This is a genomic window from Type-D symbiont of Plautia stali, from assembly GCF_001485335.1.
In the GTDB taxonomy this organism is placed as follows: Bacteria; Pseudomonadota; Gammaproteobacteria; order Enterobacterales; family Enterobacteriaceae; genus Pantoea; species Pantoea vagans_C.
Genome location: NZ_BBOC01000048.1, coordinates 1 through 43,286, shown reverse-complemented (window position 1 = coordinate 43,286; position 43,286 = coordinate 1). Strand labels below are relative to the sequence as shown.

Annotated in this window: 37 protein-coding genes and 1 pseudogene; 29 read left to right on the top strand and 9 right to left on the bottom strand. The window is 56.9% G+C overall.

Annotation, left to right across the window (positions count from 1 at the left end; genetic code table 11):
• From PSSD_RS15800 to PSSD_RS15760, 9 genes are all read left to right on the top strand, one after another.
• Window positions 1-678 (top strand): ABC transporter substrate-binding protein (locus PSSD_RS15800; protein WP_235589239.1); only part of this gene is annotated, 678 nt, incomplete at its 5' end.
• Between the two features lie 17 nt (window positions 679-695).
• Window positions 696-1,637 (top strand): ABC transporter permease, encoded by a 942-nt coding sequence (locus PSSD_RS15795; RefSeq protein WP_058972880.1) that lies wholly within the window; start codon window positions 696-698, stop codon window positions 1,635-1,637.
• A gap of 2 nt (window positions 1,638-1,639) precedes the next feature.
• Entirely contained in the window at window positions 1,640-2,521 is an 882-nt protein-coding gene (locus PSSD_RS15790; RefSeq protein ID WP_039335022.1) for an ABC transporter permease, read from the top strand.
• A 9-nt stretch (window positions 2,522-2,530) separates the two neighbouring features.
• A complete protein-coding gene (locus tag PSSD_RS15785; protein WP_058972879.1) occupies window positions 2,531-4,129 on the top strand; it encodes a gamma-glutamyltransferase family protein in 1,599 nt (532 codons plus the stop codon).
• Window positions 4,130-4,288: 159 nt separating this feature from the next.
• Entirely contained in the window at window positions 4,289-5,002 is a 714-nt protein-coding gene (locus PSSD_RS15780; protein WP_039335026.1) for a DUF3053 domain-containing protein, read from the top strand.
• Between the two features lie 480 nt (window positions 5,003-5,482).
• Window positions 5,483-7,408, top strand: coding sequence for a PTS mannitol transporter subunit IICBA (locus PSSD_RS15775; protein WP_039335028.1), 1,926 nt, complete (start codon window positions 5,483-5,485; stop codon window positions 7,406-7,408).
• A 92-nt stretch (window positions 7,409-7,500) separates the two neighbouring features.
• The gene (gene mtlD, locus PSSD_RS15770; protein WP_039335031.1) at window positions 7,501-8,649 is read left to right on the top strand and encodes a mannitol-1-phosphate 5-dehydrogenase; all 1,149 of its coding nucleotides are present in this window, start codon (window positions 7,501-7,503) and stop codon (window positions 8,647-8,649) included.
• 65 nt (window positions 8,650-8,714) lie between these two features.
• On the top strand, window positions 8,715-9,260 hold the full coding sequence (mtlR, locus tag PSSD_RS15765; protein ID WP_197063363.1) for a mannitol operon repressor MtlR: 546 nt from the start codon (window positions 8,715-8,717) through the stop codon (window positions 9,258-9,260).
• Between the two features lie 77 nt (window positions 9,261-9,337).
• On the top strand, window positions 9,338-9,700 hold the full coding sequence (locus PSSD_RS15760) for a YibL family ribosome-associated protein (RefSeq protein WP_039335039.1): 363 nt from the start codon (window positions 9,338-9,340) through the stop codon (window positions 9,698-9,700).
• A 7-nt stretch (window positions 9,701-9,707) separates the two neighbouring features.
• Here PSSD_RS15760 and PSSD_RS15755 read toward each other — a convergent pair whose 3' ends face one another.
• The 3 genes from PSSD_RS15755 to PSSD_RS15745 form a co-directional block, all read right to left on the bottom strand.
• Window positions 9,708-10,673, bottom strand: coding sequence for a VirK/YbjX family protein (locus PSSD_RS15755; protein WP_058972878.1), 966 nt, complete (start codon window positions 10,671-10,673; stop codon window positions 9,708-9,710).
• A 182-nt stretch (window positions 10,674-10,855) separates the two neighbouring features.
• Window positions 10,856-11,473: a superoxide dismutase [Mn] gene (sodA, locus tag PSSD_RS15750; RefSeq protein WP_058972877.1), complete on the bottom strand. Its 618-nt coding sequence runs from the start codon at window positions 11,471-11,473 to the stop codon at window positions 10,856-10,858.
• Window positions 11,474-11,656: 183 nt separating this feature from the next.
• Window positions 11,657-12,997, bottom strand: a complete 1,341-nt coding sequence (locus PSSD_RS15745) for an aspartate aminotransferase family protein (protein ID WP_058972876.1) — start codon at window positions 12,995-12,997, stop codon at window positions 11,657-11,659.
• Window positions 12,998-13,170: 173 nt separating this feature from the next.
• Here PSSD_RS15745 and PSSD_RS15740 point away from each other — a divergent pair, with 173 nt between their 5' ends.
• Window positions 13,171-13,977 carry a DeoR/GlpR family DNA-binding transcription regulator gene (locus tag PSSD_RS15740; RefSeq protein WP_153011449.1) on the top strand — a complete coding sequence of 269 codons (807 nt, stop codon included), beginning with the start codon at window positions 13,171-13,173 and terminating at the stop codon, window positions 13,975-13,977.
• 287 nt (window positions 13,978-14,264) lie between these two features.
• Here PSSD_RS15740 and fdhD read toward each other — a convergent pair whose 3' ends face one another.
• A complete protein-coding gene (gene fdhD / locus PSSD_RS15735; protein ID WP_439654605.1) occupies window positions 14,265-15,050 on the bottom strand; it encodes a formate dehydrogenase accessory sulfurtransferase FdhD in 786 nt (261 codons plus the stop codon).
• A 183-nt stretch (window positions 15,051-15,233) separates the two neighbouring features.
• Here fdhD and fdnG point away from each other — a divergent pair, with 183 nt between their 5' ends.
• From fdnG to PSSD_RS28450, 9 genes and pseudogenes are all read left to right on the top strand, one after another.
• Window positions 15,234-18,281 (top strand): formate dehydrogenase-N subunit alpha, encoded by a 3,048-nt coding sequence (fdnG, locus tag PSSD_RS15725; RefSeq protein ID WP_082672324.1) that lies wholly within the window; start codon window positions 15,234-15,236, stop codon window positions 18,279-18,281.
• 10 nt (window positions 18,282-18,291) lie between these two features.
• Window positions 18,292-19,191, top strand: a complete 900-nt coding sequence (fdxH, locus tag PSSD_RS15720) for a formate dehydrogenase subunit beta (protein ID WP_058972874.1) — start codon at window positions 18,292-18,294, stop codon at window positions 19,189-19,191.
• Window positions 19,191-19,832 (top strand): formate dehydrogenase cytochrome b556 subunit, encoded by a 642-nt coding sequence (fdoI, locus tag PSSD_RS15715; protein WP_058972873.1) that lies wholly within the window; start codon window positions 19,191-19,193, stop codon window positions 19,830-19,832. The genes fdxH and fdoI overlap by 1 nt, the downstream gene beginning before the upstream one ends.
• The gene (gene fdhE / locus PSSD_RS15710; RefSeq protein ID WP_058972872.1) at window positions 19,832-20,758 is read left to right on the top strand and encodes a formate dehydrogenase accessory protein FdhE; all 927 of its coding nucleotides are present in this window, start codon (window positions 19,832-19,834) and stop codon (window positions 20,756-20,758) included. Before fdoI ends, fdhE begins: the two co-directional genes overlap by 1 nt.
• 205 nt (window positions 20,759-20,963) lie before the next feature.
• Window positions 20,964-21,575, top strand: coding sequence for a glutathione S-transferase (locus PSSD_RS15705; RefSeq protein WP_058972871.1), 612 nt, complete (start codon window positions 20,964-20,966; stop codon window positions 21,573-21,575).
• Window positions 21,576-21,583: 8 nt separating this feature from the next.
• Entirely contained in the window at window positions 21,584-22,963 is a 1,380-nt protein-coding gene (gene selA, locus PSSD_RS15700) for an L-seryl-tRNA(Sec) selenium transferase (RefSeq protein ID WP_058972870.1), read from the top strand.
• The gene (selB, locus tag PSSD_RS15695) at window positions 22,960-24,810 is read left to right on the top strand and encodes a selenocysteine-specific translation elongation factor (RefSeq protein WP_058972869.1); all 1,851 of its coding nucleotides are present in this window, start codon (window positions 22,960-22,962) and stop codon (window positions 24,808-24,810) included. The genes selA and selB overlap by 4 nt, the downstream gene beginning before the upstream one ends.
• Window positions 24,811-24,918: 108 nt before the next feature.
• Window positions 24,919-25,206 (top strand): type II toxin-antitoxin system ParD family antitoxin, encoded by a 288-nt coding sequence (locus PSSD_RS15690; RefSeq protein WP_058972868.1) that lies wholly within the window; start codon window positions 24,919-24,921, stop codon window positions 25,204-25,206.
• A 126-nt stretch (window positions 25,207-25,332) separates the two neighbouring features.
• Window positions 25,333-25,476 (top strand): annotated as a pseudogene (locus tag PSSD_RS28450) (type II toxin-antitoxin system RelE/ParE family toxin); the annotation flags it as partial.
• Window positions 25,477-25,526: 50 nt separating this feature from the next.
• Here the strand turns inward: PSSD_RS28450 and glyS are convergent.
• Together glyS and glyQ are read right to left on the bottom strand one after the other, a co-directional pair.
• Entirely contained in the window at window positions 25,527-27,596 is a 2,070-nt protein-coding gene (gene glyS, locus PSSD_RS15685; protein WP_058972867.1) for a glycine--tRNA ligase subunit beta, read from the bottom strand.
• Window positions 27,597-27,605: 9 nt separating this feature from the next.
• Window positions 27,606-28,517 carry a glycine--tRNA ligase subunit alpha gene (gene glyQ, locus PSSD_RS15680; RefSeq protein WP_008105242.1) on the bottom strand — a complete coding sequence of 304 codons (912 nt, stop codon included), beginning with the start codon at window positions 28,515-28,517 and terminating at the stop codon, window positions 27,606-27,608.
• Between the two features lie 346 nt (window positions 28,518-28,863).
• On the opposite strand from glyQ, the gene PSSD_RS15675 reads away from it, so the two are divergent.
• The 10 genes from PSSD_RS15675 (at window position 28,864) to PSSD_RS15630 (ending at window position 39,220) form a co-directional block, all read left to right on the top strand.
• Complete coding sequence (locus PSSD_RS15675) at window positions 28,864-29,256, top strand: RidA family protein (RefSeq protein WP_039328470.1); 393 nt, start codon at window positions 28,864-28,866, stop codon at window positions 29,254-29,256.
• Window positions 29,256-30,227, top strand: a complete 972-nt coding sequence (locus PSSD_RS15670; protein WP_058972866.1) for a D-2-hydroxyacid dehydrogenase — start codon at window positions 29,256-29,258, stop codon at window positions 30,225-30,227. Before PSSD_RS15675 ends, PSSD_RS15670 begins: the two co-directional genes overlap by 1 nt.
• 87 nt (window positions 30,228-30,314) lie before the next feature.
• Window positions 30,315-31,211 (top strand): transporter substrate-binding domain-containing protein, encoded by an 897-nt coding sequence (locus tag PSSD_RS15665; protein WP_058972865.1) that lies wholly within the window; start codon window positions 30,315-30,317, stop codon window positions 31,209-31,211.
• Window positions 31,212-31,287: 76 nt separating this feature from the next.
• Window positions 31,288-32,814 carry an amino acid ABC transporter permease/ATP-binding protein gene (locus PSSD_RS15660; protein ID WP_058972864.1) on the top strand — a complete coding sequence of 509 codons (1,527 nt, stop codon included), beginning with the start codon at window positions 31,288-31,290 and terminating at the stop codon, window positions 32,812-32,814.
• Entirely contained in the window at window positions 32,801-33,841 is a 1,041-nt protein-coding gene (locus PSSD_RS15655; RefSeq protein ID WP_058972863.1) for an alpha-hydroxy acid oxidase, read from the top strand. The genes PSSD_RS15660 and PSSD_RS15655 overlap by 14 nt, the downstream gene beginning before the upstream one ends.
• Window positions 33,841-34,764, top strand: coding sequence for an ABC transporter substrate-binding protein (locus tag PSSD_RS15650; RefSeq protein WP_058972862.1), 924 nt, complete (start codon window positions 33,841-33,843; stop codon window positions 34,762-34,764). Before PSSD_RS15655 ends, PSSD_RS15650 begins: the two co-directional genes overlap by 1 nt.
• Window positions 34,764-36,152, top strand: coding sequence for a dihydroorotase (locus tag PSSD_RS15645; RefSeq protein WP_058972861.1), 1,389 nt, complete (start codon window positions 34,764-34,766; stop codon window positions 36,150-36,152). Before PSSD_RS15650 ends, PSSD_RS15645 begins: the two co-directional genes overlap by 1 nt.
• 2 nt (window positions 36,153-36,154) lie before the next feature.
• Window positions 36,155-36,916, top strand: coding sequence for a GntR family transcriptional regulator (locus tag PSSD_RS15640; RefSeq protein WP_039328462.1), 762 nt, complete (start codon window positions 36,155-36,157; stop codon window positions 36,914-36,916).
• 36 nt (window positions 36,917-36,952) lie between these two features.
• Window positions 36,953-38,068, top strand: coding sequence for a mandelate racemase/muconate lactonizing enzyme family protein (locus PSSD_RS15635; protein WP_058972860.1), 1,116 nt, complete (start codon window positions 36,953-36,955; stop codon window positions 38,066-38,068).
• Window positions 38,069-38,224: 156 nt separating this feature from the next.
• Complete coding sequence (locus tag PSSD_RS15630; RefSeq protein WP_039328460.1) at window positions 38,225-39,220, top strand: acyltransferase; 996 nt, start codon at window positions 38,225-38,227, stop codon at window positions 39,218-39,220.
• Here the strand turns inward: PSSD_RS15630 and PSSD_RS15625 are convergent.
• The 3 genes from PSSD_RS15625 to xylA all read right to left on the bottom strand — a co-directional run bounded on the left by PSSD_RS15625 (window position 39,205) and on the right by xylA (window position 43,133).
• Window positions 39,205-40,137 (bottom strand): GlxA family transcriptional regulator, encoded by a 933-nt coding sequence (locus PSSD_RS15625; protein ID WP_058972859.1) that lies wholly within the window; start codon window positions 40,135-40,137, stop codon window positions 39,205-39,207. The genes PSSD_RS15630 and PSSD_RS15625 overlap by 16 nt on opposite strands.
• 212 nt (window positions 40,138-40,349) lie before the next feature.
• Entirely contained in the window at window positions 40,350-41,792 is a 1,443-nt protein-coding gene (xylB, locus tag PSSD_RS15620) for a xylulokinase (protein WP_058972858.1), read from the bottom strand.
• Between the two features lie 18 nt (window positions 41,793-41,810).
• Window positions 41,811-43,133: a xylose isomerase gene (gene xylA / locus PSSD_RS15615; RefSeq protein ID WP_058972857.1), complete on the bottom strand. Its 1,323-nt coding sequence runs from the start codon at window positions 43,131-43,133 to the stop codon at window positions 41,811-41,813.
• Window positions 43,134-43,286: the final 153 nt, after the last annotated feature.

Here is a 43,286-nt window from a genome sequence, read left to right as displayed (position 1 = left end):
AGCCCACTGAAAGATGCGCGCGTGCGTGAAGCCTTCTCGCTGGCAATCGATCGCGATGCCCTGAATCAGGTGGCATTTGAAGGGCTGTATACCCCCTCCAATCAGGCATTTTCTCCAGTGAGCCCTTATCACGTCAACACGCCTATCGCCGCACGCGACGTGGAGAAAGCCAAGGCGCTGTTGAAAGCCGCTGGCGTCACCACACCACTGAATCTGACGCTAATGGTGACCAACAACCCCACGGCACAGCAGGTCGGTCAGGTGATTCAGGCGATGGTGGGCGAGGCGGGCTTTAACCTCAATTTACAGATGAGCGAGTTCGCCACCTTGCTGGATCGCCAGCAGCGCGGTGATTACCAGCTCAGTTTGTCTGGCTGGTCAGGTCGTCCCGATCCGGATGGCAGCATCTACTCCTTTATCAACAGCAAAGGCACGCTGAATGACGGGCGCTACAGCAGTGCGCAAGTCGATGAGTGGCTGAACGCTGCCCGCCTCACCAATGACCAGGCACAACGCCAGGCGCTCTACGGCAAGGTAGTAAATCAACTGCAAACCGATATGCCTATCGCCTATCTCTACTTTGAGCCGCGTATTTTTGGCATGACGAAAAAGTTGCAGGGCTTTAAAGCCTGGCCGGATGGTTTAGTCCGTCTGGCCGGTGTGAGCCTGGCGCAGTAAACCGCTGAGGAGCGATGATGCTGGAACTGATTGTTAAACGCCTGCTGCTGGCCATTCCGACGCTGCTGCTGGTGAGCATTATGGTGTTCGCCCTGCAAAAACTGCTGCCGGGCGATCCGGTGCTGGCGATGGCTGGAGAGGAGCGCGATCCGGCGGTGATTGCGCAGTTACGTGCCGAGTATCACCTTGATGATCCGATATCTACCCAGTATTTCGCGTGGGTGGGGAGTGCGCTGCAAGGCGATCTCGGTATGTCACTGCGCACCAAAGAGCCGGTTACCGCACTGATCGCCAGCAAACTGCCGGTGACGCTGGAGCTGTCGCTGTTGGCGATGATCATTGCGCTTTCGATTGGCATCAGCATGGGCATCATCGCGGCGGTGCGCAAAGACAGTTGGGTCGATCACACCACCAACTTTGTCGCGCTATCCGGCATTTCGGTGCCGCATTTTTGGTTGGGTATCCTGCTGATCCTGCTGTTTTCCGTGCATCTGCAATGGTTGCCCGCCTCCGGGTTTGTGCCGATCAGCGAAGATGTGGTGCAGAACCTGAAAACCTTGTTGCTGCCTGCGCTGGTATTAGGCACCGGCCTGGCGGCGACGCTGATGCGGCATACCCGCGCCTCAATGATCGGCGTGCTGAAAGCCGATTACATCCGCACCGCACGCGCCAAAGGGTTGCTGGCACCAAAAGTGGTGTTGAAGCATGCCTTCCGCAACGCGTTAATGCCGATCGTCACACTCACCACGCTGCTGTTTGGTGAACTGCTGGGCGGTGCGGTGCTGACTGAGCAGGTTTTCACCCTGCCTGGTTTCGGCAAGATGATTGTTGATGCGGTCTTCAACCGTGATTACGCCGTGGTGCAAGGCGTGGTGCTGGTGGTAGCGATCGGCTTTCTGCTGCTGAATCTGCTGGCGGATGTGCTCTATCTGTTAATCAACCCGAAAATGCGAGGCTAGCCATGAGCGAGGTTTTAACAGCGGGCGCAGTGCCCGTAGTCACACGCCCTAAGCGCCGGGTACTGAATAAATTTCTGCGCAACAAAAGCGCCATGATAGGTGCAGTAATCGTTGTGCTGTTTGTCGCCGTGGCGCTGCTGGCGCCCTGGCTGGCCCCCGCCGATCCGATCAAGGCTAACTTCCTGGCGGTGCGCAAAGCCCCTTCGGCACTCTTCTGGTTTGGTACTGACGAACTGGGCCGCGATATTCTGTCACGCCTGATTTGGGGTGCCCGCACCTCACTGCTGGCGGGCTGTATCTCGGTGATGATCGCCATTTTGATTGGCGTGCCGCTAGGCTTGATTGCCGGCTACTGGCAAGGATGGTGCGACGGCATTATTTCGCGCTTTATCGAAGCCCTGCTGGCCTGCCCGTTTTTGATTCTGGCCATCGCCTTGGGTGCCTTCCTGGGACCGAGCCTCTCGAATGCGATGATCGCGATTGGCCTGTCGGCGATGCCGATTTTTGCCCGCCTGACGCGAGGCCAGGTGATCGCCATCCGCCATGAAGAGTATATCGACGGCGCACGTGCCATTGGCTTGCCGGATCGCTGGATCATCCTGCGCTATGTGCTGCCCAACGTGATGTCTCCGATTCTGGTGCAGGCCACCCTGGCAATTGCCTCCGCCATTATCACCGAAGCCAGCTTGTCCTTCCTCGGCCTGGGTCAGCAGCCACCTTCTCCTTCCTGGGGAGCGATGCTGAATACCGCCAAAGGCTATCTGGAGCAGGCACCCTGGATGTCGATTTTCCCAGGTCTGGCTATTTTTCTTACCGTGCAGGGCTTCAATCTATTGGGTGACGGACTGCGCGATGCGCTTGATCCGCGCAATGACTCACACTAAGGAACCGTTATGAGTGATTTGGATTTCAACGTTAGCTACGCCTCACACCGTGCCCCGATGATGGGACGCAATGCAGTGGCAACCTCACAGCCGTTGGCGGCACAAGCAGGCATGCGCATGTTGCAGCAAGGCGGCAATGCGGTGGATGCCGCGATTGCCACCGCCATGGCGCTCACCGTGCTGGAACCCACTGGCAACGGCATTGGCAGCGATGCGTTTGCGATTATCTGGGATGGCAAACAGCTGCACGGCTTGAATGCTTCCGGTCGCTCCCCCGCCACCTGGAGTGCGGATCGCTTTGCCGGGCACAGCACCATGCCGGAAATCGGCTGGGAAGCAGTGACCGTACCCGGTGCGGTTTCCGCCTGGGTTGCGCTGGCCGAGCGCTTCGCCACCCTGCCGCTTACCACACTGGCGCAACCGGCCATCGAATATGCCCGTGATGGTTTCCCGGTTTCGCCGTTGATTGCCCACTTGTGGCAGCGCGGTTACAACAAACTGAAAGCCCAACCGGGCTTTACCGCGTGCTTTGCACCGGATGGCCAGCCCCCGCGCGCGGGTGAACTGTTCCGTAACCCGGCGCAGGCTGCGACGTTGCAGAAAATCGCCGAAACGCGCGGCGAAGCGTTTTATCGCGGGGAACTGGCGGAGAAAATCGTGGCCTTTGCCGAGCAGCATGGCGCAGCGCTCAGTATGGCCGACCTCAACAACCACCGTGCTGACTGGGTCGATTTGCTGTCACGCCCCTTTGCCGGTGGATCGGTGCAGGAACTGCCGCCGAATGGTCAGGGCATCGCCACGCTGATTGCATTGGGTATTCTGGAGCAGTGGGATATTGGCCGTTATCAGCCTGATTCGGTGCCGTGGCTGCACCTGTCGATTGAGGCAATGAAGCTGGCACTGGTGGATCTGGATCGCTACGTCACGGATTACGATCATCTGGAATTCCCGGCAGAGCTGTTACTGAGCGACCGTTATTTGCAGCAGCGTGCGCAACTGATCAATCCTGACCAGGCCGGTGATTTTACCTTCGGTTCACCGCAGCAAAGCGGCACCGTCTACCTCTCAACCGCCGATGCCAGCGGTATGATGGTGTCGTTCATCCAGTCCAACTATATGGGCTTTGGCTCTGGTGTTGTGGTACCGGATACCGGCATCAGCCTGCAAAACCGTGGCTGCGGCTTCTCACTCGATCCACAGCATCCCAACGTGGTAGCAGGCGGGAAACGCCCTTTCCACACCATTATCCCGGCATTTGCTCTGGATGCCGCAGGCCAGCCATTGATGTCATTCGGCGTGATGGGCGGACCGATGCAGGCGCAGGGGCATTTGCAGCTGGCGTTGCGCATCATGCAGCATAAACAGAACCCGCAGGCGGCGATTGATGCCCCACGCTGGCGTGTCGAGCAAGGCCGCGCAGTGGTGGTGGAACCAGGGATTGATCGTAACGTGCTGGCGAAGCTGCGTGAGATGGGGCACCAGATTACGGTGGAAGATCCGCTGCAAAGCTACAATTTCGGCGGTGCGCAGGCGATTGTGCGCGATTCGCAAGGCTTCTACATCGCCGCCACAGAAAGCCGCAAAGATGGGCAGGCACTGGTGTTTTAATATCGGTGCGCATTAATGCGCACCCTACGAAAAATTGCATCCAACTTTGTGAGGTCGCCATTTATGGCGACCGCCAGCCGTTGTGCACTCCAGGCCATTGCACTATTCTTTAGGACCATTCCCACTGAATCGTATATATAGCCATAACAGGAGTTCAACATGGCGTCAGGATTATCCCGCATCTGGATGCGTACCGGCATGCTTATGGTCAGCGCACTGGTAGTGCTGCAACTTACCGCCTGTGGCGATAAAGAAGGCGATCAACGTAAAGCCTTCACCGATTTCCTGCAGAACACCGCCATGCGTAGCGGTGAACATCTGCCCAGCCTGAGCGAAAACCAGAAGCAAACCTTCGGTAACTACGCCAGCGACTACGCCATCCTGTATGGCTTCTCTCAGCAGGCCAACCAAGCGGTTGAACAAGGCATGCGTCCCGTGGTGGATGAGCTGGCGGCAATCCGTGTACCGCAAGATTATCTGACCCGCCGTGATTCTCTGCGCCAGGCGAGCGGCAACCTGAGTGTGCTGTCGCAACAGATTCAAAGCGCCAAAATGCAGGCCGACAGCAGCAAAGCCACGCTAAAGCAGCCCGACGATCTGAAAAAAGTGTATGACAACGTGTATGCCAAAGTGGTGACGCAGCCTGCCAGTACCCTGATTCCCCTGCTGCCTCAGCTGCAGGCATTGAGCCAGGCGGCGGTGCAAACCGGTGACTATCTGCAATCACAGGGCACTCGCGTGAGCTTTAACGACGGCGGCGTGCAGTTCCCAACTCAGGATCAAGCCACGCAGTACAACACGCTAATGAGCAACCTCTCCAGCAATGCACAAGCACTGACCCAAGCGCAAAATGCCGTGCAGGGTGGTTTGTAACCGCGCGATATAACCTGATGCCGGGCGGCCAGACGGTCGCCCCTACAGTCGTTATCCCTCCGTCCTTCTTTTCAGATTTTTCGTCACTTCCTTACAACTGACTTTTCTGCGTAGACAGAGTGTGATCTGGCGCATTTTCGACCAAAAAATATTTGTGATCCAAATCACATTTACGAGACAAACCTCATCCTTGCAAAGGTGACTTAAGTCACATTTATCACCTTGTTTTGCTTAATATTTCGCCACCGTACTTTTCTTACACCCCAATAGTGTGATCTACGTCACCTTATAGCACCCCAACCACCCCAATATTGCGTGATCTGCATCACACTTATCCCGGATGCTACGCAGCGTAATAAACTAGTGCTAGAGTCCGCGTGCATACAGTGATGCCACGGCCCGCGCCGGAATGGCTCAATAAAAGTCTTAACAAAAACAACCGCGCTCTTATTGCAGCGCGTCTCAATAAGGGGTGGGTTTATGTCCTCATCAGCGAAGGTCAAGGTCCAGAGCTTTGGTCGCTTTCTGAGTAACATGGTGATGCCAAACATCGGTGCGTTTATCGCCTGGGGTATCATCACAGCACTGTTCATCCCAACCGGATGGATTCCTAACGCAACGCTGGCGAAACTCGTCGGCCCAATGATCACTTACCTGCTGCCACTGTTGATCGGTTTCACCGGTGGACGTCTGGTGGGCGGCGATCGCGGCGGCGTGGTCGGTGCTATCACCACCATGGGCGTGATTGTCGGTGCAGATATGCCGATGTTCCTCGGCGCGATGATTGCCGGTCCACTGGGCGGCTGGGCGATCAAAACCTTTGACCGTATGGTTGATGGTAAGATCAAAAGCGGCTTCGAGATGCTGGTTAACAACTTCTCAGCCGGTATTATCGGTATGCTGTTGGCGCTGCTGGCGTTCATCGGCATCGGTCCGTTGGTAGAAGGTTTGTCGCACATCCTTGCGGCGGGCGTAAACCTGATGGTGCAGAACAACCTGCTGCCATTGACCTCGATCTTTGTTGAGCCAGCGAAAATCCTGTTCCTCAACAACGCCATCAACCACGGCATCTTCTCTCCTCTGGGCATCCAGCAGGCGAGCGAAGCCGGTAAATCTATCTTCTTCCTGATTGAAGCTAACCCAGGCCCGGGTATGGGCGTGCTGGTTGCTTACATGATTTTTGGTCGCGGTAGCGCCAAACAGTCTGCAGGCGGTGCGGCGATCATCCACTTCCTCGGTGGTATCCACGAAATTTACTTCCCGTATGTGCTGATGGCACCGCGTCTGCTGCTTGCAGTTATCCTCGGTGGTATGACCGGTGTGTTCACCCTGACCGTGCTGAACGGCGGCCTGGTGTCTCCTGCTTCTCCAGGTTCAATCCTGGCTGTGCTGGCGATGACACCAAAAGGGGCTTACTTCGCTAACATCGCTGCCATCATCGCCGCGTTTGCTGTCTCCTTCGTGGTCTCTTCTATCCTGCTGAAAACCAGCAAAGTGAAAGAAGATGACGATATCGAAGCCGCGACCCAGCGCATGCGTGATATGAAAGCGCAGTCAAAAGGCCAGACCGTTGCGGGTTCGCCAGTGATTGCCGATGCCAACAGCGTTGACGTCAGCCACGTGCGTAAAATCATCGTCGCTTGTGATGCCGGTATGGGTTCCAGCGCCATGGGTGCAGGTGTGCTGCGTAAGAAAGTGCAGGATGCCGGTCTGAGCAATATTTCGGTGACCAACAGCGCGATCAACTCGCTGCCGGGGGATGTTGACCTGGTGATCACCCACCGCGATCTGACCGAACGTGCGATGCGCCAGGCGCCGCAAGCGCAGCATATTTCGCTGAACAACTTCCTCGACAGCGCGCTGTACAGCAACCTGACCGAGCGTCTGGTGGCCGCCAACCGCAGCGAAGCACATCGTGAGACGGTGCAGACCACGCTGGCAGACAGCTATGACGACGGCAGTGCCAACCTGTTCAAACTCGGTGCAAACAACGTGTTCCTCGGCCTGACCGCCAGCAACAAAGAGCAGGCGATTCGCTTTGCCGGTGAGCAGTTGGTGAAAGGCGGTTACGTCCAGCCGGAATACGTCGAAGCGATGCTGGAGCGTGAGAAGCTGACCCCGACTTACCTGGGTGAGTCTATCGCCGTACCGCACGGTACCGTGGAAGCCAAAGATCGCGTGCTGAAAACCGGTATCGTGTTCTGCCAGTATCCCGCCGGTGTGCTGTTTGGTGAAGAAGCGGATGACGTTGCGCGCCTGGTGATCGGTATCGCGGCACGCAACAACGAACACATCCAGGTGATTACCAGCCTGACCAACGCGCTGGATGATGACAGCGTGATTGAGAAGCTGGCGAACACCACCAGCGTTGAAGAAGTGCTGGCGTTGTTGTCGCCTAAAGCGTAAACCACGTTTTAACTCCCTGGGGCGGGCAAGCCCGTCCCACATTTCCGGGGCGGATTTGCCCGCCCTTTCGTCATTTGATATGGGTCAAATTTATGAAAGCGTTACATTTTGGAGCAGGTAACATCGGCCGCGGTTTCATCGGTAAGTTACTGGCTGATGCCGGTATTGAACTGGTGTTCGCGGATGTCAATCAGGTGGTTCTTGATGCCCTTAACGCCCGTCATGAGTATCCGGTTCATGTGGTTGGCGAGCAGGCAAAAGTTGAAATGGTGACCGGCGTCAGCGCCGTTAATAGCACTAGCGACGACATCGTGACGCTGATTGCTGAGGTTGATATCGTTACCACGGCGGTTGGTCCGCAGATTCTGGAGCGCATCGCAGGTGGTGTCGCGAAGGGGCTGGCCAAACGCAGCGATAACGGTAATGTCCGTCCGCTGAACATCATCGCGTGTGAAAACATGGTGCGCGGCACCAGCCAGCTGAAACAGCACGTGTTGAAAGCATTGCCAGAGCAGTATCACGCATGGGTTGAAGCTAACGTCGGCTTCGTCGACTCCGCTGTGGACCGCATCGTGCCGCCATCTGAAGCCGGCAGCAACGATCCGCTGGAAGTCACCGTGGAAACCTTTAGCGAGTGGATCGTCGACAAAACTCAGTTCAAAGGCGCACTGCCGAACATTCCGGGCATGGAACTCACCGATAACCTGATGGCGTTTGTGGAACGCAAGCTGTTCACCCTGAACACCGGCCATGCCATTACCGCTTATCTTGGTCAGTTGGCCGGCCACGCCACCATTCGTGATGCGATTCTCGATGAAAAAGTGCGTGCCGTGGTTCAGGGTGCGATGCAGGAAAGCGGCGCGGTGCTAATCAAGCGTTACGGTTTTGACGCCGATAAGCACGCGGCCTATATCCAGAAAATCCTCACCCGCTTTGAAAACCCGTACCTGAAAGACGATGTTGAGCGTGTTGGCCGCCAGCCGCTGCGTAAGCTGAGCGCCGGTGACCGTCTGATCAAGCCAACACTGGGCACGCTGGAGTACAGCTTGCCGCACGCCAGTCTGGTTCAGGGCATTGCCGCCGCCATGCATTATCGCAGCGAAGCCGATCCCCAGGCGCAAGAACTCGCTGCGCTGCTGGCAGAGAAAGGCCCACAGGCCACGCTGGCGGAGATCTCTGGACTGGACGCCAATAGCGAAGTGGTCACCTCTGTGGTGAGTGCTTACAACGCTATGGCATAATGCGCGCCCTTTAATAGCTCATTCGGGCACGGTGGCCAACCGTGCCCGTCGGCGGTATCTGAACGATGCAGGCAATAATGGAAGAGAAGCAAGCTTTTGAAAACCGGGTGCTAGAGCGCCTGAACGCCGGTCGATCGGTGAGAAGCTTCCTGATCGCCGCCGTTGAGTTACTCGCCGAAGCGGTGAACCTGCTGGTCTTGCAGGTGTTTCGCAAAGACGATTATGCCGTTAAGTATGCGGTGGAACCCTTGCTGCTGGGTGATGGCCCGCTGGGGGAACTCTCCGTGCGCCTGAAGCTAATCTACGGCCTGGGCGTGATCAATCGCCACGAATATGAAGATTGTGAACTGTTGCTGGCGCTGCGTGAGGAGTTGAATCACGACACCAGCGATTACCGCTTCACCGACGATGAAATTCTGGGTCCGTTTGGCGAACTGCATTGCGTCGTGGCCTGGCCACCGCAGCCCGACTTCACCCGTGAAGACGATGCACTGCGCAGTATGCAGCAGCAACGCTATTTGCAGATGGTGCGTTCCACCATGGTGCTGTCGTTGACGGAGCTGATTTCCCGCATATCGCATAAGCAGGCGTTTAAGAAACCTGCGGTTTAGGCAAATCCCCGCTTTGCTGCAAATTCACCCCAATTTGATGTATCCTTTGCCTGTTTTCCTTAACGAGTTTCCCCCTGATGAAAGAACAAGAAAAAGCCGAGATCAAACGCCTCAGTGACCAGTTAGACGCGTTGAATCGCAAAGAACCGCAGCTGCTGGAAGCGGGCGATGCCGAAAAGCTCGGCGAGCTGTTGAAAGAGAAAGAGACGCTGGTGCAGGAAATTGAGCGTCTGCGTAATGTGCGTGATGAAAAACTGAGCAAAGAAGCGCAGCAGTTGCAGAAGCTGGGCTTCAGCCGTGAAATCACCAAGAAAGAACAGGCTAACATGGGCGCATTAAAGAAAAGCGTGCGCGGCCTGGTGGTGGTGCATCCGATGACCGCGCTGGGGCGTGAGATGGGGCTGAAAGTGATGACCGGCTACGCGAAGCAGCCGTTCTGATAAGTGATTACGCGGCGTGTGATACGTCGCGTTCTACGCCGCCCGCGGCCAGCAGCACCTGCTCATTGAGCGTATCCAGCATGGCGTAACGGCGGCGATACTCTGCGCGTTTCTTGCTGGCAATCTCTTCAAGATCCTTCCGCTCCATACGCAGTGGCAGCGTAAACATTTCATCCTGACGCATTTCCCCGCCCAATGAGCGCCAAAACTCGCTGTAGCTGGCAAAGAATTTGTCGCTCTTGCTGTGACGATAGCGCAAACTGCGAAACACATGAGTGGTATCCCCCACCGCCGTGATAGCTTGTACGCCGCACTGCTGCGCTAAAATAAACACCGCTTCCATCAGTAAACGTTTCGGGAAGACACCCTGCGCGGCTTTTGTCGCATCACGGATCACATCATTTGATATGTGTTTACGCGGCCCCTGTAATCCACCAACCAATAATGTTCGCGTGTTTTTTTCCTGAATGATGGAAAATGAGAGTGAAGCAATATTTATGTCTTGATAATGCAGCGTCAGGGTTATTTCACCTTCACGATCAAAATGTCCCGGACAGCAGTGAATAACAAACGCCTCATCATTTTTTCCCGTAAAGGCAGCAATCACGTTTTTTGCCGGGCTTAACATCAGTTGGCGCAGGCTGGCATTATCCAGCTGGTTCATCAACTGGTAATGGTCCAGCAGTGCTTGTGCACGCTGTGCCACACTGAAACCGGCACACAGATAAGGGCGATGCGGTTTGGCAGGCAGTAAACCCTGCATACACAACAACTGCGGCAGAAACGGTAGCTTCGCCAGTTCGTTGAGATAATTAAAGGTGGTAATTGGGAATACCAGAGAGCGTAACGCATATTTAAAGCGGAACATTTTACTGTTCCATAATTTATCCGGTGTGACTTTGCCACTGATTAACGGCAAAAACAGCGCGGTCGACGAATGATTATCCGTCACAGAGGTTGTGATAGTAGACATAGTTATTTTAGCTTCGCGAGATCGACTGCGGCTACTGTATGCCCCAAATTATCAACGACGCGTTAATAACGACCACAAGGGAATTATCAGTGAGGGAAATATCGGAGTGGTTGAAGAAGTGTTTAGATTTCGTAAAGAAGAAACCGGTGAAACAGGTTCACCGGTTGAGCACGATGGCAGGATTACTTAGCAGCAGCGAAACGTGCAGCCGCTTCGTCCCAGTTCACCACGTTCCAGAACGCTTTGATGTAGTCAGGACGTTTGTTCTGATACTTCAGGTAGTAAGCGTGTTCCCACACATCCAGACCGATGATTGGGGTACCTGATGCGCCAGAGATGGCTTCACCCATCAGTGGGCTGTCCTGGTTAGCGGTTGAAACCACAGCCAGTTTGTCGCCTTTTTTCACCAGCCACGCCCAGCCTGAACCGAAACGGGTGGTAGCGGCTTTCTCAAACTCAGCCTGGAAAGCTTCAACGCTGCCGAAATCTTTTTCGATAGCCGCTTTCAGTTCGCCCTGCAGCGAGGTGCCCAGTTTCAGGCCTTTCCAGAAGAAGCTGTGGTTAGCGTGGCCGCCCGCGTTATTACGCAGTGGGCCTTTTTTGTCTGCTGGCAGCTGATCCAGTTTAGCGATCAGTTCTTCAACCGGCAGGTTAGCGAATTCGGTCCCTTCCAGCGCTGCATTGGCGTTGTTAACGTAAGCCTGGTGGTGTTTAGAGTGATGGATTTCCATCGTCTGCTTGTCGAAGTGCGGTTCCAGTGCATCGTATGCGTAAGGCAGGGATGGCAGTGAATAACTCATGTTCTTCCTCTCCATTTAATGTTTTGCAGCATCACCTTCGCAGTGTGCCGCGTAAGCAGTCGGATCATTATAGTTAAAATCATGATCTGGAAAAGGGTTATCAATGCCTTAGAAATGATAAGGATTTGATGATTCTGGAAAAAGGTGCGCACAGACCGCTACACACCTTCTTGTGGGGAGTGATTAACGGCCTAATTCGGTCAGAGATTTGTCCAACGCACCGACCAGCCAGTCGATATCCGCTTCCTGGAACGCCAACGGTGGACGCAGCTTCAGCACGTTACCGTATGGCCCTGCCACCGAGGTCAGCACATGGTGATCGCGCAGCTTCTCAGTGAGGTCCAGCGCCAGTGCTTTATCCGGGGTTTTGCTCTCGCGGTCCTGTACCAACTCGAAGCCGATAAACAAGCCTGCACCACGCACATCACCGATGCTGTCATGGCGATCCATCAACTTCTGCAATTCGATCAACAGTTTGGCACCCACCACGCGGCTGTGTTCCTGCAAACCTTCTTCTTTAATCACGGTGAGCACCGCCTGCGCGGCGGCCATCGCCACCGGGTTACCGCCAAAGGTATTGAAGTAAGGGATGTCGTCACTGAACGCCGCCAGCACATCACTCTTCGCCAGCAGTCCAGAAACCGGAATGCCGTTGCCCATCGGTTTGCCAGTGGTCACCACATCCGGCACCACGCCGTGACGGGCGAAGCCCCAGAACGCATCACCGGTACGGCCAAAGCCGGGCTGCACTTCATCAGCAATGAAGATACCGCCGTTGGCATGTACCACATCCACCGCTTTCTGCAGGAAGCCCGCTGGATTCGGCAGCACACCATCGGATGAGAAGATGGAGTCGGCGAGGAAGCCCGCAAATTTAATGCCGTGGGCTTTCATGTCGTCGATTTGCTTCTGAATTTCATTGGCAAACCATGCACCCAGATCCGGTGCATTTACGCGATAAGCATCCGGCGGTGACACTAAGCGCGTGGTTGCCGCCAGCGGTTGGCCGCTGCCCAACGCCGGCGAGACGCCCGAGGTGAGATCGCTGGTGCCATGGTAGGCTTCCTGCGACACGATAATCCCGGTACCGCCACTGAAGGCACGCGCGATACGAATCGCCAGATCGTTCGCTTCTGAACCGGTACACATGTACATGGCGCGGTCGATGGCATCCGGTGTGGTGGCCAGTAACTCATCGGTGTAGTCCAGAATACGTTCATGCAGATAGCGCGTGTGGGTGTTCAGCATTTTCATCTGCTGATTGACGGCTTCAATCACCGCTGGATGGCAGTGCCCAATGCTCGCCACGTTGTTGTAGACGTCGAGGTATTTGTTACCTGCGGCATCCCACAGATATTGGCCTTCACCGCGCACCAGATGCACCGGCTTACGATAGAACAGGCGATATGACTCGCCCAACACTTTGCTGCGCTTGTCTGTTAGCTTGCGGGTTGCCGCATCCAGACCGTCGGCGTGCTCAGCACGAAAACTGTTGGTGTCCATGATGGTGGAACGTGTAGCCATGGTAACTCCCGTTGCGAAGGTGAAAGGGGTGCATGATGTATGACCGTTTGCAGACATCATGCCTGCTTTACTGAGAAATGCAACCAAATACACAAATACAACCAAATACACATGACGCCGTGATGACACTCAGGTAAGCTTAGGCCCAGATCATTAGGCTACAGGGAAATGTCATGCTGCAGGAAACCCGCTTACACCGCATTCGCGCCCTTCTGACCACGCAACATCAGGTCAGTACGGAACGCATTATTAAAGAATTGGGCATTTCGCGGGAAACGGCACGGCGCGACATTATCGAACTGGAAGCGCAGGGATTAGCCCGCCGTGTGCACGGGGGGTTGGTGGCGATGGACAGCCAGCCGGAGCCTCCGTTACAGGTGCGCCGCAATGCGCAGGCAAAAGAGAAACGCGCCATCGCCGTGGCGGCTGCACAGCATTTACAGCCGGGCCAGACGCTGTTTCTCGATGCAGGCACCACCACCACCATGCTGGCAGAAGCGCTACGCACCATGTCTGGCCTGACGATTATCACCAACAGTTTGCAAGCCGCCCTTGCGTTGAGCGCTGCCGAAGAGCATGAGACGTTGAATAATCAGGTGATTTTGCTTGGCGGTATGATGATGGCGGGCGCCCAGCAGACGCGTGGTGAGATGACAGTGGGTGAGATTTACCGCTATCGTGCCGATGTGGCGCTGCTTTCGCCGGTGGGCATTGACGCCAAAAACGGCGCCAGCAGTTTCCATCCGCACGAAGCCGCCATTGCCCGCGCCATGGTGCAGCAGGCCAGTCGCACTATCTTATTAGCCGACCACAGCAAACTCGGTGTGATAAGCCGGACGGTGTACGCGCCCATCAATGAAGTGGATCTGCTGATCTGCGATGGCGGCCCGACAAAAGCAGGCGCACTGGCAGCATTCAAAAAGCGCTGCCGGACGTGCAGGTGGTTTAACGCCATTTGCGGCGTGATGCTCGTCAGTTAAGAACTCAGGCCGCTGATGAATGAGTGGCCTGTCTTTTCAGTGCGGGCTCTGCCGCCACTACTGCCCCCTCTGGGCCGTCCTCGCGCCGCTAAAGCGGTACCTTCGACTTCCACGTCGTGCCGGACGGACCGTTCGCGGATGACCATCCATGGTCGGCCGCGAACTGCCCCACGCCTCCCCGCGTGGGTCTCCTGGCCCAACGTAAAAGTCTCAGCGCTGCGGATAGCCCCGGTGCGGCCCCAGACGGCGTTATCGTCAGTCGTTTAACTAGCCATTGATGGCGACCATCAGGGCAGCAAACGCTGCGGATGGCTATAAACCGTGGCGCGTCCCGGCTTGCTGAACCCCACCAGCGTCAAATTGCATCTTTCGGCAACCTCAACCGCCAGCTGAGTGGCAGCAGAAACCGCAAATAAAATCTCCACGCCACACATTGCCGACTTCTGCACCATCTCATAGCTGGCGCGGCTGGAGACCAGCACCGCGCCCTGCTGCCATGGCTGCTGGCTGCGATGGCCGAGCAGTTTATCCAGCGCCACGTGACGCCCAACATCTTCACAGCCACCCTGCAATTCCCCCTGCGACGACATCCACGCGGCGGCATGTGTACAACCGGTAAGATTGCCAATCGGCTGGTAGTTACGCAGTTGCGCCAGACCGATATCCAGCCTGGCTAAATCAAAGGTTTGGGTAAACGGCAGCGGTTGCAGCGGCTTGCCAATCTGATCGAGCTGCTCCACACCGCATACGCCGCAGCCGGTGCGCCCCGCCATCGCACGGCGCTGCTCTTTCAGCGCCATAAAACGGCGGCTTGAAAGCTCAATCTGCACTTCGATGCCGTTGCAGCCCGGCACCACATCCATGCCGAAAATCTCTTCGGGCTTATCAATAATGCCCTCGGACAGCGAGAAACCCAGCGCAAACGCCTCCAAATCATTGGGCGTTGCCATCATCACCACATGAGAAATGCCGTTGTACACCAGCGCGATCGGCACCTCTTCTGCCAGCCAGTCGGTTTCGACGCAGGCAATATCGCGTCGTTGTCGCACCGATGCCTGCACGGCGCCTTTGATCTCACTCACACTCTGGTGACTTTCTTGTGCTTTTGCTTTCACTTTGCTCGCCTCGTGCAACAACCACATAAATGCAGTGGTATTATTTCGCTGCTATTCTCTCACTGTTAGTTGGGTCATTGTCAGCCTCGATCCAACACTCAGAAAAAATAAAAATGTGTAGCCATGTCGAAAGGATATTCCATGAACGTCAGCCGAAGAAGCTTCTTCAAGATTTGCGCTGGCGGTATGGCAGGGACAACGGCAGCACTGCTCGGCTTCACACCCGAAGTAGCGCTGGCGGAAACGCGACAGTACAAACTGCTGCGTGCCCGCGAAACTCGTAACACCTGCACTTACTGCTCAGTGGGCTGTGGCTTATTAATGTACAGCCTCGGTGACGGCGCGAAAAACGCCAAAGAGACCATTTTCCACATCGAAGGGGACCCGGATCATCCGGTAAGCCGTGGCGCATTGTGCCCGAAAGGCGCAGGCCTGCTCGATTTTGTTCACAGTGACAGCCGCCTGCACTTCCCTGAATATCGTGCGCCTGGTTCGGACAAGTGGCAGCGCATCAGCTGGGATGACGCCTTTGACCGTATCGCCAAACTGCTGAAAGCAGACCGCGATGCCAACTTTATCGCGCAGAACGCGGCGGGCGTCACCGTTAACCGCTGGCTCTCGTCTGGCATGCTGTGTGCTTCGGCCTCCAGCAATGAAACCGGCTACTTAACCCAGAAATTTACCCGATCGCTCGGCATGTTAGCGGTCGACAACCAGGCACGCGTCTGACACGGACCAACGGTAGCAAGTCTTGCTCCAACATTTGGTCGCGGTGCGATGACCAACCACTGGGTCGACATCCGTAATGCCAACCTGATCGTTGTGATGGGCGGTAACGCCGCTGAAGCGCATCCCGTTGGGTTCCGCTGGGCGATGGAAGCCAAGATTCACAACAAAGCGAAATTAATTGTTATCGATCCACGCTTCACGCGCACGGCATCGGTGGCAGACTTTTACACGCCGATTCGTTCCGGTACCGACATCACCTTCCTGTCGGGGGTCCTGCTGTGGCTGATACAAAATGACAAAATCCAGCATGAGTATGTGCAGGCGTACACCAACGCCAGCCTGATTGTGCGTGAGGATTATCATTTTGAGGATGGCCTGTTCAGCGGTTACGACGAAGCCAACCGGAAATACGACAAAACCAGCTGGAACTATGAGCTGGGTGACGACGGCTTTGCCAAACGCGACGACAGTCTGCAACATCCACGCTGTGTATGGAACCTGCTGAAGCAACACGTCAGCCGCTACACGCCGGAGATGGTTGAGCGCATTTGTGGCACGCCTAAGAATGACTTCCTGCACGTCTGTGAACTGATCGGCGAGACCAGCGCACGCGACCGTACCACCTCATTCCTGTATGCGCTGGGCTGGACGCAGCACTCGGTGGGCGCGCAGAACATCCGCACCATGGCGATGATCCAGCTGCTGCTCGGTAACATGGGCATGGCGGGTGGCGGGGTCAATGCCCTGCGCGGTCACTCCAATATTCAGGGTCTCACCGATCTCGGCCTGCTGTCGCAAAGCTTGCCGGGTTATATGACGCTGCCCTCGGAGAAACAGACCGATCTGCAAACCTATCTCGCGGCAAACACCCCGAAACCGACGCTGCCGGGTCAGGTGAACTACTGGGGGAACTACCCGAAATTCTTCGTCAGCATGATGAAAGCCTTCTTCGGCGACAAAGCCCAGGCCGAGAACAGCTGGGGCTTTGACTGGCTGCCGAAGTGGGATAAGGGTTACGACGTCCTGCAGTACTTCGAGATGATGTCGCAAGGCAAGGTGAACGGCTACTTGTGCCAGGGCTTTAACCCGGTGGCATCGTTCCCCAATAAACGCAAAGTGATCGATTCCCTGTCGAAGCTGAAGTTCCTGGTCACCATCGACCCGCTCAACACCGAAACCTCGACCTTCTGGCAAAACCACGGCGAGTTTAACGATGTCGATCCGGCGAAGATTCAGACCGAGGTGTTCCGTTTACCATCAACCTGCTTCGCGGAGGAGAATGGCTCTATCGTCAACTCCGGGCGCTGGCTGCAGTGGCACTTCAAAGGCCAGGATGCGCCGGGTGAAGCGTTGAATGACGGTGAAATCCTTTCCGGCATCTACCTGCGTCTGCGTGAGATGTATGCGCGCGAAGGCGGTGCGCTGCCGGAACAGGTGCTGAACATGACGTGGCACTACCAGACGCCGGATAACCCGGCATCGGAAGAAGTGGCGATGGAGAGCAACGGCAAGGCGCTGGCAGACGTGTTGGATGACAAAGGCACAGTGCTGGTGAAAAAAGGCCAGCAGCTCAGCAGCTTTGCGCAGTTGAAAGATGACGGCAGCACCAGCAGCGGTTGCTGGATCTTCGCGGGCAGCTGGACGCCAGACGGCAACCAGATGGCGCGGCGCGACAACACCGACCCGAGCGGGCTGGGTAACACGCTGAACTGGAGCTGGGCTTGGCCGCTCAACCGCCGCATCCTCTACAACCGCGCGTCTGCCGATCCGCAGGGCAATCCGTGGGACCCGAAACGGCAAATCCTCAAGTGGGATGGCAGCAAATGGGGCGGCATGGATATTCCGGACTACAGCGCCGCCGCACCGGGCAGCAATGTCGGGCCGTTTATCATGCAGCCGGAGGGCATGGGCCGCCTGTTTGCACTCGACAAAATGGCCGAAGGTCCGTTCCCGGAACACTACGAGCCGTTTGAAACGCCGCTGGGCACCAACCCGTTACACCCGAACGTCATCTCGAACCCGGCCGCACGCGTGTTCAAGGACGATCTGGCGGCGATGGGCAAAGCCGAGCAGTTCCCGTATGTCGGCACCACCTATCGTCTCACCGAGCATTTCCACTACTGGACCAAACACGCGCTGCTCAATGCCATCGCGCAGCCGGAACAGTTCGTGGAGATTGGCGAGAAGCTGGCGAACAAGCTCGGCATCGTGCAGGGCGATACGGTGAAAGTGAGTTCCAATCGCGGCTATATCAAAGCCAAGGCGGTGGTGACGAAACGCCTCCTTCCGCTGAATGTCGATGGCAAAGTGATCGATACCATCGGCATTCCGATTCACTGGGGCTATCAGGGCGTGGCGAAAAAAGGCTTTATCGCCAATACCCTGACGCCGTTTGTCGGTGATGCCAACACGCAAACGCCTGAGTTTAAGGCGTTCCTGGTTAACGTTGAGAAGGTGTAGGAGTACGTAGATGGCTTATCAATCACAAGACATTATCCGCCGCTCCGCCACCAATGGTTTCACGCCTGCCCCGCAGGCGCGTAATCATCAGCAGGAAGTGGCCAAGCTGATCGACGTCACCACCTGTATTGGCTGCAAAGCCTGTCAGGTGGCGTGTTCGGAGTGGAATGACATTCGCGATGAGGTCGGTCACAACGTCGGGGTGTATGACAACCCGGCGGATTTGACCGCCAAATCCTGGACGGTGATGCGCTTCTCAGAAGTGGAGGAGAACGGCAAGTTAGAGTGGCTTATACGTAAAGATGGCTGCATGCACTGCGCCGATCCCGGCTGCCTGAAAGCCTGTCCCTCGGAAGGGGCGATTATTCAGTATGCCAACGGCATCGTCGATTTTCAGTCAGAACAGTGCATTGGCTGCGGCTACTGCATTGCTGGCTGCCCGTTTGACGTGCCGCGCCTGAATAAAGACGACAACCGCGTGTATAAATGCACGCTGTGCGTCGATCGTGTCACTGTCGGTCAGGAACCGGCATGCGTGAAAACCTGCCCGACCGGCGCCATTCATTTCGGCAGCAAAACCGACATGCAGGCACTGGCGGCAGAACGCGTGGCGGAGCTGAGTACGCGCGGCTATGACAACGCAGGCCTGTACGATCCGGAAGGCGTGGGCGGTACACACGTGATGTACGTGCTGCACCACGCCAACAAACCGCAGCTGTATCACGGCTTGCCGGAAAACCCGAGCATCAGCCCTGCCGTCACCTTCTGGAAAGGCATCTGGAAACCGCTGGCCGCCATCGGGTTTGCCGCCACCTTCGCGGCCTCGGTGTTCCACTACGTCGGCGTTGGGCCGAACCGCGTGGAGGAAGATGAGGATGAGAACCTGCACGAAAAAGAGGAGCGCGAATAATGAAAAAGCGCGATCGTCTGGTGCGTTACAGCGCACCGGAACGCATCAATCACTGGATTGTGGCGTTCTGTTTTGTCCTTGCCGCCTTGAGTGGGCTGGGTTTCTTCTTCCCGTCGTTTAACTGGCTGATGCACATTTTGGGTACGCCACAACTGGCGCGGATTCTGCATCCGTTTGTCGGTGTGGTGATGTTTGCCGCTTTTATCATCATGTTCCTGCGATACTGGAAGCATAATCTGATCACGCGTGATGACCTGGTGTGGGCGAAAAACATCCACAAAATCGTCCGTAATGAAGAGGTGGGTGATACCGGCAAATACAACTTCGGGCAGAAGTGTGTGTTCTGGGCTGCTATCATCAGCTTAGTCATGCTGCTGGTGAGCGGAATTATTATCTGGCGTCCTTATTTCGCAGGCGCCTTTGCCATTCCGCTGATTCGCGCCGCTTTGGTGGTGCATTCGGTCTCAGCTGTGGCACTGATCGTGGTGATTATGGTGCATATCTACGCGGCCCTGTGGGTCAAGGGCACCATTACCGCCATGGTTGAGGGCTGGGTTCCCGCTGCGTGGGCGAAGAAACATCATCCACGCTGGTATCGCGAGCAGCGCCAACGCCAAACACAACAGGAAAAACGTCCCTGATGAGTATTCGCATCATCCCACAGGATCAGTTGGAGAAAGGCGAAAAAAGCATGTCGGAGCAGGTTCCGCCGCTGCTTTTCCCTCGGCTTAAGAATCTGTATAGCCGCCGTGCGGCGCGTTTGCGTGAACTGGCAGCGAAGAACCCGCTGGGTGATTATCTGCGCTTTGCTGCGGTGATCGCCCAGGCGCAGGAAATCGTGCTGTATGACCATCCCTTGCAGATCGATCTGCACGCACGTTTAGCCCAAAGCGCCGAACAGGGTAAACCCCCGCTCGATATCCATACCTACCCGCGTGATGCGCACTGGCAACGTCTGCTGCATTCGCTGATCGCCGAGCTCAAGCCCGAGATGAGCGGCCAGGCCCTGGCGGTGCTGGAAAATCTGGAAAAAGCCTCCTCCTCCGAGCTGGAAGGTTTAGCCAGTGCGCTGCTGGCGGGCGAGTTTGCCCAAGTCAGCAGTGATAAGTCGCCGTTTATTTGGGCCGCGTTATCTATCTACTGGGCGCAGATGGCGGCACTGATCCCCGGTAAAGCACGGGCAGAATACGGTGAGCATCGCCAGTTTTGCCCGGTGTGCGCCAGCGTGCCCGTCGCCAGCGTGGTGCATATGGATGTCGGCCAACAGGGCCTACGTTATCTACACTGTAATCTGTGCGAAAGTGAATGGTATGTGGTGCGCAGTAAGTGCTCCAACTGCGAACAGACGCGTGATTTACACTACTGGTCGCTCGACAGCGAAAAAGCGGCCGTGAAAGCGGAGAGCTGTGGCGACTGCGGTACCTACCTGAAGATGCTCTATCAGGAGAAGGATCCCGCGGTCGAACCGGTGGCGGATGATTTGGCATCACTGGTGCTGGATGCGCGTATGGAGCAGGAAGGGTTCGCGCGCAGCAGCCTGAATCCGTTTATGTTTCCAGGGGATTAATGCGATGAATGCCCGGTGCGCATAAATGCGCACCCTACGAAACCCTAGGGTCACCGGGCAACCGTAGGATCGCCATTTATGGCGATCGTCAACCAGGCAATTGAAATGTCATCGTTACGGCGAGCATCAATCAGGCAACGTAGGGTCGCCATTTATGGCGACCGTCATCAATGCCGCACACCACCCTTTAACACGGAGGCGTTCAATGAAACTGATTGGCAGCTACACCAGCCCCTTTGTCCGTAAAATTTCAGTGATGCTGTTGGAAAAAGGTTTGGTGTTCGAATTCGTCAACCAGTCGCCTTGGGTTGAGGACAGTCACGTGCCGCAATACAACCCACTGGGTAAAGTCCCGGCACTGGTTGACGACAACCATCACACCTGGTTTGACTCCTCGATCATCGCCCAAGTGATTGAACTGCGCCGGGATGCGCCAGCCATGCTACCGGATGACCCGCTGCTCTCCTTGCAGATCCGCCAACTGGAGAAACTGGCGGATGGCATCAACGATGCCGCCGTGATGATCGTGCGCGAACAGATGCGCCCCGGCGCTCAGCAATCGGAAGAGGTGCTGCTGCGTAACCGCGAGAAGATTCTGCGCGGTCTGGATGCCCTGGAAACTGCGGCAGCACAGGGCGAACTGATCAATAACGGCACGCTGAATCTGGCGGATATCGCCACCGGCTGCATGATTGGTTATCTCAACTTCCGCCGCGTGCTGCCCAACTGGTGCGTCAATCGACCCGCATTGGTGAAAATGGCAGAGATGTTGTTTCAGCGGGAAAGTTTTGCCCGCACCGTTCCGCCTTCCAGCTAAGTTACCTGATGAAAACCCTTTATACCCAACTGCCTGCCATTGACAGCCTGCTGCGCGATCCCGCGTTGCAGCCGCTGTTAATGCACTCTGGCACCGCTTTTACCACCCGTCAGTTGCGCGCCATGCAGCAAGAGGCACGCGATCACATTCAACAACATCAAATGCTGCCTGACTGGCATGCTAACTGGCCTGAAGAAGCACAGCGCCGTGTGCGACAGCAGCAACAGAGTGCGTTGCGACCCGTCTTTAACCTGACCGGTACCGTTCTTCACACCAACCTTGGCCGCGCCCAGTTAAGCGAAAGCGCCATTGAGGCGGTGACCGCCAGCCTGCGCCAACCGGTGACGCTGGAGTATGCGCTGGATGACGCCGCACGCGGCCATCGCGACCGCGCGGTGAGCACCCTGTTATGCGAACTCACCGGTGCGGAAGCGGCCTGTATCGTGAATAACAACGCCGCTGCGGTGCTACTGATGCTGGCCACGCTGGCACCCGGCCGGGAAGTGATTGTCTCGCGCGGTGAGTTAGTGGAGATCGGCGGGGCCTTTCGTATTCCCGATGTCATGCGCCAGGCAGGTTGTCAGCTGGTAGAAGTGGGCACCACCAACCGCACGCATTTGAAGGATTACCGTGCCGCCATCAGCGAAAACAGCGGTCTGTTGATGAAGGTACACACCAGTAATTACCAGATTCAGGGGTTCACCCATGCAGTTCCTGAAGCTGAACTGGTGGCCCTGGCCGCCGAACATCAGCTGCCGGTGATCACCGATTTGGGCAGTGGCTCATTGATCGATATGACCACGTTGGGTCTGCCCGCTGAACCGATGCCACAGCAGCTGATTGCGGCCGGCGTCGATGTGGTGAGTTTCTCTGGCGACAAGCTATTGGGGGGTCCACAAGCCGGTATTATCGTCGGTAAAAAACGCTGGATTGATCAGCTGCAGCAGCATCCGCTGAAGCGCGCTCTGCGCGTGGACAAAATGACACTCGCGGCGCTGGAAGCCACTCTGCAGCTTTATCGCCAACCGGAAAGTCTGTGTGATGCATTGCCGACCCTGCGTTTGTTGACTCGAACATCGCACGACATTTTACAGCAAGCCGAACGGCTGATGCCCGCGCTAGAGCAGTCTTATGACTCGGAGTATACGCTAGCGATCGCCGCCTGTTCGTCGCAAATCGGCAGTGGATCGCTACCCGTTGAGCGCTTACCGAGCTTTGCCATCACCTTTAGCCCACGCGCCCCGCATGGCAGCAGCCTTGATGCACTCGCCCAACGCTGGCGTACGCTGCCCCGACCAGTCATCGGCCGTATTCAGGACGGCAAACTGTGGCTGGATTTACGCTGCCTTGAGCAGGAAGCTGCGCTGATTGAGGCGCTAACATCATGATTATCGCCACGGCAGGACACGTCGATCACGGCAAAACCGCACTGCTGCAAGCCATAACGGGGGTAGATGCCGATCGTCTGCCGGAAGAGAAACGGCGCGGCATGACCATTGACCTCGGCTATGCCTACTGGCCGCAGCCGGACGGTCGGGTGATAGGCTTTATCGATGTTCCCGGGCACGAGAAATTTCTCGCTAATATGCTGGCGGGTATTGGCGGTATTCATCACGCCCTGCTGGTGGTGGCCGGTGATGATGGCGTGATGCCGCAAACGCGCGAGCACCTGCAACTGCTGGCTCTGGCTGGGCTTCCGCCGCTCAGCGTGGCCTTGACCAAAGCCGATCGCGTTGACGCTACGCGCATCGCTGAAGTGCAACATCAGGTGGCTGAGCTGACACAGCAGTTGGGCTGGTCAGCGGCACCGCAGTTTATCACCAGCAGTAGCACCCAACAGGGCATTGAGGCGTTACGTCAGCATTTGAGTGAATTGCCTGAACCCGCTTTCGATGCGCACCGCCGTTTTCGTCTCGCTATCGACCGGGCTTTTACCCTGAAAGGCAGCGGATTAGTGGTCACCGGTACGGCATTAGCGGGCGAGATTAGCGTGGGCGACACGCTGTGGCTCAGTAGCCTCAATCTGCCGGTGCGTGTGCGCTCCTTACATGCGCAGAACCAGTCGGTGACGCGCGCACAAGCAGGTGAGCGTATCGCGCTGAATATCGTGGGTGAGGTGGAAAAAGCCCAGATCGCGCGCGGTGACTGGCTGCTGGCGCAGCCGCAATCCCAAGGCACCCAGCGTCTCATCGTGGCGCTGCGCCTGCTGCAACCGCTTAAACATGCCTCCCAGCCCGTGCATATCCATCATGCAGCCAGCCACGTGATGGGCCGACTGACGCTGCTTGAAGATGATCTGGCAGAGTTGGTGCTCAATGAATCGCTATGGCTGGCGGAAAACGATCGGCTGATCATTCGCGACAGCAATGCGCAGCAAACGTTGGGGGGTGGCCGCGTCGTGCTGCTTAACAGCAAAAAACGGGGCAAACGCCAGCCAGAGTATCTCGGTTGGCTGCAACAATTGGCTGCCGCAGAGGGTGACGATTCCAGCCTGCAAGCGCACTTCTCTCTCCAGCCTGCTGAATATGCCGACCTCGGCTGGTCACGCCAGCTTCACCCCGCTGCGCTGGATGCGCTGCTGGCGAACCTCGATGCGTTGCGGCTCGGCAACACCTTGTTAGCAGCCGAACAAGCGGGGGTATGGCAGCAGCGCCTGCTGGCGTCGTTGTCGGCGTTTCATTTGCAGCATCCTGAAGTACCGGGCATCGGGCGCGATCGTCTGCGCCGTGTGGCGCTGCCGCATCAGCCACCTGAACCGGTCATCGCGTTGATTGATCAACTCCTTGCACAAGGTCACTTGCAGCATCAGCAGGGCTGGCTGCATTTACCGGATTTCAAACCGCGCTTTAATCCGCAGGAAGAGATGTTGTGGCAGCAGATCGGCCCACTTTTCAATGACCAACCGCTGTGGGTGCGTGATATTGCGGTAACCACACAGCTAGAGGAAGAGACCGTGCGTAGCCTGTTGCTCACCGCCGCTCGTCTCGGTCACATTACGGCGATCGTGCGCGATCGCTACTACCACAGCGACCAGATCCAGATCTTCGCCGATCTGATTCGCCAGCGTGACGCCGACGGTGGCAGCACCAGCGCCGCCGACTTCCGTAACCAACTCGGCACCGGACGCAAAATTGCCGTGCAGATTCTGGAGTTCTTTGACCGCAGCGGTTTCACCCGTCGCCGGGGTAACGACCACCTGCTGCGCGACGCCCGCCTGTTCGAAACCCGCGCCTGATCTTGGCGTTGCCTCGCAGTTATCACTGTAACTGCGAGGCAACGCGCATTCCTCGTTGAACAAAAATGTGCCAGGATGTAAGAACTATTCTTACATTGGAACACGACGATGGCACGTACCATGACAATCGATTTAGGCGATGAACTGCGCGAATTTGTGGAATCTTTAGTGGCGTCCGGCGACTACCGTACGCAAAGCGAAGTGGTGCGCGATTCACTGCGTTTACTGCGTGAGAGGCAAGCGGCATCGAAGCTGGAGAATTTAAAAAGGCTCATTCAGGAGGGTATGGACAGTGGAGAACCCATTCCCTGGGATGTAGATGAATTTTTACGGAAAGCCAAAGCCAGGGTCGGCATTTATGAAAAAAGAAATAGTGATAACACCGAGTGCGAATGAAGATTTACTGACTATCTGGCTCTATGGATGCTGGAATTTCGGTGAGATGCAGGCTGATCGTTATGCCATGAATATAAACAAATTATTTTCCAATCTCATGGTGAATAATTTGGGCGCCGCCGCACAGATTATGGCCGAAATTTTTACTCCGTAATTCATAGTGAACATATCGTGATTTACCGCGTTGAACCGGAGCAAATCATCATTGCACGTATTCTCCATCAATCCCAGGATGCACCATCACATATCACTTGGGATACTTCGTTTTAAAAACAAAAAGGGACGATCGCTCGTCCCTTTAGTGCACTTCACTCTGTTACTTACTGCAGCAGAGAAATATCCGCGACCTGCAAGAACAGCGCACGCAGTTGCGCCAGCAGCGTCAGGCGGTTGATACGCACTTCGGCTTCATCGGCGTTAACCATCACGTTATCGAAGAAGTTATCGACCGCTTCACGCAGTTGTGCCAGTTCCACCAGCGCATCCTGATAACGGCCTTCCGCGAAATACGGCTGCAGTTTGTCACCCAGCGCCGTCACGAAGGTCGCCAGCTGAATCTCGGCGTTCTCTTTCAGCAGCGAAGCCTGCACGCTGTCGTTCAGGGTTTCGGTGGATTTAGCCAGGATGTTGGAAACACGCTTGTTGGCCGCAGCCAGCGCAGACGCAGCTTCCAGCGAACGGAAGTGCGATACCGCTTTCATGCGTGCATCAAAATCGGCAGGACGGGTTGGACGACGCGCCAGCACGGCCTGGATGGTGTCAACGCTGTGGCCTTCTTCCTGATACCAGGTACGGAAACGACCCAGCATGAAGTCGATCACCTCATCTACCACCTTGCCATTACTCAGCTTGCTGCCGTACAGGCGCACCGCTTCTTCGGTCAGGGTTTGCAGATCCAGCGGCAGGTTCTTCTCAACGATAATACGCAGCACGCCCAGCGCCGCACGACGCAGTGCAAACGGGTCTTTATCGCCTTTCGGATGCTGACCAATACCGAAGATGCCCGCGAGGGTATCCATCTTGTCAGCGATCGCCACTGCACAAGCCACAAGGTTGGACGGCAGTGCATCACCGGCGAAGCGCGGCTGATACTGCTCATTCAACGCCACGGCAACGTCTTCGGCTTCACCGTCATGACGTGCATAGTGCATGCCCATCACGCCCTGCGTATCGGTGAACTCGAACACCATGTTGGTCATCAGGTCACACTTCGACAGCAGGCCTGCGCGCGTCGCATGATTCACATCGGCACCAATCTGCGCGGCAATCCAACCCGCCAGCGCCTGAATGCGATCTGTTTTGTCACGCAGCGTACCCAGCTCTTTCTGGAACAGCACTGTCTCCAGACGTGGCAGGTTATCTTCAAGACGCTTTTTACGGTCAGTGTTGAAGAAGAACTCCGCATCCGCCAGACGTGGGCGCACCACCTTCTCGTTACCGGAGATGATTTGCTGCGGATCTTTCGATTCGATGTTCGTGACGAAGATGAAGTTTGGCAGCAGTTTGCCGTCCGCGGCATACACCGGGAAGTACTTCTGGTCACCTTTCATGGTGTAAACCAGCGCTTCAGAAGGCACCGCGAGGAATTTCTCTTCAAACTTCGCCGTCAGCACCACTGGCCATTCCACCAGCGAAGCCACCTCTTCCAGCAGGCTGTCGCTCAGGTCAGCGATGCCGCCTAATTGCTGTGCGGCGGCTTCGGCATCGGCTTTGATTTTGGCTTTACGCGCCGCGAAGTCAGCAACGACTTTACCGCGCTCCAGCAGTTGTTGCGGATACTGATCGGCGTTGTCGAGGGTGAATTCAGGCTCGCCCATAAAGCGATGGCCACGGATCACGCGGTCGGACTGAATGCCTAAAATGGTAGCCGGGATCAGTTCATCGCCCAGCAGCAGCGTCACGGTATGCACCGGACGGACAAACTGCACGTCACTCGCACCCCAGCGCATTAATTTTGGAATCGGCAACTTGCTCAGTGCCGTGGCGACCATTGCCGGCAACAGTGCCTGCGCGCTTTCACCGGTAACGGAGGCGCGATGCACCAGCCATTCGCCTTTATCGGTGCTCAGACGTTCAGCCTGAGCCACCGTAATACCGTTACCGCGCGCCCAACCTTCAGCCGCTTTGGTGGCATTGCCATCCGCATCAAACGCGGCAGCAATGGCAGGACCGCGTTTTTCAACTTCACGATCCGGCTGTGCGGCGGCCAATTCAGCCACTTTCAGCGCCAGACGACGCGGGGCAGCAAACCATTTGACGTCGCCGTGCGCCAGACCGGCGCTGTCCAGCTCTGCGGTAAAATGCGCAGCAAAGGCTTCTGCCAGGCTACGCAACGCTTTCGGAGGCAACTCTTCGGTGCCAATTTCCACCAGGAAAGTTTTATCGGTCATGGCTGCCTCTTACTTGTTTTTATTGCACATAGGGAAGCCAAGCGCCTCGCGGGACGCATAATAGGCTTCAGCCACGGCTTTCGTCAGGGTACGAATACGCAGGATATAGCGCTGACGTTCGGTAACCGAAATCGCCTTGCGTGCATCCAGCAGGTTAAAGCTGTGTGCCGCTTTCAAAATGCGCTCATAAGCAGGCAGCGGCAGCGGTTTTTCCAGTGCCAGCAACTGTTGGGCTTCTTTCTCATACTGCTCAAAGCAGGTGAAGAGGAAGTCCACGTCCGCGTATTCAAAGTTGTAAGTCGACTGTTCCACTTCATTCTGATGGAACACTTCACCGTAGGTGGTTTTACCAAACGGACCGTCGCTCCACACCAGATCGTACACGCTGTCCACGCCCTGGATATACATCGCCAGACGCTCCAGGCCGTAGGTGATCTCACCGGTGACCGGCTTACACTCCAAGCCGCCAACCTGCTGGAAGTAGGTGAACTGCGTCACTTCCATGCCGTTGAGCCACACTTCCCAGCCCAATCCCCAGGCACCCAGCGTAGGGTTTTCCCAGTTATCTTCCACGAAGCGAATGTCGTGAATTGTCGGGTCCATACCCAGCTCTTTCAGTGAGCCCAGGTAAAGTTCCTGCAGGTTGTCTGGGTTTGGCTTAATCACCACCTGGAACTGGTAGTAATGCTGCAAACGGTTCGGGTTTTCACCGTAACGACCATCGGTTGGTCGGCGTGAAGGCTGCACGTACGCGGTCGCCATTGGCTCTGGGCCTAATGCACGCAGGCAAGTCATGGGATGTGAGGTGCCAGCGCCGACTTCCATGTCCAGTGGTTGAACAATGGTGCAGCCTTGGCGCGCCCAGTAATCCTGCAAGGTCAGGATCAGGCCCTGAAAGGTCTTGGTATCAAACTTTTGCATGTTGAATTCGCACGCGATACGGATCGGTTAAAAAAAGAGTGCGCCAGTATACCCTTTGACCGCGGATTGTGCAGCCGGAAATCCTGGCGCGTCATGAGGTGAAACGGGTGCAGTTTTACCGCTAAGAACCGAACAATAAGAAAATCGTATACGATTCAAAAAGGGAACGACAAACAGACGAAAAACTCATCACTATCCATTAATTTTCAATGTGATAAACAAAAACTTCCAAACCTCATTGCGTGATTCAAATCACCTTTCCGACCTGTTGGTCAAAAATCGCACATTGACACTTGTATAATCGTATACGAAATTGCGGTGAAACAGTTTTGTTGGGAATTTCACTATGAAGACCGCAATAGCCTACCCAGGAATGAATGCCAGTGACCGCCCGATGGGCCCGGCACCGCTGTCCGCCGCCGTACTGCACGAACCGATGCTGTTTATCTCCGGACAAGTCGCCATCGACCCTTACAACGGGCAGATCGTCGGCAAAGACATCGCCAGCCAGACTCGGCAGGTGTTGAAAAACGTCGGCGATCTGCTGAGCGAAGCGCAGATGACCTTCGATAACGTGGTACGGGTGACGATTTATCTCACCGACCTCAGCACCTTCAGCGAAATGAACGCGGCCTATAGCGAGTTTTTCCAGTTCCCGTTCCCGGCGCGTGCCACCGTTGGTATTCAACTTAACCATCCTGACCTGCTGGTCGAGATGGAAGTCACGGCGATGCGCTAATGCATATTCATATTGAAAACGATGCCAGTGGCCCGCTTGCTCTGCACCTGTCACGGGAAAGACTGCAACAGCAGTTGGATGCGCATCCGAAACTGCGCAGCCACTTCACGCTGACAGAAAACAGCGATCCGGCGCAAACCGCCCCCTTCCTCGCTAACTGCGATCTGCTGTGGAGCGGTCGCAAGCTGGCGTTAGATGCATTCAGCACCCCGCGCCTGCGTTGGGTGCAGGTGATGTCGGCTGGCGTTGAGCAGTGGCTGGCGCATTTGCCCAAGGGCGTAACGCTGACCAACGCGTCCGGCGTCCACGGCGATAAAGGCGCGGAATTCATTCTGATGGCGGCGTTGATGTTCAACTTCGGCATTCCGGGATTTTTGCAGGATCAGGCTCAGCGCTTATGGCGCCCGACCTACGGTGGCTGTGCGCGCGGCAAAACCGTGCTGCTGCTCGGCGTCGGTGGCATCGGCGCGGCAGCGGCCAAGCTGTTAACCGCGCAAGGCTATCGCGTGATTGGCGTCACGCGCAGCGGGCAGTGTGATGCCGACGTGGCGCGCTGCATTCGCATTGATGCCATCGACGACGTGTTACCGCAGGTGGACGTGTTGGTCTCAACACTGCCGCTGACGCCACAAACGGAGATGCTGTTTGATCGCCGCCGCCTCGATCTGCTGCCCGCCCGTGCAGGCATCGTGATTGTTGGCCGTGCTGCGGTATTTGACTACGCCGCCATGCGCGAAAAGCTGTGTGCCGGAGAGTTGGCAGGCGCGGTGCTGGATGTCTATCCGCAGGAGCCTTTGCCCGCTGACGACGCACTGTGGAACACGCCCGGTGTGGTGATGACGCCGCACTGCAGCCTCGACGATCACAGTGCCTACCTTGAGGGCTGCCTTGAGGTGTTTATCGACAATCTGGTGCGTTATCGCAGTGGTGACCCGCTGCGCAACCAGGTTGATGTTGAAAGAGGGTATTGAAGTAGTTGCACCAATAAAAGCCGTAAAGACGTTCATAAAACACAAGGTCATCGCTTACACATTCACCAGCACCAGGGGAACCTTATTATGAAATTTGCACGCATCGCAGTACTTATCTCTGGCATCACCGGCACCTTGCTGGCTGGACTCTCCAGCGCGCACGCCGCCAGCACCGATCCGATCAAACCCGCCGCCAGTGACTTCGCGGCAATGGCGCAGTGTAAAGCGCTGCAAACCAAATATCCGTCACTGAAAGGCAAAGATCTGGTGGTTGGCCTCGGTGGATACACCAAAGGCTTTGAAGCCCCTTCGGAGAAAGACCCGAGCATTATCGAAGGTCTTGATCCTTCGCTGTTTGAGCGCATCAGCAGCTGCCTCGGCGCAAAACACAGCTATCAGAGTGGCTCGTTCAACGTACTGCTGACCTCGATCTCCAACGGTCGTGCATATATCGGCCCCATGCTGTATGTCACCGATGAACGCCTGAAGCAGATCGCCTTTGTCGCCTCAATGCAGGTGCAGGATGGCTCGATTCTGGCAAAAGGTAACCCGAAGAAAATCAACACGGTGGATGACCTGTGCGGCAAAACCGTGGCTGCGGCGGCGGGCTCATATGAAGCCAACAAGCTGGTGCCTGAGCAGAGCGCCAAATGCAGCGCCGCTGGTAAGCCGGAAGTCAGCATGTTGATGGTGCAGAACACCGACAACAGCATTCAGGCAGTGAAAAGCGGCCGTGCTGACGTCTACCTGACCGAAGCCGGTTCAGCCATCGCCATTGCTAAAGCCGACAAAACGCTGGAGAGCGGCTTCACCGTAGACTTGCCGATTATGGTTGGCTTCCCGATTGCCAAAGACAACGCCACCCTGCGCAGTGCCGTGCTGGATGCGATGAAGGTGATTCAGGAGAGCGGTGCACAGAAGAAATTGCTGGATTACTGGGGTCAGGGCAGTGCCGCTGAACGTCCGGTTGTTGCGCGTGGTTAATGCATAAACTCAGCCCGATCAATTGGGTTGCCGCAACGCGTGCAACCCAAACGATCACGTTGGGGGAGATAACGCCTTGGATGATTTTCTTAAGTACCTGACCTTCCCTTATCTGTGGGAAGGTGCCGTCATCGCCGTACAGTTGCTGATTGGTGCGCTGGCGGGCGGCATTATAATTGGCTTTTTCCTGGCGTTGGCCAGCACCTCGAAGCACTGGTTTATCCGTGTGCCGGTGAAAACCTACATTTACCTGCTGCGCGGCACGCCGGTGCTGTTGCAGTTGATCCTGCTCTATAACGTGTTGCCAGAATTCGGACTGCGTTTGAGCCCGTTCACCAGTGCCATGCTGGCGCTGATGATCAACGAAACCGCCTTCTGCGCCGAAATCATTCGCGGCGGCATCATTGCCACCGATCGCGACCAGAGCATGGCGGCACAGGCATTCGGCTATTCACGCACCAAAGAGATGATCCACGTCGTCATCCCACAAGCGCTGCGCGCCATTTTGCCAACCATGGGTAACGAAACCGTTGGTCTGCTGAAATCGACCTCACTGGCGTCGGTGGTCGGCGTCAACGAACTGACCATGCGCGGCCAGGCGATTGTGTCGCAGAACTTCCTGTTTATTCCGGTATTGGTGGCCTCTGGCGGCATCTACCTGATCCTCTCGACCGCCCTGGCTGGCGGACAGTGGTGGCTGGAGAAGTTCTACAACCTCGATGAACGCGCCCGCCGCGCCCGTGCGCGCCTGGCCACCCTGCCGCCAGAAGCCGATGTCATGGCGATGCAGTTGCCGAAACGCCGCTGGGATACGCAAACCGCCGCACCGGTGCTGGAAGTGGACAAACTGTGTGTCGATTACGCGGGTAAAGCGGTGCTGAAATCGCTGTCGCTCACTGTGCGCCGTGGTGAAGTGGTTGTGCTGCTGGGTCGCTCCGGCTCCGGTAAAAGCACCCTGTTAAAATCGATTCTGGCGCTGACGCCGCGCACCAGTGGCACCATCCAGACCGAAGGCCACTTTATGGGCAGCGATGAAAACGGTCGCGCCCTGGCCGCCCGCCATTTACCGGCCAACCGTGCCAAGTCGGGTATTGGGATCGTGTTTCAGCACTTTGCGCTGTTCGATCACCTGACCGCGTTAGAGAACGTGATGAGCATTCTGCTGCGCGTACAGGGCGCCCAGCCTGAAATCGCGCGCGCTAAAGCGATGCGTGCACTGAAAATGGTGGGGTTGCAGGATTTCGCCGCCTCATTGCCGCACGAATTATCGGGCGGTCAAAAACAGCGCGTCGGCATTGCGCGTGCGCTGGCGGCAGAACCGCAAATCCTGCTGTTCGACGAACCCACTTCGGCGCTCGACCCTGAGCTGGTGCGTGAAGTGAACCAGACGATGCGCAATCTGGCCCAAACTGGCATCACCATGATCATCAGCACCCACGACATTGCCTTTGCGTCAGGCGTAGCGGATCGCGTGGTGTTCCTGCAGGACGGCGCGCTGATTGAAGAGGGCCCTCCGGCCATTCTGCAAAACCCAAAAACACCGGCCTTTGCCACTTTCCTTGAACACGAAAACGCCACGGAGGCTCAGCATGCCAACGCATGAACTTGCCGCACGTGAGCGTCTCGGTGATGCGCTGTTCCGCTATATGCAGGGCCAGCCTGCCGATGCGCTGTCTGGCGAATCCGATGCCAATCAGCAGGCGCTACGCCGTTTTCGCTTGCTGCCGCGCGTCTTACAGGGCAACGAGGGGATCAGCACCGAAACCACGCTGCTGAATCAACGCTGGTCGGCACCGCTGGGCGTCGGCGCGTTTGCCGGCGACCGCATCTTCCATGAAGAGGGATTGTTGCCGATTGCGCGCGCCTGTAAACGCCTGCAACTGCCGTTGGTGATCTCAGAAGAGACCGTCACATCGCTGGAGCAGATTGGCGCAGAGTATGATCGCTGCTGGTTGCAACTGCGTGCCGCGGGCGACGTCGGCCGCATCAAAGATTTAATCGATCAGGCAGCACAAGCCGGATTCAAAAACATTGTCCTGACCGTGCTCGCGCCGGTACATCCGGTCGCGGGTTTGCAGCCTGGCGGGTTCTCGATTGGCGAGGCGCTAAAACAGCGCGGCTGGCACACCATTGGCGGAACGGAACCGGGCGTTGCCGCGTTACCTGCTTTTCCAGTGTGGCGCTGGCAGCAGATTGATGAGGTTGCGGCGCACTGCGCCACGCATCAACTGCCGTTATGGCTAAAGGGCATTTTGCATCATGACGATGCCGCTCAGGCAACTCAGCATGGCGTCAGTGGCATCATCGCCTCCAACATTGGCCTGCGCCAAAGCGCACGCTGGGCAACGCCGGTCGATCAACTGCCCGATTTGCAAGCCGTCACGCGCTTGCCGCTGCTGTTAGACGGCGGAGTGCGCTGCGGCAGCGATGCGGTAGTGGCGCGTTGCCTCGGTGCCTCACTGTCACTCAGCGTGCGACCGATCATCAGCGCCTTAGTGGCCGGTGGCGAAGACGCGGTGTTTGATCTGCTTTCCGGCTGGATCAATGAAATCACCGCGATCAGCCACTGGTGCGGCGTCAGTGATATGGCGGCACTCAACGGCAGCTTTGTTAGCGAGGTACGCAACTGATGCAGCAACTCATTTTCAATCAGGGCGATGCCAGCGAATCACGCATCTATTACTGCGCCCACTATCTGGCCGACAGCCTCGGCTTGTTCGCCGCCGAGCAGTTGCAGGTCACCTTTACCACCAGCGCCACGGGCGGTCACACCGTGCAGGGCGGCCAGGTGCCTGCCGTTCTGAGCCGCGATGCCGATCTCACGCTGGGCGGCCCGATGGTGGTGATGAAGCATTTTCAACAGCATGGCGCAGAGCTGCAGTGCTTTTGCGCCTCGGTGGCGGCTAACCCGTGGTTTCTGGCGGCGGCACAGGCGCAACCCGATTTTCAACTCAGCGATTTGCGCGGCAAACGCGTGCTGGATGTCGGTAATGTCGGCACCGCCACGCTGACCTTCCGCTGGCTGCTGGCGCAGCACGGATTGCAGGATCAGGTTGAGTTAATTTCCGGCAGCGGCGATCAGGTACGCGATTTCGCTGCCGTGGCCACAGGCGAGGCCGATTACGCGCTACACGCTATGCACATGCTGGCACCGGCTATTGCCGCCGGTCAGTTAAGCAGCGTCAGCAGCCTCGCCACTTTGTGCGGCCATGTTCCCTGGAGCGCCTACATCGCGCGTGCCGATGTGTTGCTGGAGAAGGCATCAGCGTTCCACGCGTTCTCACGGGCCATCGAACAGGCACTGACGTGGATCGCGACTCATGATGCCGCTGCACTGGCCGACCGCGTGCAGCACTGCTATCCCGATTACCCACGCGAAGCACTGGTGACGGGGCTGGCGGCCTATCAGCAAGCCCAGGTCTTCGCGCCAGTCTGCGTTATCCCGCAGCACGAATTTGAACACTTCAGCCAGCTGTTGAGCGCTATCGGCTGGCTGGATCCTTCTCAACCGGTGCCCTATGCCGCACTGGTCACGCAGGCAGGAGCAGAGTGATGAAACAGCTTATTATCAATGGTTTGGTCGTAACAGAAACCCGTGCAGAACCGGCCGACTTGCTGATTGAGAATGGCAAAATCAGCGGCCTGCTGACGCCTGGCGCGATGACAGCAGGCGTGGATGAAATCATTGATGCGCAGGGATTGATCATCGTTCCCGGCGCTATTGATGTGCACACCCACTTCACTGGCTCGCATGATTTCCCACAGCAGGAGCTGCGCGAAGGGACACAGGGTGCCGCCGCACATGGCGTCACCACCATCGTTGAGATGCCGCACTCACTGCCGCCCGCCACCTCGCTGAACAATTTCACCGCCAAACAACAGTGGCTGGCAGACAACTGCTCGGTGGATTACGCCATGTGGGCCGGACTGGATGGCCGCAACGTGCACGAGCTGGCGGCGCTGGATCAGGCGGGCGCACTGGCGTTTAAAGCGTTCCTGTGCAGCGGTGCGCCGAACGGCGAAGCGACCGACGAAAAGGGTCTGCCACGCCTCGATGACGACGGCCTGCTGCGTGCGATGCGTGAGTTAGCCACGTTCGATGGTCTGATTGGCGTGCACGCGGAAAACCACGAGATCCTGATTGGCGCAGGCAGTGAACTGCGTCGGGCCGGGCGCAAAGACACCCGTGCGCATGCGCTGGCAGGCCCAGAAATTGCCGAGATTGAAGCCGTGGGCCGCGTGCTGGCGGTCGCCGAAGAGACCGGTGCGCGTTGCCATATTGTGCATGTCAGCTCCGCACGCGCCGCTGAAACCATCGTCGCCGCCAAAGGCCGGGTGCGCGCCAGCTTCGAAACCTGTCCGCACTATCTGATTCTGGATGAGGACGATCTGGTACGCATCGGCCCCAATGCCCGCTGCGGCCCGCCGATTCGCCCACGCCCGGTAGTGGATGCACTGTGGCAAGTGCTGCTGCGTGGCGATGTCGACATGATCGCCTCCGACCACTGTCCGTATACCCCTGCACAAAAACAGGCCGGTGAAACCAGCATCTGGGATGCCGGCATGGGGTTAACCGGCGTGGAGACGCTGAGCCCCATGTTCTTTAGCGCCGCGCATATCGATCGTGGTCTGGCACTGACGGAGTTTGCCCGCATGACCGCCAGCGGCCCAGCAAAAGCCTTCCAGCTGTGGGGGAAAAAAGGGGCGATTGCGCCGGGCTTTGATGCCGACCTGGTGTTTTACGACGCGCAGCAGAGCTGGACGGTGGAGGGCGCGGCCTTCCAGGGGTTGGGTAAATGGAGCGCATTTGAAGGGATGCGCTGTCAGGGTAAAGTAGTGCGCACACTTATTCGTGGCGTCACGGTTTACCAGGATGACCAGATGCAGGTTGAACCCGGCTTTGGTCAGTTCGTGACCCGACAGGCAGCAACAGGACAATAATCATGGCAGGAAAATCGTCAACTATCCGCCGCAAGAATAGCGCCCCGCTGGCGCAGGAATCCACCAGCGAAGAGAGCTGGCAAACAGCACGCCCACGCACTCTGGTCGATCACGCGGTCGATGCCATTCTCAGCGCGGCCTCACGCGGCTTAGTGCTGCCCGGCGACCGTATCGCTGAGCCGGATCTGGTGGCCAAACTCGGCATGAGCCGCGTGCCGATCCGCGAAGCGCTGCGCATTCTGGAGAGCCAGGGCATCGTCACCAGTGAGCCGTACAAAGGCATCCGCTTGATGGAGATTTCTCATCAGCGGCTGGAGCAGATTATCGACGTGCGCATCCCGCTGGAGACGCTGGCCTGCCGCCGTGCGATCGAAGCCGGTCGCAACGGTGCCGAACAGCTGACGCAGCTGTACCAAGGCGTGGCGCAGATGCAGACCATGATGCAAAACGATGACGTTTACGGTTTTGCCTCGGCGGATACCGATTTCCACCGCACGCTGTGCAGCTTTGCCCACAACCCGGTACTCAGCAATTTGTGGGAGTCCATTGCGCGCCAGCTGACGGTGATTTTCGGCCTCTCCACCATGGGCAAATCGATGAGCGACATCATTGAAGAGCACCAGCGGCTGATCAACGTGTTCGCCGATGGCGATATCGCGCAGATGACGGATGAGATTGAAAACCATATTCGCATTCAGGCACTGGATGTGGACTACGAAACTTTGATTATGCAGCGCCGACAGCAGCGTTCCGCTGTGGGCTGATGCTTTGTTGATTGCCTTTACACCAGGAAAACCACGATGAAGATCACCAACGTTGAGGCGTTTTATCTGCGCCTGCCGGTTATTGAGCAGCGCACAGATAGCTCTCAGGACGCGCTGCTTATCAAAATCACCACCGATGCGGGTATTACCGGTTGGGGTGAAGTGGATGGCAGCCCGTATGTCACCAAAGCCATTATCGAAGCACCCTATTCACACACCATGGTCACCGGCCTGAAATCGCTGTTGATCGGCGAAAACCCACTGGAAACCGGTCGCCTGTGGAAGAAGATGCACAAAGCCACCATCTATTACGGTCGCAGTGGAGCGGTATTACAGGCGATGGCGGGCATTGATATCGCGCTGTGGGATATCAAAGGCAAAGCGCTCGGCAAACCGATTGTAGAACTGCTGGGTGGGGCAATGCGCGACAAGATGCGCGTTTACTCCTCCAACATGTTCCAGTACAGCGTGGAAGAGACCGTGGCGCGCGCGCAGCACGCCATTGATACCGGTCATACCGGCGTGAAATTTGGCTGGGAGCCGTTTGGCACCGACGAAGCCATGGACCTGCGCTACCTCGAAGCGTTGCGCACCGCGATGGGCGACAGCGTCGATTTGATGCTGGATGTCGGCCATGTCTGGGATGCCAAAACCACCGTGCGCCGCAGCCAACGCTATGAACATCTCAACCTGTTCTGGATTGAAGAGCCACTGCATCCGGATAACTACGCCGGTTACGGCCAGGTGTCTGCCGCCTGCCAGCAACATATCGCTGCCGGTGAGCAAGAATGCTCGGTGGTCGGTTTCCAGCGCCTGATTGATGAAGGCGGGATCGACATCGTGCAAATCGACCTGACGCGTACCGGCTTTACCCAGGCGATGGAAATTGCCAGCTACGCGCACAGCCGTGGACGCAAGGTGTGTAACCACAACTTCACCACCGACATCAACACCGCCGCGTCACTGCACTTCCTGTGTGCGATTGAGAATGCGCTGGTGATGGAGTATTGCGTGGAGCCAGGCGAGATCAGCCGTTCACTGGCGAAAAATCCGGTACGCATCGCCGAAGGTTACGCGTGGCTACCTAGTGAGCCAGGCCTGGGCGTCGAGCCGAACGAAGCCGTGATTGAGAAGTTTTTAGTGCGCGATTAACCACCGTTGCGGCGCGTTTTTTGGACGACGCGCAATAAATTGCGCCGCTACATCAAATCGGTGCCCCTTTAGGGGCACATCTGAATTTCAGGTCCAAAGGTTGTTGACGCGCGGCTCACTGGCTACCCTTTTGCACAGTTCATGCACGAGGAAGCCATGTCGCAAAAAATACACTGGATCGACAACTTACGTGCGGTCGCCTGCCTGATGGTGATCGTCATTCATACCACCACCTGGTATATCACCGGCCCGCTGGCGGTGACGGGCATCAGTTGGGATGTCGCCAACCTGCTCAACTCGGCGTCGCGCGTCTGCGTCCCGCTGTTCTTTATGATCTCCGGCTACCTGTTCTTTGGCGAACGTAGCGCACAAGGGCGACATCTGCTGCGTATCGTGCTGTGTTTGCTGTTCTACAGCGCGGTGGCCTTGGCCTATATCACCTGGTTAACGCCAATCAGTGAAGGACGTTCGCTGCTGAAGCTGCTGCAAAAACCGGTGTTCTATCACCTGTGGTTTTTCTTCGCCATCATCGGCATTTACCTGCTGTCGCCATTGATTCAGGTGAAAAGCGTACAGCCGCGCTACGTTGCGCTGTTAGTGGTGGTACTGGCTGTGCTGGCCAATCCTAATACCGTCAGTCAGTCGCTGGGGCCATTTCACTGGTTACCGGTGAATCTCTACGTGAGCGGTGACAGCATTTACTACCTGCTGTATGCGTTACTGGGGCGAGCGATTGGCTGTATGGACACCGACAAGCGTGGCATCAGCTGGCTGGCCGGACTGGGGTTTGTCGCCTGCTGGATAGGCATCACACTCGGCACCAAACAGATGTTGAAAATCAACGGGGCGTTCAACGACACCTGGTATCTGTATTGCGGCCCGCTGGTGTTTATTGCGGCCATCAGTTTGCTGGTGCTGTTTAAAAATACCCTGAACAGCCGCACGCTACCGTTACTGGGGACGATTTCACGCTATTCGCTGCCAATTTATGGATTCCATGCGCTGTTCATTCACTATTTGCGTACCCATCATTACGACGATATGTCGCGCCCGTGGCTTGATTTACCTTGGGTGTTTGGCGTCACGTTAATCGGCAGTTTGCTGCTGGCGATAGTGCTTAAGCGCGTGGATAAGCATCATCTGGTGAGCTGATCGTCCCAACGCTGATGGGCACGACGCAGCTGGCGTGCTGAGGAGAACCCGGCCGCCAGCGCGGCTTTCTCTGCCGCTTCGCCCTGCTGCTGGCGCTGGCGCGCAATCACTAATCGCAGCTGTTCATGGTATTCGCGTACGCTGATGCCAAGATGCTGGCGGAACAGGCGCGTCAGGTGGCGTTCGCTGACGTGCGCGCGCTCAGCCAGTGCCGTCAGCGACCAGTCGTTTTCGGGATGGGCAATCATCACATCCTGCGCACGATGAATGGCGGGATGCAGGTGATTGCGATAGCGCAGCCAGGGTGAAAGCTGGGGATCATCGCCGGAACGGCGGAACCACACCACCATCTCCCGCGCCACTTTAAGCGCCTGCTGCGCACCGCATAGTCGGTTGATCAGATGCAGCGCCAGATCGATACCGGCGGTGATGCCCGCGCTGGTCCAGATGCCGCAATCTTCGACGAAAACGCGGTTGTCTTTCACTAATGCAGCCGGTGCTGCCGCTTTCAGGCGCGGTAACACGTCATGATGCGTGGTGCACTGCACGCCGTTGAGTAAACCCGCTTGCGCTGAGAGCAGCGCCCCGGAACAGATGCACACCAGCGTAATGCGATGCGATTGAATATCCGCTTGTTGTAGGCGTAACCAGTCACGCGCAGCGGCGGCCGCTGGGGTATCGAACCAGACTTTCGAATCGTGTACGCCGGGCACCACCAGCAAGCTATTGTCAGGTAAACGATCGGGTAAAGGGGCGATATCGGCGATAGTCATGCCCGTGGAGCACAGTACGCTGGGATTGGGGCCGATGTAATGCAAGGCAAAGTGGCCATCCGCCAACTGCAAGGTTTCGGCAGGCCCGGTAAGATCGAGCGCCATCACGCCGGGTAGAACCAGGAAATAGACAGGCTGCGACATACTGGGCTCCAGGATTGGTGATGAGTTTTGCCCTCACCCTGGCCCTCTCTAACATCGCTCAGTCTGCCCCCTCTCCCGCTTGTGGGAGAGGGTTGGGGTGAGGGAGAAGGCTAAGGTAAGGCCAATTCAAGCCATAACAACACACAAGATTCGTCCATCATAGCCTATTAAAATCAAAATCCACGACCCCATCCGGCCATCACCGAGCCAAATCAGGACATCAACGGTTTGAGCTGCTGATACAGCTGCGCAAACTTCTCGCGCTGCGGCTGATACGCCTGATAGCGTGCGCTATCCGGTGGATGACGCTGAACCAACTCCGGTTCCGGCCACTCACTCTGTGGATCAATCGCCCACTGCGCCAACCGTGCGGCCCCCAGCGCCGGACCCACTTCCCCGCCATGGCAGTAATCGAGCGTTAATCCGCTGATATCCGCCAGCATCTGCCGCCAGTAAGCACTGCGCGCCCCGCCGCCAATCAGCATCACGGTTTGTGGTTGCACACCACAGGCATGCACCGCCTCCATCCCTTCTGCCAGCGCAAACCCCACACCTTCCAGCACCGCTCGCGCCAGCTCAGGCCGCCCGTGCTGATGGGTTAAGCCAAAAAATGCGCCCTGCGCCTGCGGATTATTGTGCGGGGTTCGCTCACCGGAGAGATAAGGCAGGAACACCACCGGCGTGACATCACCGCGCGCTTTTTCTGCCTCAGCCAGCAGTTCTGGCACATCCGCGCAGCCGGTTAAGGCGGCGGCCCAGTCGAGACAGGAAGCGGCACTTAACATCACCGACATCAAATGCCAGCGGTTTGGCAGCGCGTGGCAAAAGCTGTGGACGGCCTGCTGCGGATTGCTGAGATACCCGTCGCTGACCAGGAAATAGACGCCCGAAGTGCCCAACGACAGCATGCCCTGCCCTGGCGCGACCATGCCGACACCCACGGCACCGGCGGCGTTGTCACCACCGCCCGCTACGATCGGCACAGGGTTCATCCCCCAACGCGCGGCAACCTCAGGCGATAAAGTGCCGGTGATCTGGTTGCCCTCATACAACGCGGGCATCTGGCTACGGTTAAGATCGCAGGCCTTGAGCATGGCATCGCTCCAGTCACGCCTGGCGACATCCAGCCACATCGTCCCAGCCGCATCTGACATATCACTGGCGAACGCCCCGCTCATGCGCCAGCGCAGATAATCTTTCGGCAGCAGCACCATCGCTACCTTGCTGAATACATCGGGTTCGTTTTGTTGCACCCACAGTAACTTGGGGGCGGTAAAGCCCGGCATCATCAGGTTGCCAGTGATCTGACGCGAATCTGGCACGCGCTGTTCCAGCTCCCGGCACTGCTCACTGCTGCGCCCGTCGTTCCATAAAATCGCCGGGCGCAGCACCTGATGATCAGCATCCAGCAACGTCGCACCATGCATCTGGCCGCTCAGGCCAATCGCCTTCACCTGGCTAAGATCCTGCTGCTGCGCCAGCGCCTGCATCGCCGTATCCGTGGCGTTCCACCAGCTTTCGGGATCTTGCTCGCTCCACAACGGCTGCGGGCGGGAAACCTGCAACGGCGCCGTTTCCATCGCAACAACCTGCCCTTGTGCATCCAGTAACACCACTTTGACGCCAGAGGTGCCTAAATCGATCCCGATAACCATGTTCAGCTCCTGATGCAGTTAGAAATCATACAGATAGTGATTGACCAGGTTTTCCAGTTGTTCCTGGCGCCCGCTGCGGTGCTGCGGGTTCAATTGGTGTTGCTGAGCATGCGCCGCCAAGGATGCCAGTGAAAACTCACCTTTTAAAATTTGCTGGCCGAACTCACCATTCCAGCCGCTGTAACGCTGCGCCACGCGCTTATCCAGCTCACCTTCCTGCACCATGCGTGCCGCGACTTTTAGCGCCAGCGCCAGGGTATCCATAGCGCCAATGTGACCGTAAAACAGGTCATATTTATCCGTGCTTTGACGACGCACTTTGGCATCAAAGTTTAAGCCGCCAGTGGTGAATCCGCCCGCTTTGATGATCTCGTACATCACCAGGGCATTTTCTTCGACGCTGATGGGGAACTGATCGGTATCCCAGCCGCACTGCACATCACCGCGGTTGGCATCCACCGAACCAAAAATTCCCAACGCAATCGCCGTGGCAATCTCATGATGGAACGAATGTCCCGCCAGCGTAGCGTGGTTAGCTTCAACGTTAACTTTGATCTCTTTCTCCAGACCAAACTGCTTGAGGAAGCCATACACCGTTGCCACGTCGTAGTCATATTGGTGTTTGGTCGGCTCCTGCGGTTTCGGCTCAATCAGCAGCATGCCCTGGAAACCAATTTTGTGTTTGTGCTCCACCACCATCTGCATAAAACGACCAATCTGTTCCCGCTCCTGACGCAGATCGGTATTCAGCAAGGTTTCATAACCTTCACGTCCGCCCCACAGCACGTAGTTTTCACCGCCCAGCGTCTGCGTGGCCTGCATGGCACTGCACACCTGGCTGGCGGCCCAGGCAAAGATTTCGGGGTCTGGACTGGTCGCCGCACCGGCACCGTAACGCGGATGAGTAAAGCAGTTGGCCGTGCCCCACAGTAGCTTCACGCCCGTTTCCTGCTGTTTTTCCAGCAGCTTGTCAGTCATCGCCGCGAAATTCTCGCGGTAGCTGCGCAGGGAATCCCCTTCTGGTGAGACATCCACATCATGGAAGCAGTAATAGGGCACGTTGAGTTTGTGGAAGAACTCAAACGCCACATCCGCTTTCTGTTTCGCCAGCTGCAATGCATCGCCACTTTTCTGCCATGGGCGATCAAAGGCACCCACACCAAACATATCCGCACCGTTCCAGCAGAAGGTGTGCCAGTAACACGCGGCAAAGCGCAGATGTTGCGCCATGGTTTTGCCGAGGATCACTTCATCAGGATTGTAGTGGCGAAACGCCAGCGGATTGGTGGAATTGGCCCCTTCATAACGAACGCGATCGAGCTGGTCGAAATAAGCGTGCATGTTTTGCTCCTTAGCATCAGACCCGAATGGTCAGCAGTGAGTCATTATTTTGCTAAGGGGTTGTCTCCAGACTCAATTACGATATTTCACACTCAAATTAAGATAATTATTAATTGTGCGCCAGCTCGCAAATACTCGCAAATTCAGATCGCG

What these genes read in the sequence shown, in the direction of transcription:
- selB (WP_058972869.1), top strand. Translation starts at nt 22,960, where the DNA reads ATGATTATCGCCACGGCAGGACACGTCGATCACGGCAAAACCGCACTG.
- PSSD_RS15745 (WP_058972876.1), bottom strand. Translation starts at nt 12,997, where the DNA reads ATGGCTACACGTTCCACCATCATGGACACCAACAGTTTTCGTGCTGAG.
- fdoI (WP_058972873.1), top strand. Translation starts at nt 19,191, where the DNA reads ATGAAAAAGCGCGATCGTCTGGTGCGTTACAGCGCACCGGAACGCATC.
- PSSD_RS15690 (WP_058972868.1), top strand. Translation starts at nt 24,919, where the DNA reads ATGGCACGTACCATGACAATCGATTTAGGCGATGAACTGCGCGAATTT.
- selA (WP_058972870.1), top strand. Translation starts at nt 21,584, where the DNA reads ATGAAAACCCTTTATACCCAACTGCCTGCCATTGACAGCCTGCTGCGC.
- PSSD_RS15755 (WP_058972878.1), bottom strand. Translation starts at nt 10,673, where the DNA reads ATGTCTACTATCACAACCTCTGTGACGGATAATCATTCGTCGACCGCG.
- PSSD_RS15640 (WP_039328462.1), top strand. Translation starts at nt 36,155, where the DNA reads ATGGCAGGAAAATCGTCAACTATCCGCCGCAAGAATAGCGCCCCGCTG.
- PSSD_RS15775 (WP_039335028.1), top strand. Translation starts at nt 5,483, where the DNA reads ATGTCCTCATCAGCGAAGGTCAAGGTCCAGAGCTTTGGTCGCTTTCTG.
- PSSD_RS15650 (WP_058972862.1), top strand. Translation starts at nt 33,841, where the DNA reads ATGCAGCAACTCATTTTCAATCAGGGCGATGCCAGCGAATCACGCATC.
- PSSD_RS15630 (WP_039328460.1), top strand. Translation starts at nt 38,225, where the DNA reads ATGTCGCAAAAAATACACTGGATCGACAACTTACGTGCGGTCGCCTGC.
- mtlR (WP_197063363.1), top strand. Translation starts at nt 8,715, where the DNA reads ATGCAGGCAATAATGGAAGAGAAGCAAGCTTTTGAAAACCGGGTGCTA.
- xylB (WP_058972858.1), bottom strand. Translation starts at nt 41,792, where the DNA reads ATGGTTATCGGGATCGATTTAGGCACCTCTGGCGTCAAAGTGGTGTTA.
- mtlD (WP_039335031.1), top strand. Translation starts at nt 7,501, where the DNA reads ATGAAAGCGTTACATTTTGGAGCAGGTAACATCGGCCGCGGTTTCATC.
- PSSD_RS15655 (WP_058972863.1), top strand. Translation starts at nt 32,801, where the DNA reads ATGCCAACGCATGAACTTGCCGCACGTGAGCGTCTCGGTGATGCGCTG.
- PSSD_RS15625 (WP_058972859.1), bottom strand. Translation starts at nt 40,137, where the DNA reads ATGTCGCAGCCTGTCTATTTCCTGGTTCTACCCGGCGTGATGGCGCTC.
- fdxH (WP_058972874.1), top strand. Translation starts at nt 18,292, where the DNA reads ATGGCTTATCAATCACAAGACATTATCCGCCGCTCCGCCACCAATGGT.
- PSSD_RS15790 (WP_039335022.1), top strand. Translation starts at nt 1,640, where the DNA reads ATGAGCGAGGTTTTAACAGCGGGCGCAGTGCCCGTAGTCACACGCCCT.
- fdhE (WP_058972872.1), top strand. Translation starts at nt 19,832, where the DNA reads ATGAGTATTCGCATCATCCCACAGGATCAGTTGGAGAAAGGCGAAAAA.
- PSSD_RS15795 (WP_058972880.1), top strand. Translation starts at nt 696, where the DNA reads ATGCTGGAACTGATTGTTAAACGCCTGCTGCTGGCCATTCCGACGCTG.
- PSSD_RS15785 (WP_058972879.1), top strand. Translation starts at nt 2,531, where the DNA reads ATGAGTGATTTGGATTTCAACGTTAGCTACGCCTCACACCGTGCCCCG.
- PSSD_RS15645 (WP_058972861.1), top strand. Translation starts at nt 34,764, where the DNA reads ATGAAACAGCTTATTATCAATGGTTTGGTCGTAACAGAAACCCGTGCA.
- PSSD_RS15780 (WP_039335026.1), top strand. Translation starts at nt 4,289, where the DNA reads ATGGCGTCAGGATTATCCCGCATCTGGATGCGTACCGGCATGCTTATG.
- PSSD_RS15665 (WP_058972865.1), top strand. Translation starts at nt 30,315, where the DNA reads ATGAAATTTGCACGCATCGCAGTACTTATCTCTGGCATCACCGGCACC.
- glyQ (WP_008105242.1), bottom strand. Translation starts at nt 28,517, where the DNA reads ATGCAAAAGTTTGATACCAAGACCTTTCAGGGCCTGATCCTGACCTTG.
- PSSD_RS15635 (WP_058972860.1), top strand. Translation starts at nt 36,953, where the DNA reads ATGAAGATCACCAACGTTGAGGCGTTTTATCTGCGCCTGCCGGTTATT.
- PSSD_RS15740 (WP_153011449.1), top strand. Translation starts at nt 13,171, where the DNA reads ATGCTGCAGGAAACCCGCTTACACCGCATTCGCGCCCTTCTGACCACG.
- glyS (WP_058972867.1), bottom strand. Translation starts at nt 27,596, where the DNA reads ATGACCGATAAAACTTTCCTGGTGGAAATTGGCACCGAAGAGTTGCCT.
- sodA (WP_058972877.1), bottom strand. Translation starts at nt 11,473, where the DNA reads ATGAGTTATTCACTGCCATCCCTGCCTTACGCATACGATGCACTGGAA.
- xylA (WP_058972857.1), bottom strand. Translation starts at nt 43,133, where the DNA reads ATGCACGCTTATTTCGACCAGCTCGATCGCGTTCGTTATGAAGGGGCC.
- PSSD_RS15760 (WP_039335039.1), top strand. Translation starts at nt 9,338, where the DNA reads ATGAAAGAACAAGAAAAAGCCGAGATCAAACGCCTCAGTGACCAGTTA.
- PSSD_RS15705 (WP_058972871.1), top strand. Translation starts at nt 20,964, where the DNA reads ATGAAACTGATTGGCAGCTACACCAGCCCCTTTGTCCGTAAAATTTCA.
- PSSD_RS15675 (WP_039328470.1), top strand. Translation starts at nt 28,864, where the DNA reads ATGAAGACCGCAATAGCCTACCCAGGAATGAATGCCAGTGACCGCCCG.
- PSSD_RS15670 (WP_058972866.1), top strand. Translation starts at nt 29,256, where the DNA reads ATGCATATTCATATTGAAAACGATGCCAGTGGCCCGCTTGCTCTGCAC.